At 71.7% G+C, this 44,651-nt stretch carries 37 protein-coding genes and 4 pseudogenes; 21 read left to right on the forward strand and 20 right to left on the reverse strand.

The genetic code is table 11. The features are described 5' to 3' along the window. Positions 1-433: 433 nt before the first annotated feature. From ACIPYS_RS38345 to ACIPYS_RS38375, 7 genes and pseudogenes are all read right to left on the reverse strand, one after another. Positions 434-1,087 (reverse strand): hypothetical protein, encoded by a 654-nt coding sequence (locus tag ACIPYS_RS38345; RefSeq protein WP_400755067.1) that lies wholly within the window; start codon positions 1,085-1,087, stop codon positions 434-436. 183 nt (positions 1,088-1,270) lie between these two features. Further along, positions 1,271-1,483 (reverse strand): annotated as a pseudogene (locus ACIPYS_RS38350) (hypothetical protein); the annotation flags it as partial. Between the two features lie 15 nt (positions 1,484-1,498). Then, positions 1,499-2,295 (reverse strand): IS5 family transposase gene (locus ACIPYS_RS38355; protein WP_400755150.1). Its coding sequence is split into 2 segments (ribosomal slippage): positions 1,499-1,959 and positions 1,959-2,295, totalling 798 coding nucleotides; the frame shifts between segments, so codons are not numbered across the junction. A gap of 40 nt (positions 2,296-2,335) precedes the next feature. Beyond that, positions 2,336-2,809 (reverse strand): hypothetical protein, encoded by a 474-nt coding sequence (locus ACIPYS_RS38360; protein WP_400755070.1) that lies wholly within the window; start codon positions 2,807-2,809, stop codon positions 2,336-2,338. 374 nt (positions 2,810-3,183) lie between these two features. After that, positions 3,184-3,750, reverse strand: coding sequence for an SMI1/KNR4 family protein (locus tag ACIPYS_RS38365; RefSeq protein ID WP_400755073.1), 567 nt, complete (start codon positions 3,748-3,750; stop codon positions 3,184-3,186). A gap of 89 nt (positions 3,751-3,839) precedes the next feature. Continuing rightward, positions 3,840-4,460 carry a hypothetical protein gene (locus ACIPYS_RS38370; protein WP_400755076.1) on the reverse strand — a complete coding sequence of 207 codons (621 nt, stop codon included), beginning with the start codon at positions 4,458-4,460 and terminating at the stop codon, positions 3,840-3,842. A gap of 2 nt (positions 4,461-4,462) precedes the next feature. Further along, positions 4,463-7,252 carry a DnaB-like helicase C-terminal domain-containing protein gene (locus ACIPYS_RS38375; protein ID WP_400755080.1) on the reverse strand — a complete coding sequence of 930 codons (2,790 nt, stop codon included), beginning with the start codon at positions 7,250-7,252 and terminating at the stop codon, positions 4,463-4,465. Between the two features lie 1,351 nt (positions 7,253-8,603). Here ACIPYS_RS38375 and ACIPYS_RS38380 point away from each other — a divergent pair. Together ACIPYS_RS38380 and ACIPYS_RS38385 are read left to right on the forward strand one after the other, a co-directional pair. Continuing rightward, positions 8,604-9,152: a SigE family RNA polymerase sigma factor gene (locus tag ACIPYS_RS38380; protein WP_400755083.1), complete on the forward strand. Its 549-nt coding sequence runs from the start codon at positions 8,604-8,606 to the stop codon at positions 9,150-9,152. Continuing rightward, positions 9,149-9,727 carry a PASTA domain-containing protein gene (locus ACIPYS_RS38385; protein ID WP_400755086.1) on the forward strand — a complete coding sequence of 193 codons (579 nt, stop codon included), beginning with the start codon at positions 9,149-9,151 and terminating at the stop codon, positions 9,725-9,727. Before ACIPYS_RS38380 ends, ACIPYS_RS38385 begins: the two co-directional genes overlap by 4 nt. 182 nt (positions 9,728-9,909) lie before the next feature. Here the strand turns inward: ACIPYS_RS38385 and ACIPYS_RS38390 are convergent, their stop codons facing one another. Together ACIPYS_RS38390 and ACIPYS_RS38395 are read right to left on the reverse strand one after the other, a co-directional pair. Further along, a complete protein-coding gene (locus ACIPYS_RS38390; RefSeq protein WP_400755089.1) occupies positions 9,910-10,350 on the reverse strand; it encodes a hypothetical protein in 441 nt (146 codons plus the stop codon). 154 nt (positions 10,351-10,504) lie between these two features. Further along, positions 10,505-11,134, reverse strand: coding sequence for a winged helix-turn-helix transcriptional regulator (locus ACIPYS_RS38395; protein ID WP_400755092.1), 630 nt, complete (start codon positions 11,132-11,134; stop codon positions 10,505-10,507). A gap of 81 nt (positions 11,135-11,215) precedes the next feature. Here ACIPYS_RS38395 and ACIPYS_RS38400 point away from each other — a divergent pair, with 81 nt between their 5' ends. The 5 genes from ACIPYS_RS38400 to ACIPYS_RS38420 all read left to right on the forward strand — a co-directional run bounded on the left by ACIPYS_RS38400 (position 11,216) and on the right by ACIPYS_RS38420 (position 15,101). After that, positions 11,216-11,968: an MBL fold metallo-hydrolase gene (locus ACIPYS_RS38400; protein ID WP_400755095.1), complete on the forward strand. Its 753-nt coding sequence runs from the start codon at positions 11,216-11,218 to the stop codon at positions 11,966-11,968. A gap of 23 nt (positions 11,969-11,991) precedes the next feature. Next, positions 11,992-12,636 (forward strand): NAD(P)-dependent oxidoreductase, encoded by a 645-nt coding sequence (locus tag ACIPYS_RS38405; protein ID WP_400755097.1) that lies wholly within the window; start codon positions 11,992-11,994, stop codon positions 12,634-12,636. A gap of 3 nt (positions 12,637-12,639) precedes the next feature. Next, on the forward strand, positions 12,640-13,905 hold the full coding sequence (locus ACIPYS_RS38410; protein ID WP_400755100.1) for a multidrug effflux MFS transporter: 1,266 nt from the start codon (positions 12,640-12,642) through the stop codon (positions 13,903-13,905). 63 nt (positions 13,906-13,968) lie between these two features. Continuing rightward, entirely contained in the window at positions 13,969-14,577 is a 609-nt protein-coding gene (locus ACIPYS_RS38415) for a helix-turn-helix domain-containing protein (RefSeq protein ID WP_400755103.1), read from the forward strand. Continuing rightward, complete coding sequence (locus ACIPYS_RS38420; RefSeq protein ID WP_400755106.1) at positions 14,550-15,101, forward strand: transposase; 552 nt, start codon at positions 14,550-14,552, stop codon at positions 15,099-15,101. The genes ACIPYS_RS38415 and ACIPYS_RS38420 overlap by 28 nt, the downstream gene beginning before the upstream one ends. 57 nt (positions 15,102-15,158) lie before the next feature. On the opposite strand, the gene ACIPYS_RS38425 is transcribed toward ACIPYS_RS38420, so the two are convergent. Both ACIPYS_RS38425 and ACIPYS_RS38430 read right to left on the reverse strand, forming a co-directional pair. Beyond that, positions 15,159-17,318 (reverse strand): hypothetical protein, encoded by a 2,160-nt coding sequence (locus tag ACIPYS_RS38425; RefSeq protein ID WP_400755109.1) that lies wholly within the window; start codon positions 17,316-17,318, stop codon positions 15,159-15,161. Positions 17,319-17,502: 184 nt separating this feature from the next. After that, positions 17,503-18,075, reverse strand: coding sequence for a hypothetical protein (locus ACIPYS_RS38430; protein ID WP_400755111.1), 573 nt, complete (start codon positions 18,073-18,075; stop codon positions 17,503-17,505). A gap of 419 nt (positions 18,076-18,494) precedes the next feature. Between ACIPYS_RS38430 and ACIPYS_RS38435 the strand changes: the two genes are divergently transcribed. Continuing rightward, the gene (locus ACIPYS_RS38435) at positions 18,495-18,974 is read left to right on the forward strand and encodes a hypothetical protein (RefSeq protein WP_400755113.1); all 480 of its coding nucleotides are present in this window, start codon (positions 18,495-18,497) and stop codon (positions 18,972-18,974) included. Positions 18,975-19,258: 284 nt separating this feature from the next. Here ACIPYS_RS38435 and ACIPYS_RS38440 read toward each other — a convergent pair whose 3' ends face one another. From ACIPYS_RS38440 to ACIPYS_RS38470, 7 genes and pseudogenes are all read right to left on the reverse strand, one after another. After that, the gene (locus ACIPYS_RS38440; RefSeq protein ID WP_400755115.1) at positions 19,259-19,885 is read right to left on the reverse strand and encodes a thioesterase II family protein; all 627 of its coding nucleotides are present in this window, start codon (positions 19,883-19,885) and stop codon (positions 19,259-19,261) included. Between the two features lie 155 nt (positions 19,886-20,040). After that, on the reverse strand, positions 20,041-21,327 hold the full coding sequence (locus tag ACIPYS_RS38445; protein WP_400755117.1) for an MFS transporter: 1,287 nt from the start codon (positions 21,325-21,327) through the stop codon (positions 20,041-20,043). 37 nt (positions 21,328-21,364) lie between these two features. Then, positions 21,365-21,559, reverse strand: coding sequence for an MbtH family protein (locus ACIPYS_RS38450; RefSeq protein WP_400755118.1), 195 nt, complete (start codon positions 21,557-21,559; stop codon positions 21,365-21,367). Further along, the gene (locus tag ACIPYS_RS38455) at positions 21,556-23,316 is read right to left on the reverse strand and encodes a condensation domain-containing protein (protein ID WP_400755151.1); all 1,761 of its coding nucleotides are present in this window, start codon (positions 23,314-23,316) and stop codon (positions 21,556-21,558) included. The genes ACIPYS_RS38450 and ACIPYS_RS38455 overlap by 4 nt, the downstream gene beginning before the upstream one ends. A 364-nt stretch (positions 23,317-23,680) precedes the next feature. Then, positions 23,681-24,280: pseudogene (locus ACIPYS_RS38460) on the reverse strand (AMP-binding protein); the annotation flags it as partial. 1,620 nt (positions 24,281-25,900) lie between these two features. Beyond that, positions 25,901-27,661, reverse strand: a complete 1,761-nt coding sequence (gene argS, locus ACIPYS_RS38465; protein WP_400755120.1) for an arginine--tRNA ligase — start codon at positions 27,659-27,661, stop codon at positions 25,901-25,903. Between the two features lie 140 nt (positions 27,662-27,801). Further along, positions 27,802-28,611 carry a LuxR C-terminal-related transcriptional regulator gene (locus ACIPYS_RS38470; RefSeq protein ID WP_400755121.1) on the reverse strand — a complete coding sequence of 270 codons (810 nt, stop codon included), beginning with the start codon at positions 28,609-28,611 and terminating at the stop codon, positions 27,802-27,804. A 518-nt stretch (positions 28,612-29,129) separates the two neighbouring features. On the opposite strand from ACIPYS_RS38470, the gene ACIPYS_RS38475 reads away from it, so the two are divergent. The 12 genes and pseudogenes from ACIPYS_RS38475 to ACIPYS_RS38530 all read left to right on the forward strand — a co-directional run bounded on the left by ACIPYS_RS38475 (position 29,130) and on the right by ACIPYS_RS38530 (position 42,501). Continuing rightward, the gene (locus tag ACIPYS_RS38475) at positions 29,130-30,275 is read left to right on the forward strand and encodes an aldehyde dehydrogenase family protein (RefSeq protein ID WP_400755124.1); all 1,146 of its coding nucleotides are present in this window, start codon (positions 29,130-29,132) and stop codon (positions 30,273-30,275) included. 34 nt (positions 30,276-30,309) lie between these two features. Continuing rightward, positions 30,310-31,257 carry an iron-containing alcohol dehydrogenase gene (locus tag ACIPYS_RS38480; protein WP_400755126.1) on the forward strand — a complete coding sequence of 316 codons (948 nt, stop codon included), beginning with the start codon at positions 30,310-30,312 and terminating at the stop codon, positions 31,255-31,257. Continuing rightward, a complete protein-coding gene (gene argS / locus ACIPYS_RS38485; protein WP_400755128.1) occupies positions 31,254-32,759 on the forward strand; it encodes an arginine--tRNA ligase in 1,506 nt (501 codons plus the stop codon). Before ACIPYS_RS38480 ends, argS (ACIPYS_RS38485) begins: the two co-directional genes overlap by 4 nt. Before the next feature lie 17 nt (positions 32,760-32,776). After that, positions 32,777-33,700, forward strand: a complete 924-nt coding sequence (locus ACIPYS_RS38490) for a methyltransferase domain-containing protein (RefSeq protein WP_400755130.1) — start codon at positions 32,777-32,779, stop codon at positions 33,698-33,700. Positions 33,701-33,713: 13 nt separating this feature from the next. Further along, entirely contained in the window at positions 33,714-34,526 is an 813-nt protein-coding gene (locus tag ACIPYS_RS38495; RefSeq protein WP_400755132.1) for a hypothetical protein, read from the forward strand. Then, positions 34,498-35,754 carry an MFS transporter gene (locus ACIPYS_RS38500; protein ID WP_400755134.1) on the forward strand — a complete coding sequence of 419 codons (1,257 nt, stop codon included), beginning with the start codon at positions 34,498-34,500 and terminating at the stop codon, positions 35,752-35,754. The genes ACIPYS_RS38495 and ACIPYS_RS38500 overlap by 29 nt, the downstream gene beginning before the upstream one ends. A 65-nt stretch (positions 35,755-35,819) precedes the next feature. Next, a complete protein-coding gene (locus ACIPYS_RS38505) occupies positions 35,820-37,679 on the forward strand; it encodes a hypothetical protein (protein WP_400755136.1) in 1,860 nt (619 codons plus the stop codon). Continuing rightward, the gene (locus ACIPYS_RS38510; RefSeq protein ID WP_400755138.1) at positions 37,676-39,469 is read left to right on the forward strand and encodes a non-ribosomal peptide synthetase; all 1,794 of its coding nucleotides are present in this window, start codon (positions 37,676-37,678) and stop codon (positions 39,467-39,469) included. Before ACIPYS_RS38505 ends, ACIPYS_RS38510 begins: the two co-directional genes overlap by 4 nt. Continuing rightward, complete coding sequence (locus tag ACIPYS_RS38515) at positions 39,466-40,680, forward strand: condensation domain-containing protein (RefSeq protein WP_400755140.1); 1,215 nt, start codon at positions 39,466-39,468, stop codon at positions 40,678-40,680. The genes ACIPYS_RS38510 and ACIPYS_RS38515 overlap by 4 nt, the downstream gene beginning before the upstream one ends. Positions 40,681-40,974: 294 nt before the next feature. Further along, positions 40,975-41,124: pseudogene (locus ACIPYS_RS38520) on the forward strand (IS5/IS1182 family transposase); the annotation flags it as partial. Positions 41,125-41,198: 74 nt separating this feature from the next. After that, positions 41,199-42,215 (forward strand): annotated as a pseudogene (locus ACIPYS_RS38525) (IS256 family transposase); the annotation flags it as partial. 136 nt (positions 42,216-42,351) lie between these two features. After that, entirely contained in the window at positions 42,352-42,501 is a 150-nt protein-coding gene (locus ACIPYS_RS38530; protein WP_400755142.1) for a hypothetical protein, read from the forward strand. A gap of 3 nt (positions 42,502-42,504) precedes the next feature. Here the strand turns inward: ACIPYS_RS38530 and ACIPYS_RS38535 are convergent, their stop codons facing one another. Both ACIPYS_RS38535 and ACIPYS_RS38540 read right to left on the reverse strand, forming a co-directional pair. Continuing rightward, positions 42,505-43,305 (reverse strand): hypothetical protein, encoded by an 801-nt coding sequence (locus ACIPYS_RS38535; protein ID WP_400755144.1) that lies wholly within the window; start codon positions 43,303-43,305, stop codon positions 42,505-42,507. A 125-nt stretch (positions 43,306-43,430) separates the two neighbouring features. After that, entirely contained in the window at positions 43,431-44,114 is a 684-nt protein-coding gene (locus ACIPYS_RS38540; RefSeq protein WP_400755146.1) for a DUF402 domain-containing protein, read from the reverse strand. Positions 44,115-44,175: 61 nt separating this feature from the next. On the opposite strand from ACIPYS_RS38540, the gene ACIPYS_RS38545 reads away from it, so the two are divergent. Further along, complete coding sequence (locus ACIPYS_RS38545; RefSeq protein ID WP_400755148.1) at positions 44,176-44,508, forward strand: hypothetical protein; 333 nt, start codon at positions 44,176-44,178, stop codon at positions 44,506-44,508. Positions 44,509-44,651: the final 143 nt, after the last annotated feature.

Consider the following 44,651-nt stretch of genomic DNA (forward strand, 5'->3'; position numbering starts at 1 on the left):
CGCGCCGTCTCCTCCGGAGACATGACGCGCCGTCACTACCGTGACGGAATGCTGCGGCGTCGCTCCGCGACGCCAGCTGGCTAGGGCGGCGTGAAGTCGGACGGCTCGACGCGGTGGGTGGTGGCGGTCACCGCCGGCCCGATTCTGATCTCTGTAATGCGAACCAGGTTCCTCCGGCGGATGGTTCGCTCAGGGCTGGCTCTGACCTGCCAGTTTCATGGGGACCGGCTTGGGCCGGGTGTTTCGTGGCTGCTGTGTGGCCTCATTCCAGCGTTCTCAGCGCCCTCCGGGCTCGTTCCGCCTCCGGCGGAAAGAACGGTCTGTGAGGGGCAGCCAGGTGATGCCGTTTCCTCTGCTGCAGAGATTCTCGTGACCCTTGGTTAGGCTCAAGTCAGGTCTAAACTTTTCTCATTGGTTTAGACCATGTTGGCAACTAGAGAATGAGAGTTGGTCGGCCGATGTTATGTAACGGTATGTCGACGGCTTGCGAATACACATGTGTAATGCCAATGAGGCAAGGTTTCGGCGATACAGAACTGATCGACCGGGTGGGTTCTGTATCGCACACGGCTGCCCGGCCGTGATGAACTCGTGAACAGTTGCTTGGCCTTGAGGGCTGACGCGGGCCCGGCCAGTGGGTGCGCCTGGCCCAGGTTCCCAGCCGGGTTCGGGCGTCAGGTGTTGGGGGGCTCCGCTGGCGGGATGGTGAGAGGGTGGTGAAGAACTGCTCGAGGAGGGGGCCAGCGTGGTGTCGGTTGCTGAGCTCGGTGGAGCTGAATCGGTAGACCTCGTAGCCGCGGAGCTTGAGGTCGCGGTCGCCGCGGACAGTGTCCTCGTACGCCTTGGCGGTCGCGTAGTGGTGGCGGCCGTCGACTTCCAGGACGGCGCGGTGGCCGCCCGGTAGGAGCAATAGGAAGTCCATACGGTGGTTCAGCAGGGCTTCGACGCTGCGTTGTTGGACGGTCTTGTGGTCCCAGTGCAGCCAGACCTCTGGGAGCAGGGCGGGTAGGGTCCAGGCGCGGGCGCCGTAGATACGGTGATAGAGCCGGTAGAGGTCGCGCTGGGGAGAGACGTCCTCGCTGGGCATGGAGGCCAGCAGACGGTTGTAGAGGTCCTTCTTGGCCTGCTCGATGTCGTCGGTGCCGGTTTTCTCCTGCCACCACTGCTGCAGGTCGCACCAGCGGATGCCGTCCGGGCCGATGGTCCGGTCGTAGACGAGGACCTGGTCTATCCCCTGCAGGACTTCGAGATCGTTGTCGACGACGCTCAGGAAGCGGATGTCGGGCTTGGCAGTGGTGACGAAGATCAGGGTCTTCGGCCGGCGGGCGGCGCCGGGGCCGGTGCGCAGGAGCTGGAAGTGTCGGTAGCCGTCGCGCTCGCCGGTCTGCTCGAGGCGGATTGCGGTCGGTGCCAGCGCCGTGTTGAGCGTCTCGACGAGGCGGACTTGGGCGCCAGCGTCCGGGAGGGTTGCCGGGTCGACCAGGGTTTAGAAGACATCTCATTTGGTGATTCTGCGGTGGCAGATGAGGGCCGCGGCGATGGTGGCGAACGCGGCGAAGTGGGTGCCCTTGCGTTCGTAGCGGCGGTGGAGCCGGCGGAAGCCGCCGAACCACGCGACGGTGCGCTCGATCACCCAACGGTGCCGCCCAAGGTGGGTCGAGGGCTCGATGCCGCGGCGGGCGATGCGGTGGGCGATCTGGCGTCGTCGCAGGTAGGAGCGGATGAAGCGGTGGTCGTAGGCTTTGTCGCCGTGCAGTTTGCCGGGTCGGCGGCGTCTGGGTCCGCGACGGGAGCGGATCGGCGGGATCGCCTCGACGAGCGGGATCAGGGCCTGGCTGTCGTGCAGGTTCGCGCCGGAGACCGCGAGGGAGATGGGCAGGCCGGTGCGTTCGGTGAGCAGGTGGATCTTCGACCCGAACTTGCCCCGATCGACAGGATTCGGACCCGTCAGATCCCCTTTTTCAGGGCCCGCATGTTCACGGAGTCGACCGCGCACCGAGACCAGTCCAGCTCGCCCCCCGCACCGAGCTCGTCCAGGACCAGCCGGTAGAGCTTCGCCCAGACCCGGGCCGCGGTCCACTCCGTGAAGCGCCGGTGCGCGGTGGGACCCGACGGCCCGAAGCACGGCGGAAGTTGGGCCCATGTGCAGCCCGACGTGGCGACGAACACGATCGCGGCCAGCACCTCCCGGTCTCTGTGGCGCCGCCGACCGCCGCCCTGCGGCCGGGTCGGCACCGGCGGCACCACCCGCTGGAACAACTCCCACAACTCGTCCGGCACCAGACGCTCCACGATCGTCACGCGAGCAGCCTACAAGCCCAAATGAGATGTCTTCTTAGAGGAAGCGGGTGAACCTGGCGGAGCCGGCCTCGAAGACCCCGAGCTGCTCGAACAGCTCCTCCGCCGACCAGTCCTCTCGGTTGCGGAACACGTGCTGGTGGATCCGGGCCCGCAGGCTCGTCGTCGACGATCCCGTCCACAGCGCCATCGAGTCGTCGTCCAGGTGCCAGAACCGTTCCAGTGCGCGCTCGAACCTGTCCTCGCGGTAGAGCAGCTCGTCGAGGTTGATCGCGGCGGCCAGCTCGCGCCGCACCCGGCCCGGGATCTCGATGACCGTTCCGGCGTCCCAGACGGCGTCCTCGAGGGCGAACCGCTCCTTCCCGCGGACGGACACCTGCGGGGAGTCAAGGAGGCGCTGCGCGGCCTGGAGGAAGCCGCCGTCGTCCGGGAGTGCCTTGAGGCAGGCTTCCAGGCGCTGGCTCTTCGAGCCTGTGCCTGCCGCGGGTATCGGTAGCCTGAGCTCGGTCAACTCCCGGTGGGTACAGGAATGGAGCCCCTGGACGACAGTGCTGACCGCTTCTCGCAGCTTCTTCGGATCCACCGCCACGGGCCGAGTGTGGCAGACCGCTCGGACAGCTGTCCCAGAAGCGGCGCAGTCGCCGTCCCGGCAGGCTCCGGGGTGCTGCACCGGAGCGCCGTTGCGCCGGCCTGGGCAGGTCGGCGCAGCGGGGGTACGCGGAGGGCGGCGTTCTGGCCTTCCCGGAAAGGGGCGGTGCAGCGGGGTGTGGGGCGCAGCGGCAGGGTGGGACGAGGTGGGGCGTTGGCGGGGATGGGCCCGTTTGTCCGGCTGGGACGTGTGGTGCTTGGTGGGGAAGATCGTCAAGCCGCTTGTGGCCGCAGCACCTAAATGATCTTGAGTGCTTCGTCCCACGCGTTGCCTCCGTCCGCCCAGGTCCACAGCCGTTGGCGCAGTGACGGTGCGGTGTAGCACAGGCCGTCGTGGGGGTTTTCGCCCCAGTCGGGTTCCCAGCGGTCGGCGTCCCAGAGCAGGACGGGGTTGTCGATCGCGATCGACGAGACGTGCCACTGCATGCTGCAGTCGCCGCCTGTCAGGAAGAGCCATGACGCCGGCCGCCCGTACTTTGGCCCTCGCGTGTGGAGGGAGGTTGCGCAGGGCCAGTCCGGTCTGTGCCGGTACGGGATGCGGCGCGGTGTCAGCGAGGCGAGGTCTCCTTCCGGGCCGAATCCCCCGTCGTCGATCTCGGTGTAGATGCGTCGGAGCAGTGGCGGCAGCTCGTGGCCGAGTTGCCGCTCCACTTGCTCGACCTTGGCGTTCGTGAGCGGGGGAAACGGCTGGTCCGGGAGACAGCCGTGGGGATCGCTTGTGGTTCCGGTGCCCCACGTGAGGTCGTGCAGCCGTTCCAGGAGTGCGTCGTCGTCTGCAGCGGTGCGGCGGAGGGTACCGGTCACGGGGCGGAACTGTAGTGGGGTGGCTACCTGGGGCTCCGTAGTGCGGGTGGCCGTTCGGGGACTGCCATCAGTGCTTGAGGTGGTGGTGTTCAGGCGCCGAGGCCGATGTGGGAGACGTAGGTGTAGGCGCCCCAGTCGGAGTCGAGGTCGGCGATGACGTCGTCCCAGATCTCCTCCAGCTTCGCCTCGTCGCCGTCGACCATGGCGTCGACGGCCTCGTCCCAGACGTAGCGGACCTGGATGGTGCGCAGGCGGAGGTTGTCGCGGCGGCGGGGCTGGTCGACGAGGTCCTGGTTGACGGGGTGGATCTCGACTCGGGTGCCGCGGCCGGCGTTGTTGAGGTGCTGCTTGAAGCCGTGGGGGTTGGTGAGGACGTTGTGGGCGCGCAGGTTCCAGTAGGCGGTGTCGATGGCTTCGAGATTGTGGGGGCGGGGGCGCTGGGTGCCGTGGGTCCAGGCTCGGATGGTGCGGGGGGTGGCGGTGATGCCGGCGTCGCTGAGGGCCTGGGTGCCGCCGGTGGTGGTGGTGAGATAGCGCATCCGGGCGAGCAGGCCACGGCGGGTGGTGGGCGGGGATTTGATGCCGCCTTCGATGATCATGCGCTCGAGGGCGTCTTCGAGGGCGCGGCCGAGGGCGATCTTGCCGTGGACGTTGCCGGGGTCCAGATGGGCGCCGTACTTGCCGAAGTTCTTCCATCCGTCGGTCGACACGTTCAGGCGGCCTTTCGGGTGCGCGGGAGGGTGTACTGGTCCTTGAGTTTCAGCTGGGTGGTGAGGCGGCCCTCGGTGAACACGGTGCGCCAGTCGGTGCTGTCGCTGGTGGTGTGGAGTTCGTCGGTGCCGCGCAGGGCGACGATGGTCAGGCCGTGGGTGTGGGCGCGGTGGGCCTTGTACCAGAGGTTGGCGAAGGCTTGGGAGCGGATGATGTGCATCCAGTCCGGGCGGCGCAGGTCGCGGTTGTGGGTGGATTCGCCGATGGTGGAGACGAACTTGGCGTAGATCGCCTTCACGTAGGCCTCGGTGACGGTGTCGGCGGTGGTGATGGCGTTCTCGCGGGCGATGGTCAGGACGCGGCGGTACTTCTCCAGCAGGCTTTCGCTGGCGCCGGAGGTCCAGGCTTCGGTGATGTGGGGGGCGTCGGCGAGGCCGAGCTTGTGGCAGCGGATCAGCAGGCGGACGGTGGCGTCGTCGAGGAGGACGGGGCCGGTTTCGCGGCGGTTTCCGATCGGGTCGGGCAGGTGGGGGTGCTGCCAGGTGGGGCGCTTGGGCAGGAGGTAGATGCCGGAGCGCTTCGGGTCGAAGCCGCCGTCGGGCTGGTGTTGGAGGGCGCCGATCGGTAGGTGGGTCTTCAGGGCGGTGCAGTAGGCGGCGTTGGTGTCCAGGACATCGACCGCCACCGGGAGCAATCGGCCCTTGCGCAGGTCGTCGAGCAGGGCGACGTTCTCCCACTTGTGGCGGCCCTCCCAGATGTCGTCGGCGCCGTTGCGGGACTTTTTGCGCAGGAAGTCCAGGGTCTCGGGGTAGACGGTGTGTTCGTAGGTGGCGCCGACGCGGGTCGCGTCGAAGAGTTCCATCCCGTTCGGGATGGCCTTGTTCTCCAGCGCGGCGGTCGCGGCCTCGGTGTCGCGGCCGTGCTCCTGCAGGGCCTGGTCGACCGCCGAGCTGATCATGTCGAGGTAGTAGCTGTAGTCCCGGTCCGAGTAGCCGGTGCCGCGGGCGGCGGCCGCCCGGGCGCTGCCGGAACGGGCGGGGCGCAGCGGCTGGTTGCCGGTCTCGAAGGTGGCAGGAACATCTGCGGCAGGGCTCTGCACGGCGGGCACGTGGGACGAGCCGTGGGCGCCCTCGGCTGCCTCGGGGGCCAGGGTGGTGCCGGGAAGCGGCGTAGCGGGCTCTGGGAGGCCTTCGGTGGTCGTGTCGAGTGTCTGGGGCACCTTCGGTGCCTGAGCGGGTCCGGTTGCGGGCACCGCGGGGGCCGCGCTGGTCGGGGCGGGTTCGGAGGCCGGGCCGACGGAGGGAGCGGGCGCGGGAGCGAGCGGCGTAGTGGGGGCCGCGGCGGGGGTTGCCGCAGGGTCGGGGGTGGGGTCGGTGAGGCGGGCGTGGGCCGGGTCGGCGGCCAGGGTGAGGGTGGTCAGGGGGCCGAGGTCGCGTTCGGCGATGGCGAGACGGATGTAGCCGCCAGTACCGGTGGTGGGGGTGGTGTCGGGGGTGAGGGTGAAGGTGACGTCGGCGGCGAGGGAGGAGATCAGGTCGGGGTTGTCGGTGTCGAGGGCGGCGAGCACCGGGAGGTGGTGGGTGCGGGCAAGGTGGGCCAGGGCCTGGCCGGCGTCGGCGAGAGCGGACGCGCCGGACAGGGGCAGGCGGGGGTCGGGGGCGGTCTGGAGGCGGTCGACCACGACGAGGGCCAGGCCGGGAATGTCGGCGGCGGTGGTGGTGATTGCCTCCGCGTCCAGGCCGGTGCCGTCGTCGATCAGTAGCGGCGCCGCGGCGAGGAGCTCGGCGGTGCGGGCGACGGCCTGGCGGTCGGCGTCGTCGAGGGTTCCGGCGCGTAGGCGGCGGTAGTCGGTCGGGGTGTGGGAAGCGATCACGCGGGCGGCGATGTCGGCCCGGGTCAGCCCGGAGGCCGCGTACAGGACGGTGCGGTGCTGGTCGAGCGCGGTGGCACGGGCGGCACTGATCGCCAGAAGGCTCGCCCCGGTGCCCGGGGCGCCGGCGGCCAGGTAGAACCGGCCCGGTTGCAGGCCTCCGAGGGCCTGGTCGAGGGTGGGGATACCGGTCGGCAGGCCCGCCGGCTGAGTCTGCTCGCCGTCCCCGACCGCCGCGGCGGTGGCGGGGAGCAGGGTGTCCAGGGCCTCCCCGAGCGGGGCAAGCCGGCGGCGCGGGACCGGTGGCGCCGCGGTAGCGGCGGCAGGCACGGCAGCGTGCTCGAGTGCGGGTGCAGCAGCGGTAGCTGACGGCCCGGAGGCCGGAGCGGCAGCGGCGGGCCCGGCTGCCGGAGCACGGGGGGCTTCGACAGGGTCGGTGGGGAGGTGGGACGCGACGGCCGGAGTCTGCGCGGCCACAGCCGCCGGGTTCGCCAGGGCGGCGGGGGGCTCGGTGATGGTGCTCGGCGGGGCGGGCGTGGCAGCGGTGGAGACGGCCGGTGGTGTCGCGGCGGCCGGAAAGAGGGCGGTGGCGCAGGCCAGGACGGCCACCGGCCGCTTGTGGCGCAGCAGCACCTGGGGGGTGCCGGCGGCAGCATGGGTGACCAGGTCGCCGAGGACGGGGCGGGCCTCGGCGATACCGAAGGCAGGCGAGTCGGCCGTGGCCAGGCCTGCTGTGGTGGCCAGGTGGGCGGAGACGAGCAGAGCCCGCTCGCCCTCACCGCGGGTGAGCTCGGTGATGGTGCCCTGCTCGGCATCCCTGATGAGCTGGGGCAGCAGCGGCCTGGCCTTGTGCACACCCAGCGACACGACGTGCGCACCCTGGTGGGCGGGGTCGGGCGGCGGGGCGGATACGGCGGACACCAGGGCCTCCAAGGGACGGGCGCACGGCAGCAGGCGGGAACAACTAACAGTAATGTAATGCAGAACCTAGCACATGCGATACATAAATTAGTGTGTGGTGAGCTGCATGAATCTAGCAAGTCAGCTTTGACAAAAGGATGCTGTCTATAGGTCATGTATGTAATGGCTACGTGGTGGAGTGCGTCCTCGGCGGCTTGCAATTGCCCCTCGAACACCGTGCAACCTCAGAGAGCCAGTCGTGGCGCACGATCCGCACCGTACGGGGCGCCCCGGTGGGCGTAGCACCGGGGCACGGACGCTGTGCCGACCGCCGGTCGGCGGGGTGTCGTCGTTGTTCCAGGGTCGCCTACTCCCATGGGCGGGCGAGTATGTCTCCCGCAAGGCTCTGGGCGAGATCGGCGTCGCCGGCCTATCGATGGTTGGCAGATGCTACCGAGCAGCCTGCTCAGGTGCTCCCCCACCGTCCATCGGCACCTCATGGGTTCTTGAGGGACCCGCTGTCGGTACCCGAGGTGTGAACGCCTGCGCTCGTGCGGGCGCGATAGCGCCGGTCGCCGGGAAGCTGGCATCGGCAGGGATCGGGATTCCGCCATCCGTGGTCGCCGCGAGCCGTTCGGCCGGCCAGCATTGGAAGAGAAGGAGCTGGCGGTCGGGGCAGGACGCCGCATTCCATGAGCAGATCGCGCAGGTAGGTGGCGGTCCGCCGGTTCGGCACCTGCTGGATGGCCTCGTGGGTGAGGGCGATGTTGCCGGTGGCGAGGTCCCCTCAGCAGCGCGGGGACCTGCGGGTTGTTCAGCCAGACGAGGCGGCCCTTGGGTCGGTCCATCCCGACGAGCAGGTCGTGCGACGGGAGCAGGCGCGGGCCGGTGCGGGTGTCGGGGCCGCGATGCACAAGGCGAACCCGGGGCTGTTCTTCGACCTGGCCGACAGCGCATCCATGTACGGCTACCACTGCGACCGCGAGATGACCGAGCTGTGGGAGGACCGACACCCAGAGCCGGCCAGGGCGGAGACCACTTCGCCGCAGCCCCACCGCCCCCACCGGCCGGGCCGGGCATCCCGGAGGACTGAACCCCCGGACGGCCGGACTCGCCGGCTCGCCTCCCGGGAGAGGGCCGGCCCGCGTTCCGTGACGACGGGCGGCCGGTCGGAGCCCGAGCCCGCTTCCGCTCCGCCCGTGCGGGACGCCGGGCACCGCCCCACTCCGGGCGGCAGCGGCGCGAGGTCCTGGGACACCCTTCCGTCCCGGCTGTGATTCACGTCACTGCCGGTGGCCCGGTGCAGCACCCGGCCCCGTTCCGCCGTCATAGGGGCAGTGATCGGGACGGGACGAGGAGAGGAGGTCGGCGGGTGAGGTTTCGCAGGAGCGGTCCGGGCAACGGATTCACGGAGTTCGTCGCACAGCGGTCGGGAGCGTTGTTCCGCACCGCGTATGCGCTGACCGGTGACGTGCACGTGGCCGAGGATCTGGTGCAGGAGGCGCTGGAGCGGGCGTGCCGACGGTGGCGGAAGGTCGCGGTGGCGGACTCGCCGGAGGCGTACGTGCGCAAGGTGCTGGTCAACCTGGCCAACGACCGCTGGCGGCGGCTGTCGCGCCTGGGCGAGCGCCCCGGGCTGTCGGGGGTGCCCGAGACGGCCGACCCCCGGGACCGGTTCGGGCAGGTGGATCTGCGCGCGGAACTGATCGAGGCACTGCTCGGGCTGCCGATGGGCATGCGCAGCGTGGTGGTCCTGTACTACCTGCACGATCTGGACGCCCGGCAGGTCGCCGACGTCCTGGACATCTCTTCGAGTGCGGTGAGGTCCCAGCTCGCCCGCGGCCTGGCCAAGCTGCGCGATTCCGTATCGGGCGCCCGGGCGCCGCACACCCCGTCGGCCGCTTTCGGAGGTACGAAGTGAGGAACACGTCGTCCGGACCCGCCCCGTTCGAGCCGGGTCTCGAAGCCGAGCTGCGTGCCGCGGTGGCCTCCTTCGCCGACGGGCCGGCGGCGCCGGTCGTCGACGCGGCCGCGATCGAGCGAGTCGTCGGCCGCAGCCGCACCCGCCGGGCGCTCCTCGGCACCGCTGCGGCGTGCTGCGTGCTGGCATGCGCCACGGTGGGGTTCTTCGCGCTGAAGCCCGTGCCGCCCGCGCCCGGCGCCTCCCTGTCCCTGCCCCCATCGGCGAACGGGGCGTGCACCCCGCTCGCCACCGGCACCCCCAAGGGCGGAGGCGCCGATGCGACTCCGACACAGGAGCAGGAGCAGACCGCGGGAGCGGGCGTCGCGCTGCCGGACCTGGCCGGCATGCCGGTCGAACAGGCCGGAAGCCTGCTGCGCGGACTCGGACTGAGCTGCACGATCATGCGACACACGGACTGGAACGCTCCTGCCGGGCAGGTGATCAGCAGTGCCCCCCGGGGCGGCGCAGGACCGGTGGCACCGGGCTCGTCCGTCCTCCTGCTGGTCTCGACGGGCAAACCCGGCGGAACCTGAGCGACCGGGCCCTTCGGCCCGCGCACCGGCGGACGGCGCCCCGTCCTGCCGGGCAGGGGAGCCACCCGGAGCGGGGGAACGGCGGCTCCGGGTTGTCGGCCCATGTACCGAACGGGCCGGACTGCCCGGGTTCCTCGGCTGCGAGCAGCAGCGCGCCGCCCTTCGTCCGGTGCGGGCTGGGATCACCGGGAGACCTCCTCGCGGTCGGCGGCGGTGAGTTCGGCGCGCGGGGCGACCAGGCGCTCGCGCAGCTGAAGGTCCTCGGCGGCGAGCGGGTCGCCGGGCCGGTGGAGCCGGACGGGTGCGGGCCGCAGGGGAGGGTCGTCGTCGGCCTGGGCGGCGGCGGCTTCCTCGGCCTCGGCCAGTGCCCGGTGGACGGAGGCCACCGAGGGATTCTTCCCGGCGTTGTTGCCGGTCTTGATGACCGGCTTCCCGGCGATGTCCGGCACCGGGACGCCCTTGGCCTTGAGGGCGAGGGCGAAGGTCGGCATGTCGTCGTCGATGGCCTTGGGCCGGCCGCCGTGGTTGCCCTTGGCCGCGGCGGTCTGCCGGCCCTCCAGCGTCTTCTCCCGGATGTAGTTGCGCTCGATCCGGGCGGCGGCGGCCAGCACGGCGAAGAACATCGCGCCCGTCCCGTCCGAGAGATGTTCTACGAACGGAGATTCGGGCAAACCGGACACGGTCCGGGGGCCTTGCAGAACTCTCGCAACTGACCGTTTTTGAGACCGTGCAGACTCGGTAGGGCTTGGGATCGCAGGCCCGCGAGCGGCCGGTCGATCAGCGGGGCAGGATGCGCATTACTGCCTCGCGTTCGCCGCTGAGCCGCAGGCCTTGCTGTACTGCGGCGTTCAGATCGAGGTCGCCGAGCAGAGTCGCAGCCAGCAGGTGCGGCGGTCCGGTCAGGGACGCGGTGGGGTGGTCGACCCGGCCGGCGTGTGTGTGCACCGAGCCGTCCTTGACCTCGATGACCAGGTCCTCGCTGCCGTCGGCGTGCAGTTGCAGGGCGATTGCCGGCTGGTCGGGGCGGTGGTCGGTCAGTGCCCGGGCGGGCACGTCCAGCCAGTGGGTGCGGAAGGTGTCGTTGCCGCCCGGCTCACGCAACAGCGGCACGCCCCACCGGCTCAGCTCCTGCAGCACCGGCTCCAGCGCGCGGCCACGCTCGGTGAGGGAGAACAGGGTGGTGGCCACCGGCGGCGGCGCGGGCTCGCGGCGGACCAGGCCGGCTTCCTCGAGTTCGCGGAGCCGGTCGACCAGCAGGTTGCTGGCGATCCCGGGCAGCCCGTTGCGCAGGTCGGTGTGCCGGCAAGGACCCAGGGCGAGCAGTTCACGGACGATCAGCAGGGTCCATCGGTCGCCGATGGCGTCCAGTGCTTTCGCGATGCCGCAGTACTGCCCGTAGGTGCGCATGCCACCACCCTACCTCGTGGTGTTGAGATTCAAAACTCTCTTGTTGACTTTCTCAACAACGTCGGTCTAGCGTCACTGCCCATGACCTCCACCCTTTCCGTGCGTCGGCTGGCCTGGGCCGGCGTCGAGATCCGTCTCGGCGACACCCGCCTGCTGATCGACCCGCTCGAGAACGTCGCTCCGCTGGCGCCGGTGATGGGGCCGCCGCACCGGCCGGTCGACCCGGTCGATGCCCCGCCCGGCACCCACGCCCTCATCACCCACCTGCACCCCGACCACTACGACCACGACCTGATCGCCCGGATCGCGGCCACCGGCACGATCGGCTGCCACACCCCGAGCGCGGCGGCGCTGCACGAGGCGGGCATCACCCCCGTCGCCCAGGACCTGGGCCGGTCACGCCGCATCGGAGAGCTGACCGTCACCCCGGTGACCTCGCTGGACTGGCGCGGCAACGACTGTGACCAGGTCGCCTGGGTCGTCGAAGGCGCCGGCCGGCGGGTCATCCACTGCGGCGACACCCAGTGGCACGGCAGCTGGTGGCAGATCGCCCGCGACCACGGCCCGTTCGACGTCGCGTTCGTCCCGGTCAACGGCGTCATCGCCCACTTCGAGGGCTACGCGGCCAACGTCCCGGCGACCATGACCCCCGAGCAGGGCGTCGAGGCCGCCGTCGCACTCGGCGCCGGCACCGTCTGCGCCATGCACTACGGCCTGTTCCACAACCCGCCCTTCTACACCGAACAACCCGACATCGAGCAGCGCTTCCAGCACGCCGCCGACGAGCGCGGCATCACCGCGGCCATCGTCGCCGACGGCCAGTCCGTCCTCTGACCATCAGAAACAAGGAGCAGCACATGAAGATCGTCCTGTTCGGTGCCAGCGGCAACATCGGCCGGCCCACCACCGAGGAACTACTGCGTCGCGGCCACACCGTCACCGCGGTCACCCGAGCCGGCCACATCGACGGGCTCGAGCACAAGGCCCTGACCGTGACCACCGGTGACGTCACGGACGCCGCCGCGGTCGCCGGCCTCGCCGCCTCCCACGACGCCGTACTGTCGGCCGTCGGCCCCCGGATCGGCCAGGAGAACGACCGCGCCACGATCCTCGGTGCCGCCCGTGCGCTGATCGACGGACTCCGCCGAGCCGGCGTCACCCGCCTGGTCACCGTCGGCGGTGCCGGTAGCCTCCGCACGCCGACCGGCGCCCGGGTCATGGACGACCCGGACTTCCCCGCGCTGTGGAAGGCCAACGCCGAGGCCCAGTCCGAAGCACTCGACCTCTACCGCGGCGTGCACGACCTCGACTGGACGTACGTGTCGCCCGCCGCAGTCATCGGAGCGGGCGAGCGGACCGGGGCCTACCGCAGCGCCGGGGACACCCTGCTCACCGACGACGACGGCAACAGCCGCATCTCGTACGCCGACTACGCGATCGCCTTGGCCGACACGATCGAGAGCGGCACCGCGATCCGCCGCCGCATCACCGTGGCGTACTGAGCCATGAGCAACGACGCCGCCGGCCGGCAGACCCGATTCATCGTCCTGCTCGCAGCGCTCGTGGCCCTGGGACCACTGTCCATCGACGGCTACCTGCCCGGACTGCCGGACCTCGCCGACGACCTGCGCGCCGGCGCCGCGGCCACCCAGCTCACCATCACCGCCTGCCTGGCCGGGCTGGCCGTCGGGCAGCTGATCGCCGGGCCGCTGAGCGACACCTACGGCCGGCGGCGTCCGTTGCTGGCGGGCCTCGCCCTCTACACGATCGCCAGCGCGCTCTGCGCGGTGGCGCCCGACGTCCGGACCTTCGTCGGCCTGCGCCTGGTCCAGGGCATCGGCGGGGCGTTCGGCATCGTCATCGCCAACGCCATGGTCCGCGACCGCACCTCCGGAACCCGCACCGCACGTCTCTTCTCCGCACTGACCTTGATCACCGGCCTGGCGCCGGTGTTCGCGCCGGTCCTCGGCGGCCAGCTACTGCGCGTCACGGCCTGGCCTGGAATCTTCGTGGCCCTGGCCGTACTCGGCGCCGTGATGCTGGCGGCCTCCGCTGCAGGACTGCCGGAGACCCGGTCCTCCGCGGCACGCCAGCCGCTGCCGGCTGTCGTCGGGCAACTGCTCGGCGACCGGGTCTTCACCGGGTACGTCCTGGCCAACGGCCTGGTCTTCGCGGCGATGTTCGCCTACATCTCCGGCTCGCCGTTCGTCCTGCAGGAAATCCACGGCCTGTCACCGCAGCAGTACAGCGCCGTGTTCGCCGTCAACGCCACCGGACTCATTGCGGCCGCCCGGATCAGCGGCCGGCTGGTGGCCCGGGCCGGCGCCCGCGTGCTGCTGCTCGCCGGTCTGCTGGGCGCGACAGCCGGTGGCACCACGGTCCTGGGCGCCGTGCTGACACGGGCACCCCTGCCCGCACTCCTGATCGGCCTGTTCGTCCTGGTCTCCAGCGTGGGCCTCGTCATGCCGAACGCCGCGGCCCAGGCCCTGGCCGACCACGGCGGACACGCCGGGTCGGCCGCCGCTCTGCTCGGCTTCGGCCAGTTCATGATCGGCGGGGCACTTGCTCCGCTGGCCGGCGCGGGTGGCGCCACCGACGCCCTGCCGATGGGAATCATCGTCGCCGTGCTGCCGGCACTCGCTCTGCTCACACTCGGCGTCCTCACCCGGTCGGTGCCCGGTGAGCGCACTCGCAGGCCGGCCCGCCAAGGACCTGCCGGGCACCGGCGACCGCGCCGGCACATCGATCGCGGACGCGGCAAGGTCCACTAATGCTGGATTCCTCAAATCATGGGTATAGATAGCTTGTTGGGAAGTTCGGAGTGGGGGTGGGGTATGCCGCCGTTGTTGCGTGCGAGGGCTCCTGCGGGGCCGGATGAGGAGCGGGTGGTCGCAAGGCCGGCGGGTGCTCGGAAGGCCCCGGCCGACCTGGTGCTGCGCGCGCGGATTGTCGAGGCGAGCTGGAAGGGTCTGCGGGTGGCGGTGATAGCCGCGGAGCTGGGATGCAGTGCGAAGACCGTCCGGTGGTGGTTGCACCGGTTCAACGCGTTGGGTGTGGAGGGGTTGGAGGATCGGCCGATCAGTGGCCGGCCGCGGCGGTTGGGCGAGTGGGAGCGTTCCAGGATCATCGCTCTGGTGAAGCAGTCCCCGCCGGGACGCCTGGTCGTCCAGGCGGGTGGCGACCTGGAGGCGGCGGACGAGGCGGGGCCGCCGGAGTGGACCCTGGACGCGCTCGCCGACCAGGCACGGCGGGAAGGGATCGAGGTGGGACGTTCCCAGGTCCGCAGGATCCTGCTCGCCGAGGGTGTGCGGTGGCGCCGTACCCGGTCCTGGACGCGTTCGAAGGATCCCGACTTCGAGGGAAAAGGACGCGGATCGTCGGTCTGTACACCTGTCCGCCCGACGGTGCGACGGTCGTGTGCGCCGACGAGTTGGGGCCGGTGATCCCGCGCACCTTTCCCCCGGCGCCGGGCTGGTCGCCGGACGGACACCGCATCAAGGCGGAGCTGGACTACTCCCGCGGCCCGGAGAAGACCTGGGTCTACGGAGGCCTGCGGGTCGCCGACGGCCAGCAGGTCACCATGACCGCCTCCTCCCGCAACAGCGTCTTCTACCAGCGGTTCCTCGCACTGCTCGAGGACGCGAATCCCACGGGCGACATCTACGTGGTGACCGACAACCTGTCGTCCCACAACAGCCTGTCCACCCGGACCTGGCTCGAGGACCACCCCCGGATCCGACATGTCTTCATCCCGGTCGGCGCGTGCTGGCTGAACCTGCAGGAGGGCTGGTGGCGCATCTTCCGCAAGGCCGCCCTCGCCGGCCAGTCCTTCGCCGGCCCCGACGAGATCACCCGGGCCACCCGAATCGCAACCACCCAGCTCAACGCACGTGCCAAGCCCTGGATCCGGGGCAGACCACCCCCACCAACCCGACAACCCCGACGTCGTTACATCTGCTGCCTTTGAGGAATCCAGCACTAGCCGGTGCGATTCGCAGCCGCCCAACGTCCCATCAGCGTCGTTCTACCCCGCCCGGTGCCGGGGCCGGGCGGCTGCGGGGGCGGTGGCGAGGAGCGCCCGAGTGCGCCGCCGGAGGTCCTCGTCCTGGCCGATGATGCTGTCTTCGGTGCCGGAGCGGACGGTGCGGGTGTCGCCGTGCGCGAGGACGGCGAGGCGGGCGACCTGGTCGTCGGTCAGGACTGCGATGCCGAGCGCGTCCAGAGCGTCGCAGGCTCCCCGGGGGTCGGCGTCCGTCTCGGCGGCCCGCAGTGCGGCGTCGGCGAGCGCGGGCCGGTCGAGGGAACCGGCTTCCGCGACCGTCAGCAGGGCCAGCACGGCAGCCGGCGCCGACCGCGGATCGGCAAGGGCCGCTTCCAGACGAGGTGCAAGTGGTCGCCCCGCCGGGCCGAGGAGTCCCGCGACACGGGCAGCCCGTGCGATCGACCACTGCGACCAGCGGTTGCGTGCGGCGCGGCGGAACACGCAGTCCAGGACCGTGACCGCCTCGTGCGCGTCGCCGGTGATGCGCCACAGGGCCTCGGCGAGGGCGGTGTCCGTGTCCAGTGCGAAGGCGGTGTCGGCGCCGGGGCCGGCGAGTGCCGCGCGCAGCTCGGGCACCAGTGCCATCGCGAGGGGACCGAGTTGCCCCGCGGCGGCGGCGGCCTGCCTCGGGCGGAAGTCGCCCTCCCGGAGTGCGGGGCCGAGGAGGTGCAACAGGGGCGCGGTGTCGCCGGTGAGGTCGTTCAGGGCTTTCGCGGCGGCCAGGGAGCCGGTGTCGGCTGCGGCTTGCAGGGCCGCTGCGGCGCGGGCCCGCTGGTCCGGTGTGCCGGCGCGGGCGACGGCGGCGAGGGCCGGGGCCGCCGGGTCGGGCTTGTGCGGGAGCAGTGCGCACAGCTCGGGCAGGGCCTCTGTCGCCGCGTTGCCCCAGCCGGTCAGGAGGTTCGTCAGCTGCCGGGGTTCGTTGCCGCCGAGGTCCTGGGGCCGGGAGAGCCGGGCGCGGACCGCCGTGAGCAGGCGGGGGTCGTAGGGGAAGGGGTCGTGGGGGCTGCGCAGTCCGGTGGCCGCGTCCAGGGCCCGGGGGCGCCGTGCGAGGCCCGCGGCCACAAGGGGCGTCGCCAGGGCCGGTGCGACGAGGACCAGGGCGGCCAGGGCGCGGTCCGCGACGTCGTCGTCCTCCTCGTCCGGGGCCCGTCCCGCCACAGCGAGCAGGACGTCCGCCGCCGGCCCGGCGGCCGGGCCCAGGCGGCCCAGCAGCGAGGACAGGGCGAGCACCGACGCCTCGTCGACACCCGCCGCACGCAGGGCCGGCACCAGGCGCAGCGGGGCGCTGCGGGAGATCATGCACGCGCGGTCGGCCGCCCGGATGCCCTCCGCCCGGACCTCGGCCCGCTCGTCGCGCAACGCCGACACGACCAGGGCGAGAGCCGCCTCGCGTTCGGCCGGGTGGTTGCGCTCCAACAGGGCCTCGACGACGGCGGCCAGCGGCTCGGTGCGGTCGATGTCGAACACCGAGCGCAGCGGGTCGGCGGGCAGCAGCGACAGCATCGCGGCGTGCAGGGCTGCGCTCCACGGTGCGCCCGCGTCCAGGTGGGCGACGACGGCGGCCAGGCGCACCTCGGCGGGCCGCGAACAGTCCAGGGCGGTGGCTGCGAGGGCGGCGCCGGCCGCGGGGTCGATCCGGGCGATCGCGGACAGGACTTCCGCCCGGACCGCGGCCTCGGGCTCCTCCTCCCAACACGCGTGAAGAGCGGGCAACGCGATGCGCGCACGGGTGCACGACACACTCCACGCGGCGGCCCGCCGCACGTCCGTCCCGGCTGCCTCCAGCAGCGGCAGGAGCAGCGGGAGCCGGGCGGCCACGGCCGCGCGGACCGTGCCGGGCTCCACCCCGTGCTCGTCCTCGCTCGCGGCCATGCCGCCCAGCAGTCGCAGGACGTCCGCCGAACGGTGGCCGGCGGCCGCGAGGCCCGCCAGGAACGGGACCGTCACCGCGCTGGCGTCGTAGACCGTCCCCTGGTGCAGCACGCTCCCGTACAACTCCGACAGCGCCTCCCGCGCCGCGCCCGCATCCGCACCCGCGAGCGTGCGCAGCATGTCGGGCAGGTCCTCCGCACTGCCGTACGCATGCGAGTGGGAGGACCAGGAGAGAGCGTCCAGGCCGTCGAGCGGATGTACGAGGTCCATACCGGACATGGTGGCAGTCCCCACCGACACATCCTGGGGCCCCGACCGGAGGGGACGGCCGGCGAACAGCCCGACGCAGGCGAGCACCCGACGGCACGCGACCGGGCAGGAGCGGCGCGGTCGACACGAGCCCGCACCCGGCAACGAGCCTCCGGGCCGTCAGTGTCTGCCGCAGTAGCCGGGTTCAGCAGCACACTACTGAGCGTTCGGCCTCTTTCCGCGCCCTGCCCGGCGGGGCTGTGATGGCCGACCCCGTGAGCTCCCGCGCCGGTGTGCCGACCGGGAGCAGCGCGGTCGGTGGCACCCCGTGGGTGAGGATGCGGTCGGCGTCCCGGGTGTGCTGTGTGTGGGCGTCCAGCACGCCCGGGAACGCGGTGCGGGTGCCGGTTCGGCGGCGTACCGCCTCGACCCATTCCCCCGCCAGCGTCACGCCGGCGTGGGCGAGGCAGTCCCCGTCGGGCCACGTCGGATCCATCGCGGCGCCGCGGGCGTCGACGCACCACGCATGGTGCACGACCTCCCTGGCGCGCAGGGCGAACCCTTCGGCGTAGGCGAGTGAGCCCGCGGACGCCCGGGCGACGCGCAGGGCGTTGCGGAAGGGCTTGCCCCCGGTGCTGCGCCGCGGCATGCCTGTGGGCCAGGGCGCGGGTGTGTGGAGCCGGCCCTGCGCGAGGACGACGGCTTCGGGGCACAGGCCTTCGTCGGCGCGCAGGACCCGGAGGTGGATCAGGTCGTTGAGCGGGTCGGTTGGGGGCACGTGCTCGGCGTGCGCGGCTGGGGCGGGCGGTGCGAGCGGTCGGGACCACCGGGGTGAGAACGGCCCCGGGGAGCGTGCGCGGTGGACCGCGGCCGGGATGCGCCTCGGCCGTCGGCCTTCCTGCCGGTCGTGACGTGCGGCCTCGAGCGGGCCGCGACCGGCGGCACGGGCAACGACCGGGGGCGGCGGCGTGTTCGCGGCCTTCGCCCGCGTGTGCGCACCCGCCCGGCCGGTCGCTCCCCGTGGCGACCGGCGCGTGCCGGTGCGTGCGGGGTCGTTCGGCGGGTCACAGGAGGTCGGCCGAGGGGTGGCGGTGCAGGGCGTACCAGAGGATGGGCGGGGCGGGTGGCGGGTGCGGGGTGGGCGGTGGCGGCGGCGAGGCCGCGCAGCAGGGCGGGGTCGGGTTGGGGGATCTCGCCGTGGTCCTCGTCGTCGGCGGTGACGGGGAGTTGGTGGATGACGGCGGCGATGCGCGGTGGCAGGTGGACGTCGAGGCCTTCGTGGCAGCGGGCGATGATGTCGTCGCGTACGTGGGCGGGCAGGAGGCTGGCGCCCAGGACGGCGCCGGCGGTGGCGGGTCGGGGGTTCGCGGCCAGGGACTCGGCCTGCTCGCGCCACCAGTCGGCGTCCCGGATCTCGCCGCGGCTGCGGTGCAGCAGGTTGAGGCAGCTGGCGGCGGTGTCACTGCCGGCACCGGCGGCGAACTCCCACCAGAACCGGGCCGCCTCCCGGCGCCCGGTCACCTGCAGGAGGGCACCGCCGACATGCTCACCGCCGTCCCGGCCGGTGCCGCCCGTCTCGAGGACCTCGTACAGCGCCGGCCGTCCGCGCCCGTCTGGCACCCACTCAGCAGCAGCGGGCGGACAGTGCTGGAGACCTGGCCGGTGCCTGGTTCTTGAAATCGCGTGCACCCGCCCCGGGACCCGGGGCCCGTCACGTGCTGGTGGTCACCGTCGTGCCCGGAGCGGACACTTCTTCGGCTGACCTGTCGCGGAGGGCAGGACACGAACCCCGTCTCCAGACCGATCGCAGGAGGAGAGAGTCCAGAAGGGCGGCTCGTCAGCAGCCCACGGGGCGTAGGGCGGACGCGATGACTTCGGCACGCTGCGGTGTCAGATAGAAGTGGTGGCCGGGAAACATCACAACCTTGCTGGTGGTAGCGAGTTCGCTCCAGGGTTCGGCCTCAGCAGGCCCGCATGCCGGGGTCGAGGTCACCGAGGTACACATCCACGGGGGTTGACTCGAGCTTCCCTCGGTGCGTGTGGCGGTACTCGGCCACCAGATCGGAGTCGGCCTTGAAGGTAGGGGCCAAGAGCTCCAGGAAACCTGGAGCGTCAAGAATTTTGATGTCGGTGCCGCCCAGTCGGCGGAGCTCCGCCATCGCGGACGGCAGCCCGTCGAGACGGGGGAAGGTTCCAGCGACCTTGTGGGGTGCTCCCATTGCGGAGACCACCAGCCGGTTCGCAGGAGCGTTGGCGGCTTCCAGGCGGCGCGCCACCTCGTAGGCGACGAGGGCACCCATACTGTGCCCGAAGAGGATCACCCGGGATGCCCGGACCTGGCATACCTCGTCGGCCAGCTCGTCTGCCAGGTGGCCGATCCCGACGGAGGAGGGTTCGCCGAATCGATCCTCACGGCCCGGGTACTGAGCGGCGCGGACCTCGACATGGGACGGCGTGTCCTCGGCCCAGGAACTGAAGAAGCTGGCCGCGCCGCCTGCGTGCGGAAAGCAGAACAGTACCGTGTCGGCTCCGGGCCGGGGCATCTGGGTACGGAAGGCGCCGATGGCGGTCGCACCGAACTCCGCCATCAGGCGATCACCCGGTCACACTGTGCGGCGAGGGCGAAAGCCCAGGCACACCAAGACGCTTCGTGTATTGCAGAACGTGCCATTTTCTACTCCTTGTAAATTCTGCCAAGCGCATACGGCTGCGCCGCCCGACCGTGGAAGGCTGCCGTCCGCTGTCACAGCAGCTGTGACGGAAAGGTGCGCAGCTTCCGAACGTCCTTGGTGAGCAGCAGTGGTAGGCAGGAGAGGATGCCGATTCCGGCGATCAGCCACAGGGTCGGCCGGGTGCCGATGGTCGAGCCGAGGTAGCCGCCGGCCATCGCTCCGATCGGGAGGGTTCCCCAGACGGCGAAGCGGATGGAGGCGTTCATCCGGGCCTGCATGCCGGTGGGGGTGATGGCCTGGCGCAGGCTGACCTGTCCGATGTTGTAGACGGTGATGCCGCAGGCCATGACGCCGGTGGTGACGATCAGGGTGGGAACGGCCCGGGTGGGCGTGGCTGTCGCCAGGATGATCACGGCGATTCCCGACATGGATTTGGCGGCGATGAGGACTCGGCCGAGGCCGGCGAGCCCGATGAGTCGGCCGGTGAGCGTTGCGCCGAGCAGTGCGCCGCAGTTGCCGACGGTCAGCGTGAGGCCGAGTGCTCCCGGTGAGAGGGCGAGGTCGCGCAGGGCGTACGCGGTCAGCACCGCTCCGAGTGCGCCGCTCAGGCCCACGAGGTTGCTGATTCCCGTCGCGAGGGCGAGGGACCGCAGCGTCCTGTGGTGGAAGACGAACTGGAGCCCTTCCCTGATCTGTGTACGCATTCTGGTCCTCTCCCGGGGCTCGGATGCCTCCACTCGCGGCAGCCGGACGAAGCCCAGGAGGAGTGCGGACACCAGGTAGCTCACCGAGTTGATCACGAGGATCAGTGGTGCGGTGATCGCCTGCAGCAGGAGGCCGCCGAGGCTGGGACCGGCGAGTTCGGCCGCCGAGCGGGAGAACTCCAGCCTGCTGTTGCCGGCCGGGGTCTGCTCCCGCGAGACGACGGTCGGCAGGAACGCCTGGTCGGCGATGTCGAAGAACACCGTGCACAGGCCGATGGCGAATCCGACCGCGCAGAGCAGGGGCACGCTCAGCTGTCCCGTCAGGTGGCCGATCGGCAGCAGTGTGATGGCCACGGCCCGGCCGATGTCGGCCGTGACCATCACACGCCTTCGGTCCCACCGGTCGAGCAGAGCGCCGGCCGGGAGGCCGACCAGGAGGAACGGCAGGGTCTCGAACGCCGATATGAGGCCGAGTTGGCCGGTCGACGCCGAAAGGGCCGTCAGTGCGAGGACGGGGATGACGAAGAACGTGATCTGGGTCCCGAACTGGCTGACAGTGTGAGCCGACCACAAGGCCCGGAAGTTGTGCTGCTGCCATACGCCGACGGGCCGGTCGACGGCTGTTACCGGGTTGGTCTTGGGGTCGACTTTCACGGCTCCTCGTTCCTGGTCGGTGATCGTGGTGGATCTGCTACTGAGCTGCGGCCAGGTGTTCGCGCAGCGATCGAGGCCGCATGTCGGTCCATTCGGCCTCGATCCGCTCCAGGCACTCCTCGCGGGTTCCGGTGAAACCGGTGCTGGACCACCCGGCGGGCGGGCGGGTGTCGGCCCGCCAAACGGAGTACTGCTCCTCGGTGTTGTGCACCACCGTGTAGTTCGTGATCATATCGGTCGGTCTTCCTTCGTGATGGATGTGGTGGCGGCCCCGGTCGCGTAGTCGGCGAGCGGGAGAGTGAGACCGAGCGACATGCGCTCGAGTACCGTGCGCACGCGGGCCAGCAGCGCCAGGGCGCGAGCGTCCGAGAGGGCAGCGGTGTCATGGCTCAGCTTGAGCAGCATGGAGGAGTCGGGCCACACGGTGAGCCGTGCGACGGAGTCTCCGCGGGATCCGTTGCTCACCGGGTTCCACCCCGCGAGCCGGCCCTGGAGTCCCGCTCCGAACGGGAAGTTCTGCACGATCACTTCCGTGTCGTACAGCGATCCCGGCTCGGTGCCGACCCACCGGTGCAGGTCGATCAGGGAGACGTGTCCATGGGCCGACACCTCCGCGTGCTCGGACTGCAGTTGGCGAAGCCGGTCCAGGCACGACGTTTCGTCGGGAATGTCGGCCCACATGGGGAGCCTGCTGCCGAGGCTTCCCACAACGTCGTCGAGGGCTGGATCCGACCGTCCGGAGACGACGGTGCCGAAGACAACGCAGTCGCTCTCCAGCATCCGGCCCAGCGCCAGCGCGTAGGCCCCGAGCACCAGGGTGTGCAGGGTAAGCCCGTGGCGCCGACCGGCCTCGACGAGGGCAGCGGTCCGGTCGGAGCCCAGCCAGACTCGTTGGTGCGCGTAGCCGTCGGGCTCGTCTGCTCCCGACGGCAGCGCCACCAGGCCCCGGCTCCCGGGGCGGACCCGGTTTTTCCAGAAGGTGTCGGTCTGCGTCTGCGACGGGTGGGAGGTCCCACCCGCGGCTCCGGCGGTCGGACGCGCCGGGAGCTGCCAGGGGCGGCCCTCACGGATCGCGTCGTGGACCGTGAAGAGGTCTGCGAGGATGTGTGGGAACGACCATCCGTCGACGACAAGGTACGAGAAGGTCCACAACAGATAGGCCGGTCCCGGGCCGAGGTCGAGGACGTGGAGCCGTACCTGGCACGGGTCCTCAGGGGCGACGGGCTCGTGCTTGATCCGGGTCAGCAGTTCACCCAGGCGGGCCTGGGCTGCTGTGGTGTCGAGTTCCCGCAGGTCGTGCCGTTCGACCGGAACCCGCACGTTGCGGTGGACGACCTGCAACGCGGTGTCGCCGTCGCGGTGCAGGGATGTACGAAGGGCCGGGTGGTGCTCGGCCACCGCCTGCCAGGCCAGCACCAGGGCGTCCGCGTCCGTGCCGGTCAGGTCGAAGGCCTCGTGGACCCGGAACAAGCCGGACCGGGGTGCCACTCTCAGACGATCGAGGCCCCATTCCTGCAGGGGCCCGGCTGGCTGGACCTCCTCCGCGTCGACGAACCGGGCCAGCAGCCGGACCGCCTCGGCCTCCGAGAGGTCCAGCGCGGATACGAGCGTTTCCGGGCTGGACCGGGTCAGGGGCGTCGCCCTGCTGTCCTGAACGCGCTCGGCCGGCGTCGTGTGCTCGACCAAGGCAGCGAGGGTCTGGTGGCGGAACAGGTCGACCACCGCGATGTCCAGTCCCAGTTCCCGGGCTGCCGACACCACCCTGATGGCGAGGATGGAGTCGCCGCCGAGGGCGAAGAAGTTGTCGTCGGGAGCGACATCGGGCAGACCCAGCACCTCTGCCCAGATCCGTTGGAGGTCGCCCCGCGTCCCGTGGCCGGTGACCTGCGACCGGGTGCGGTCACGATCCGTCGCAGCGCGGGTCAGCGGAGGAAGCCCGGACGGGTCCAGCTTGCCGCCCGGTGTCCGCGGCAGCTTCGGCACGATCACGAGGTGCGCGGGAACCATGTAGGTGGGAACCAGCTCCGCGAGGTGTGCTCGCACCTCTGCAGAGGTGACGGACTGCGGGCCGGCCGCCGGCTCGATGTAGGCGGCGATCTCGGTACTTCCCGCCCCTGGCCACCGTGTCCGCGACGCCGGGGTGGCTGCGGATCAACGCCTCCACCTCGCGCAGGCCGACCCGCTGGCCGCGGACCTTCACCACGTCGTCGACCCGTCCGAGGAACCTGAGGTGCCCGTCCGGGCCGATGCGGCCGCGGTCTCCGGTGCGGTACATCCGCTGTCCCGGTACCGGGGAGAAGGGGTCGGGCAGGAAACGGTCGGCCGTCTCCCGGGGGCGATTGTGGTACCCACGGGCCACGCAGGGCCCCGCGAGGTACAGCTCGCCCGCGAAGCCTGCCTCGATCGGCTTGGACTCGGCGGCGAGCACATAGAGGCGGGTGTCCAGCATCGGAGCCCCGATGGGCAGTACGTCGCCGCCCGCGTCCTTGACGGACACCGCCCGGGAGGGCCAGGTCATCGACGTGATGGTCGTCTCGGTCTGGCCGTAGGCGTTGAGGACCTCGACGCCCGTGAGCCGCAGCCAGGCGTCGAGGTCGGCGCGATGGCCAGCCTCGCTGCCGATGACCACGGTTCGGAGCGACGCCGGCAGCTGCCGCGGCGTGCGACGCAGATCGCGGACCCATTCCGCCCAGTACGAGCTCGGCAGATTGAGCAGGGTCACCCCGTACTCGGCCACCACCGTCTCGAGGTCCGCCGGGGGGACGGCGTTGTTGCCGATGAGCACGACGGCGCCGCCGACGCCGCCGACGCACCACAGCGGAACCACCTCTTCGAATGCGACATCGAAGGACAGTGCGGCGAACTGCAAGGACACGTCCGACGCGGTCAGGTCGACACCTGCGGTGAACAGGCCGGCGTGGTGCGCGAGCGCGTCGTGCCCCACCGCGACCGGCTTGGGGGGTCCCCGTGGAACCGGACGTGAACATGGGACGGTCGGCGTCGGTCATCGGGTCTCCTCCGTCAGGTAGCCCGCGAGGTCGGCGACGGTCAGGCCCTGCCGCCAGGCCACCCTGCGCCGACGCCGCCTCGACGAACAGGCCCCGCGCCTGCGCGAACAGGCCCGCGAACTGCTCGAGGGCATCACCCCCCCCCGCCCGGCCGCCGCCGGGCCGGACCCACTGGAGACGATGGACGGCGAGCAGCTCACCCTGGTCGTCCGGCACGCCCGCGCCGCCCGCGAACACCTCGACGCCCTCCACCACCTCATCCGCACCGAACACCCCAGCGCCCCGCACAACACCCTCGGCACCGAACACGACCCGGCCCGCGCCCGGGCCGCCGGTGGCAGCACCCACCCGTCCTGCCCAGCGAGGCTGGAGGAGGCCGAGCGCCGGGCCCGGACAACAACCCGCCCCTGCCGCACTCGTCGACCTCTTCCTCAAACCCGCCGCCCCGAACCCGGCCGCGGCCACAGCCGCCGGCGCGGTCCCCGAGGACGACGATCAGCCCGACCACGACGACGACCCCCTGGATCGGCCTCCTCCACCCGATCCACATCCCCGACCACGACGAACTCCGCCTCGCCGCCACCGCCCGGCAAGCCCCGAACCGCACCGACGGCCGGAGCGACGGCGCGGCCCGCTCCAGGGCGCAGCAGGCAGGCACCGGCGGCGGGGCCCCGGCCGGCGCGCCGGAACAGGCACTCGCCGCGCTGCCCCCGGACACCCGCCCCCGGCCCGGCACCACCCCCTACGACAACCCCCTCCCCTCCCACCGCCGCACCACCCGAACCACGGGAAGGACGACACCCGCACCGGCGGACCGAACCCCGACCGACAGGTCACGCGCGCCACCGTCCCGCTGCCCGGCACGCACCTCACGGTCACCCGTGTTCACCTGCCCGCCGTCGTGCGGGCCACGTTCTCCGGGGGCGAGGCGAGCGCCGACCCCGACAGCCCGGGAGGCACGGTCTACGCCGACGCCTCCGGCGGAGCCCTGGAAGTCACGGTGGTTGCGGCCGACCGCGGCGACCTGTGCGTTCGCCGAGGACCGGTGGTTGCGGCCGGGGTCGGCGATGCTGCGCTCGTGCACGGGGATCAGGGGCCCGTCCACGGTCCACGGATGCTCCACGCCCGCCACCGGGCGTGGAGCATCCGTACGGGCCGCGAGCGGGCCGGGGTGTTGGACGGTGCGGCTCACGCCGCCGTCCGGGATCCCGGACGGCGGCGTGAGCCGGCGTGTCGTGAGGTCGCTCCGGTGGTGGCCGGCGCGGAGGGGGGTCCGGCCCTGGCGGCGGCAGGCGCCACGGCCTGCCGCCGCCGGTGCCGCCCGGCTCCGGCACCACTCGCACGGGAGTCTCCAACCGCCGCGTCCGCGGCCCCGTGGGCTCTTTGTTCGGACCGGCTGGGCCCGAAGCACCCCGCCCGTACCGGAGAACCGTCCTGCGTGCGACCTTGCGGCACGGGCCTCGGCGGGCTCTGCGCCGTTGCGTCGAGCGGAGCACCGGGCTGGTCCGGGACGAGGGCCCGGGCCCGGTGCGCCTGGCGCGCCTGGCGCGCCTGCGGGGACGGTGTCAGAGTCGCGCCGGTGCTTCCAGGCCCAGCAGTTCCATGCCGAGTTGCAGGGTGTCGCCGGTCAGCGCGCACAGCAGCAGCCGGTTCTCCATCACCTGTCGGTCGCCGGCCTTGAGGACCGGGCAGTGCTCGTAGAAGGAAGTGAAGGCCGAAGCGAGGTCGAAGAGGTAGGCGCCCAGGCGGTGGGGTTCGAAAGCGGCCGAGGCGGCGCGGACGGCGTCGCCGAAGGCGTCGAGTGCGAGGCCGAGTGCCCGTTCGGTGGGTTCGAGCGCGAGGGTTCGGTGGGCCTGCGGTGTGACGTCCTGTGGTGCCCGGCGCAGCACCGAGCGGATTCGTGCGTGGGCGTACTGCAGGTAGACGCCGGTGTCGCCGTTGAGCGAGACCATGCGGTCGACGTCGAACAGGTAGTCGCGGCTGCGGGAGGTCGAGAGGTCGGCGTACTTCACCGCGCCGATGCCGACCTGTGCGGCCCGCGAGGCCAGTTCGTCCGGTGGGAGGTCGGGGTTCTTCTCGGAGACGACGGCAGCGGCCCGGTCGACCGCCTGGTCGAGGAGGTCCATCAGGCGGACGGTCTCGCCGGAGCGGGTCTTGAACGGCTTGCCGTCCTTGCCCAGTACGGTGCCGAAGGGCAGGTGGAGCACCTGGAGGGTGTCGTCGATCCACCCCGCCCGGCGCGCGGTCTCGAAGACCATCCTGAAGTGCAGGGACTGTCGGCTGTCGACCACGTAGAGGATCCGGTCCGCGCCGAGGACGTCGCGGCGGTGGCGGATCGCGGCCAGGTCGGTGGTGGCGTATCCGAACCCGCCGTCGCTCTTGCGGACGATCAGCGGAACGGGTTGTCCGTCCGTCCCCTTGATGTCGTCGAAGAAGACGCACAGCGCGCCGTCGGAGCGTATGGCGACTTCGGACCTCTCCAGGTCGGCGCAGACATCGGCGAGCATGTCGTTGTAGAAGCTCTCGCCGACGGCGTCCGTGTCCCGGAGCCGAACGCCGAGCCGGTCGTAGACGGCGTCGAAGTAGACCTTCGACTCGTCGACGATCCGTCGCCAGGTGTCGACCGTCTCCTTGTCGCCGGCCTGCAGCGCGACCACGCGGGTGCGGGCGCGGTCGGCGAAGGCGGGGTCGCCGTCGAACTCCGCACGGGCGGCCCGGTAGAGGCTGTTGAGCCTGGACATGGACGGTCCGGCGCCCGTGTCCTGCTCGCGGTGCGTGTCGGTGCCTGGGTGCTCGGCAAGGTACTGGATCAGCATCCCGAACTGCGTTCCCCAGTCGCCGATGTGGTTCTGGCGAAGGACCCTCTCGCCGCCGAACTCGAGGATTCGTACCAGGGCGTCGCCGATGACCGTGGAACGCAGGTGGCCGACGTGCATCTCCTTGGCGACGTTCGGCTGGCTGTAGTCGATGACAGTGGTCCCGGGTGCCTCTGCGAAAGGCACCCCCAGGCGGCCGTCGGCCAGGCGTTCGCAAGCCCGGTCGAGGATCGCCGAGGAGGAGACGGTGAGGTTGATGAAGCCGGGCCCGGAGACCTCGCAGCCTGTGATCAGGTCATCCAGCGCAATGTGCTCCGCCACCTTCCCGGCCAACTCCCGGGGATCGCTCCGAAGTTTCTTCGCGAGGCCGAGAATTCCGTTCGCCTGAAAGTCGTCGCGGTCGCTCCGGCGCAGCTGCGGATCGATTTCGCCGATTTCTGGTGCGGCTTTTGCGATCGCTTCGGCAACGCATTTCTTGACAGCTTCGGAGAGCGGGGTGACGGGAGCCATGGACTGGTGGCCTCATTTTCCTGGAAGGGCTGGACAGCGCGCTCCGGGCCGGAGCGCGCGGTCGATGGATTGTGGCAGGGCGACGGTTCGGGAGCTACCGGGTTTCGGTTCTCTTCGTCCGGGCCGGGACCGGACGGGTCTCAGGATTTCAGCGAGAAGTCGATGAGCCGGCGGTCGACGGCGATGACGGCGGCCTGGAAGCGGCTCGTCGCGCCGAGGTCCTGCATGACGGTCGCGAGGTGGCGGCGAAAGGTCCGGGTGGAGATTCCCAGGCGCCGGGACGCGGTCTCGTCGGTGAGGCCGAGGGCCAGGGAGTGCAGCACCGCGCGTTTGACCTCGTCCGCCACCTCGCCGGCCGGCGCGTGGTCGGGGCGGAAGGGGGTGGCGGCGTCCCAGAGTCGCTGGAAGAGATCGCAGGAGAAGCCGACCATGCTCGGGGTCCGGACCACGGCGGCCGCGGGCGGAGCGGTGCACCCGTCGGCGGGCGCACCGCCGCCGGTGGGGCCGGTGCCGTGCGGGATCACGCAGAGCCGGCGATCGATGACGATCATCCGGTTCGGCAGGGTCTCGAGGGTGCGTACCTCACCGCCCGCCCGCACGATCGCGGAGGCGAAGGACTGGGTGGCCCGGGTGCCCCTGGCACTGTGCTGGTAGAGAATCCTCCGCCGCACGCCGCGGCCGAGCAGCGCCAGCTCCGGGGCCAGCACTCTCTCCAGGGTCTTCGGACTGCGGGCGCCTCCGGGCTGGACGGTCAGCACCTCCTCGGTGGCCCGGTTGATCTCCTCCTCGATGAACACCTGCACATCCGGCGGATCGAGCAGAAACTCGCCCGAGTCCCCGGAGCCGTAGTACGGCAGGCAGGCCATGAAGACCGAGCGCAGCTGTTCCAGGCGCTGTGCGCGCGCCCTGGCCCGCATCTCCTCCGCCCCCAGGGCCTTCTCCGCGGCCACCCCCGGATGTACCGCGACGACCGGCCCCGCCGGATCTGCGGGAATCCGCACGAGTCCGAGAGCGGACAGCGCCCTCAAAGCGTGGACGACTTCGTCGACCGTCGCCCCGACGCCGTTCGCGACCTCCTTCGCCGGTGAGCCCTGGTTTCCCGCGACGTACGCGTACACCGCAATGTCCGAACTGTTCGGCACAAGGTTGAAATGATCGATTTCTATGCCGTTGGCCATGGCAACCCTCCCCGTCTGCTGTCCGTATTGGGACAGTGAATACCGGCCAGCCCGGCCCTCTGGACTTCGCCCCGGTTCGGGAACAGGATCTCAATCGGCCGAACGGAAGGCTTGTGGCCTTCGGTTCGAACACTATCTCACCCTGCACCTTGATCGGATGACCTGTGGAAGCACTGACCGGCCTGTTTATTGCGAATCATGTCGAGAGTGTTTCGCCGTGTGACGGCGACATCGGCTGGGACTAGAGCAGGCGTCCGACGGACACCCCGTACTGCAGAACTGGAGGAAAGGTGACGACACCCGTGCAGGTCGAGCGGTTCCGCTCACTGCTGGAACAGCACCGTCATGAACTGACCGCTCTGGCGACCACCGTGGAAACAGCCCGCACCGCCCGGACGGAGTGGGAATGGGCACTGGCGGCGTTGAACCCGCAGCCGCACCGCACGCACTGGCTGGCCGGGCGCCGGCCCCTGGGCGCGGTCTACGTCCGAATGCCGGCGACCCTTCCCGTTTACTCCTTCGCGCTCTTCGCCGTCGGCGCACTGCTGCCGGGCAACCGGGTCGTCCTGCGGCCCGCCGGGCCCAGCCGACACGTCGTCGAACCCCTGGTCCGACTCGCCCACGAGGCGGGTCTTCCGATCGAGCTCCGCACAGGCACGTGGGAGGACTTCGAGACGGAGGCCAAGGAATCGGCGAACGGATTCGTCTTCTGCGGCGGCTCCGAGCGGGCGGAGCGGCTCGCGGCGGTGCTCCCCGACCGGACCCGGTTGCTCTGCCAGGGCCCCGGGTGCTGCGCCTTCGTCGTCACCGCCGGGGCGGATCCGGTCCTGGCGGCGGAAGCGGTGGTACGGACCAGACTGTTCAACAGTTCGCAGGACTGCCTGGCGACCGAGCGCGTCTACGTCGCCGACCCCGTCCTCGACAGGTTTCTCGCCGCCCTCGACACCCAGCTCGACAAAGTCTCCTACGGCGCGGACAACACGGCGGACGTCGACGTCGGCCCACTCCTCCTGGACGCCCACGCTGCCGACTGGTACAGCCGCATCGCCGGCGGGGAGGGAAGCATCCTGCGGCCGGGCGCGAACCTGGGCGGTTCGCTCTACGAGACCTGCGTGGTCGAGGCCGCCCCCGACAGCGCGCTCGTCCTGGACGAGAAGTACTGCCCGGTCCTTCCCGTCGTCCGCTACCGCAACGATTCGCAACTGCAGGACATGCTCCGGCTCGGCGACTACGCCCTCGGCCTGACCGTCCAGGGACGGCTCCCGTCCTTCGGAACCCTCGACTTCGGCCACGTCGCGGTCGGCACCACGCACTACGACCTCGAAAGCCCGCTCTCACCGTTCGGCGGCTACCGGCGCACCACGTTCGTGCGCGCCGACGGCAGCCTACGCCGCGGCCCCGCGCTCGTGCCCTTCGAAATGTCGACGCGCGGCTGACCGCAGCCCTCCTCCCCAGAAGGTGTCCTCACTCTTGTCCCACCAGATCACCGTCCTCGACAGCCTGCACGCACTGGGCCCTCTGAGCGGCACGGACGTCGTCCTCAGTTCACCGCGCACCTGGAGGGCCGTCGGGCGCGCATTCGACACCCGCGGCGCCGAGGTCGTCACCGACCCGTTCCGCCGGCCCCTGCGCAGCCCCGAGCGGGTGGTGGCCGTCGGCACCGGCCGCCTCCTGGACCGCGCCAAGGCCGTGGCGGCCGACACGGGCTGCGAGCTCATCACCGTGCCCACGGCGCTGTCCACCGACGCAGCGTTCAGCCCGGTCTGCGCGCACCGGGACAACGGGTACGTGGAGTACCGCGAGACGGGCTTCCCGTCGGCCGTGGTGGTCGATCCCGAGGTCCTGGCCGCGGCGCCGCCGGCCTGGCACCTGTGGGCGCTCGGCGACCTGCTGAGCGTCGAGTCGGCGCTGCGGGACCGTCTCCACCGCCACGTCGTCCCCGCCCACGTCCGCGAGGCCGCCGGCGAACTGGTCCACGACGTCATCGCCTGGACTGCCGCCCCGCCCGATCTGCCCGCCCTCGCCCGGCTGCTCGCGCGAAAGGTCGAGCTCGGACACGGTGCGGGCGGGGCCTGGTTGGAGGAGGGAACCGAGCACTACCTCGGCTACCTCCTGGAGCGGGAGCTCGACACCCCGCACTGGCACGGCCACCTCCTGCTCGCCCTCCTGCCGGTCAGCGCGGTGCTCCAGGACTGGCCGACCGGGCGTTCCACCGGGTTCTCCGCAGCGCTGGAGGCCTGTGGTGCCGGCCCGGTACGCGGACGCGACCTGCTGGCGACCGACCGGTTCCGCGAACTCCTCCTCCGGGCCGGCGAATTCTGCGAGACCCACGACTACCGCAACACCGTCCTGACGGACCCCCGCCGCACCGGCGAGAGGCTTGATGCGGCCCTCACCGCCTGGGAGGAGGGCCTGTGACCAGGTCCCGGGACCACTCGCTGCCGTTCAACCCCCTGCTGCGCGAACTGCTCGGCGGACGTGCGGATCCGTCCGCGCCAGTGCGCTGGAACACCCGCGGGGCCTGGCACTTCCGGGACAGTGAGGGATCACCGGCCCGAACCCCGGCGCAGTGGACGGACCTGGCCGAACGGTGCACCCGGCTCGGCTGGGACGACTACTGGGCCGAATGGCGCTCGTACCTGCGCGCGAGGCGGATCGTCGTCGAACACACCAGCATCAACCCGGTGCACCCGCTGCACCTCGGTGCCCTGCGCAGCACCCTGATCGGAGGCTCGCTGGCCCGGGTCCTGAGGTCCGCAGGGGCGGACGTGAAGGTTCACTACTTCGTCAACGACCACGGCCGCCAGGTTGTGCTGCTGGACTGGATCCTCGCCCGCACCGACCGCACGGCGCTTCCGCCCGGTGTCCGCTTCGACCTGACGGCAGGCGTTCTCTACGCGCTGGTCAACATGCTCCTCGGAGACAGGCGGCAGGACATCGCCCGGCTCACCGCGGCCCACCCGTGGCTGGATGCGGCCGTCCCCGTCCCCGCCCGGGACACCGCCGCCCTGCGCGCCCGGCTGGCCGAGCCCACCGACCCCGACGCCGACTTCGTCGACGGCATGGTGGACCTCGCCCTCCACGACATGGCACTGGTCGGAGCACACGTCGACGTCCTCGAACGCGAGAGTCAGGTGGCCGGTCCACTCGATCCCCTGCTGCTCGGCCTGCTCGGGCAGCACGAGACGGTGTCGGTCAACGGCACGTGGTGCCTGCGGCGTCCCGACGGACTCGTCCCGCTGGCCCGGGCGAACGGCTCCTCGCTGTACTTCCTGCGCGACGTGGCCAACGCTCTCGGCCGGGAGGGCGGCAACGACCTCATGCTCCACGTGATCGGCGACGACCAGTCACTGCTCCAGCGTGCCCTGGGCGAACTGCTCGACAGCCGTGGACTTGCGTCCGAGCACGTCGGTTTCGGCACGATCACCGACGGCGGACGGAAGTTCTCCTCCCGCCAGAACCGACTCGTCACAGTCGATCAGGTGCACACCAGCGGGCCCGGCCGACTCGATTCCGTGGCCCTGGACATGATGCTGCGGCGACCCTCGCGCCCGATCGACATCGCCGCCCTCGACGGGCTGGCGCACCAACGGGTCACCAGCGCCCTCGCACTGGCCCGACGGGGCCGCGGGGTGACCCGGAGCCGGTCCGCCGAGTCCCGACCGCCCGCCCGAGCCCTGCTGTTCCACCTGCTGCGCGCTCTGGGCGCCGTCCACGGCGCGCTCCACCGGCGCAGTCCCCACCCCCTCGCCCGGTACCTGGTCGACCTGTCGGCCCACTACGCCCGAGCGGCCCGGGCCGAGGCGCTCACGCCCTGGGCCCATGAGTGGTTCCTCGCCACCCACGCCCACATGAGCGATCTGCTCGGCCTCGACCCCGCCGACCCGCAGACCGTGCGCGACCGCGCCCGGACCGCCTGAACCCACCAGGAGACACGATGCCCACCGAGACCTTCAACGCCGGCTACCGCAGTGCCGACACCTACAACGAGATGCTTCCGCCCCACTACTACGACGGGGTCGAGGACACGGACCTCGTCGAGGACCTGCTGACCCGGACCTTCGGCCCGGCCGAGCACAACCGGCAGGGCCTGAGGGTGCTCGACCTCGGCTGCGGGCCCGGCCGGGTGACCGAGCGCCTCGCGCCGTACGCCGGTGAGTTGCACGGCACCGACAAGAGCGAGGGCATGGTCCGAAGGTTCGCCGCCTCCTTCCCGCAGGCCCGTGCCACGGTCGGCGACACCGAGAGCGTCGTCGCACAGCTGCTGGCGGACGGGTCCGCAGGCGGGTACGACCTGATCGGGTCCTTCTGGTCGATGAGCTACCCCCTGCTGGAGTGCTTCGAAGAGACCGGCCCCAACGGTGTGGTGGCCGTCGGCGACCCCGCCGCCGGGGTTCTCCGGGCCGACCGGATCGTGGAGGGCCTGGTGCGACTGCTCGCCGACGACGGTCACCTCGTGATGCTGTTCTTCGACGCGGACTCCGCCGAACAGCGGCTGGTCACCAGGCTGTGGGAGCGCATCGCCCCGTTCCCCGGCAGCGGCCGCGGCTACACCTGGCAGCTGCTGGAGCAGGGGCTGCTGCGGGCCGAGCGCGAGGGCCGCGGGACCCTGACGACGAGCCGGGTGTCAGGTGTCGCGGTCGCCGAGGACGCCCGGGCCGCCCGCGAGTGGTTCCGAATCGGCCACCTCAACTCCTTCACGGGTCTGGTCGACGACCCCGACGTCCTGGCCGAGATCGACGCGTTCGTCGCCCAGAACACCGCCCCGGACGGCAGGGTCCTCATCCCCAGCGGTGTCCACCTGGTGCACTTCCGGGCCGGCACCGCGGCAGCCGACAGCCTGCCCGGCACGGACGGCTGAGGGCCGCACGAACATGCTGAGCGACATCGCCGCGCTCGCCGACCGGACGCTGGGGGAGCACCTGCTCTTCGCCTGTTTGACCGGAAGCTCGCTGGACGGCGCGGCCCCCGGCCGGGACATCGACGTCATCGCCGTCCTGAGGGACGAGACCCCGCCCGCGGCGGCGGTGGGCATGCGGCTCGGCTTCAGCACCGGCTACGCACGCCTGCACGCCCGGTTCGGGCTGCGGCCCGACCCCGACTGGCCGGGAGAGGTGCTCTTCGCCCGCGACCTCGCCACCGGCTGGGCAGGGGCCGCCTTCCGCCGGGATTCGACGGGGGCGATCAGGCCGGGCCCCCTGGAGGAGCCATGGCGCTACTGGATCAGCATGGTGGTGGGGGGAACCGCCGTCCGGGGCACCGCCGCACACCGGGAGCAGGCACTGCGGTGTGCGGTCGCCCTGGTCCGCCAGCAACTGAGCACTCTCCTGCCCGCCGGCGGGGAGATCACCGAGGAACAGGTGTTCACGGCACCCGGCTGGTGGCAGGACTGGCGGCTGCCGCCTGCGGCCGGACCCCGCGGGCGGATGGTGACGACACGGCTGCGACAAGCGGCGGGCGTCCTGGCGGGCCGGGGCGAGATCCGTACCCGTGACGGCCGGATCACCGTGAGCGCTTCCGCCGTCCACCGATGGGGCGAGGCCCTGCACACCGCCGCCGCCGCGCCCCCCCTGGACGCCTACCAGGTGCAGTACTGCATGGCCGCCGCACAGGCCCACCGGGAGGCGGCACCCCAGTCGTACGGGAAGGAGCACAGCCTTGACGAGCCATCGATCGGCTCTTCGTGACCGCACGATCGCCTGCCTGGCCACGGCCCAGGGCCTGTCGGCGATAGGGGACGGGTGCAACGCCGTAGCGATCGCCTTCGCCGTCCTCGACATGACCGACTCGGCGTCCGCCCTGTCCACCGTCCTCGCGGCCCGCGTGGCCGGACTCGCGGGCTCCCTGCTGTGCGGCGGGGTGCTGGCGGACCGGACGGATCGAGGGCGCCTGCTCATCGGATCCGACCTGGTGCGCTTCGCCGCCCAGGCACTGTTGGCCGCCGCCCTGCTCGCCGGCCCGACCGGGCTCGGCCTGATCGCAGTCCTGCAACTCGTCCACGGACTGGCCTCCGGCTGCTTCCTGCCGACCTACGGCGGATTCGTGCCCCAGCTCGTGAAGGCCGACGCGCTCCAGCGGACCAACGCGGCGATCACCGCCGTCTCGGGCACCGCGAACCTGGCCGGCCCCGCGCTGGCAGGCGCGCTCACCGCCGCGTGGGGTCCGGCCTGGGCCCTGGCGCTGGACTCCGCCACGTTCCTGGGCAGCGCGGCACTGATCTCCCGGTGCCGCCGGACCGCCGCACCGAGCACACCGGCCGCCGCGAGCAGCCCCTCGCTCCTGCGCGAGCTGCGCACCGGCGCGCGGGAGGTCGCAGCGCGAAGCTGGCTCGCGGCCGGGATCTGCTACTTCGTCGTCAATCAACTCTGCCTCACCGGGCCGGTGTTCGTACTCGGGCCGATCGCGGCCGCCGCCGGCCTGGGCGGAGCCACCGGCTGGGGCGCCCTGCTGACGGCATTCGCCGTCGGCGGAGTCCTGGGCAGCCTGCTGGCCGGCAGGGTCGTGCCCGCCCGCCCGATGGCAGCGATCCTCGTCTGCTCGGTGCCGATCGCGGTGCTGCCCGCGGCCCTTGGCCTGGGCGCGCAACTCCCCGCCCTGATAGCGGCCGAGGTCCTTGCCGGAGCCGCCGTGATGTTCACCGACATCGTGTGGCAGAGCACCATCCAGCGGCACGTTCCCGCGGCGACCCTCTCCAGGGTGCTCTCATGGGACCTATTCGGCTACACCGTCTCGCGACCGGTGAGCATGTCGCTCGTCGGCCTCGCAGCCCAACTGACAGGAACACGAACACTGTTCCTCACAACGGCGGCCGCTCTGGTCGGTGCCGCCGCACTCACCGGCACCGTACGCGCCGTCCGCCGTCTGCCCCAGCAACCCCGCGAGCCGCTCGCCGTACCCGAACGGAGCCAGCTGTGAACCGGCGCCCGCCCACCACACCAGCCGTTCCCGCGCGCACCCGGTCGTTCGAAGACGGACTGGTGGTGTCCGTCGACGGCGACCCGGGAACCGAACCGGCCGTCGAACTCGCCCGCCGCACCGGGCGCCGCCACCTCAGCGTGCCCACGGGCGGGGCCGCCCTGGAGATCGAGCCCGCTCCGACACTCACGGTCGTCGCGACCGCCGCAGCGGTCGACGACCGTTGGCTGGCCAGGGCCTCCACCATCGACGGGATCGGGCTCCTCACAGCGAGGGACGGCGAGCGGCTCACCGCCCTCGTGTCCCGGACACTCGCACAACCGCGCCGCAACCCCCGACGGACCGTCCTGCTGGACGCCACCGCCGGCGGCGCCGCCACGGTCACCCGCACCCGGTTCTCGGCCGCCACCCGATCCGTGGGAACACTGGTCCTGCAGGCGCACGGCCGCGAGTGCCTGATCCACCTGGCAGACGGAGTGCTCTGCGGACGCTCCACCGGCCCGGTGTCCGTGCGCCCGAACGGACGGACACCGCTCGGCCTCACCTCGTGCCTGCAGGACGAGGGCTGCTACCGCCTGCACTACCGGGGCGAGGAACTCCTGCCCGCGGCCGCCGTCGACGCCGACATCGTCGTCCTCGACAGCTGCCTGGTCCAGAAGGTGGGGACCACCCAGTTCACCAGCGACACGACACTCGCCCTGACCCTGCTCGAGGGCAGCGCCCGCGCGGTCGTCTCCAGCCCATGGATCCGGGGCGGCTTCCCGGCCGCCGGCCCACTGTTCGCCGCGCTCCTGCGTGACGGCGCCCCACTCGGCCGCGCAGTCGCCGAAACGAACCGCGCCGCCGCCGCAGGCGAACGAACCGTCGGCCGGTTCGCCCTTCTCGGCGACGCCGCGCTGCGGCCCTACCCGGACGCGACTCTGCCCATCCTCCGGGCGGACGGACCGCTCCGGGTCGACGATGCAGGAGCGCTCCTCGACGGGGACCCACCGGACGCCTTCGCCGTCGTGCACGGCGACATCGACATCGTCCGGCTCACCGGCGCCCGGACGCTGGTGCTGCCACGCTACGGAGCGCAACTGCCCGCAACCGGGCACATCACCCCGGCTCCGGAGCCGCAGCGCGAACGGTTCGAGCGCCTGCGCGCCCACGCCGAGGCCACCGCCACCCTCTGGGCCCACGGGCTGGAAGACAGCGCACCCGAACCGTCCCGCGTCCGCGCCGCACTGACCGACGCCTACAGCGGCCTGGCGGACACAGTGCCGACCGCGGCCGCGCTCTCCGCGCTCGACCGGGCGGAAGACCTCCTCACCGCCGCCGACCACGCCGTCGCCCAACAGCTCACCGCCCTGACCGCACAGAGCCGCTACCACTTCGTCGACACCTACAGCGACACCAGTCGACGAATCGACGAACAACCCGCCACCTGCCCCGAGTGCGACGGCCCGGCCGCCCTGGTCCGATGGAGCCACACGATCGCCCCGCGCCTGGAACGCGATCTGCTCTCCTGCGCGATCTGCGGAGAGGTGACCGACACAGACGCCCGGGCGACGGTCACCTGCCGCCTCCAAGGGCCACGGCACACCGTCCGCGGAGCACAACTGCGCCAACAGGCCGTACTCCGCAACACGACGACCCGCCCCGTGCGCGCCCGAATCGGCTTCGCACTCCTCTACGAGGCCCTCTACGGCACCGACTGGTCCCGCACCGAGGAGATCCGCCTGGCCCCCGGCGAGGAACGAGGCATCGAAGTCGGCGCAACCGTTCCCGCGGACTTCGACGTCGCCGACCGCCACGGACTGCGGCTGTTCACCGTGGCCGACGGCCGGATCAGCACCTACAGCCGCTACCTGTGGGTCGCCGCGGACCGAGCCACCCGTGACGGTCTCTACGACACACCCACCCACCACAAAGGACCAGCATGACCGACCAGCCGGCAACCACCCTCTACGGAATGTTCCATGAGGCCGCACGACACCATCCCACCCGGACCGCCCTGGAAGGCCCCGGGACCGCCATGAGCTACGCCGAACTCGACACCGCCGTCGCCGCACAGGCCGCAGCCCTCCGCAAGGACGGAGTCCGGCCCGGGGACACCGTCGCAGTGGTGATGGAACGCGGCAGCGACCTGGTCACCGTCGTCCTCGCCGTGAGCGCCTGCGGCGCGGCCTGGCTGACAGTGGACACCGCCCACCCCGATCTGAGGATCCACTCCGTCCTGCGCCAAGCAGCCCCACGCCGCCTGCTCGCCGACACCGCCAACCGCGCGCGGCTGAACGGCCTCGGCATCGCGGTCCGCACACCCACGAGCGGCCGCGCGCAACCCCCGCAACCCGACACGGCCGCACTCGTGCTCACCGCCCCGGCGAACGCCCCCGCCTACCTGGTCTTCACCTCCGGCTCCACCGGGGAGCCCAAGGGCGTAGCCGTACCCCAGGCCGGCCTCGTCAATCTCGCAGCAGGCTTCCGGGACGCCACCGGGCTCACCGCAGACGACCGGGTCATCCAGTTCTCCAGCAGCGGATTCGACATCTTCGTCGGCGAACTGACCATGACCTTCTCCACCGGCGCCACCCTGTGCGTCGCCGACCCGGAAGACCTCATCGTCGGCGAACCGCTGGAGACCACCCTGCACCGACGCGACGTCACCGCAGCAGTACTCTCCCCCACGGTCCACGGCACGCTCGACCCCCACAAGCTCCCCGGCCTGCGCATCCTGGTCTCCGGAGCCGAACCGCTCACCCCGGCCGCCCTCGCCCGCTGGCGCCGCCCGGGCCGCCGGGTCTTCAACGCCTACGGCCCGAGCGAAGCCACCTGCATGATCTCGATCGGCGAACCCGACCCCGACAGCCGCACCGTCGACGTCGGCCGACTGCTGACCGGCTTCACCGTCGCCCTCGTCGACGACCTGCTGCGCCCGGCCCCTCCCGGGACCGCGGGCGAACTGGTCGTCTTCGGCGACGCAGTCGCAACGCGATACCTGGGAGCAGCGGCCGCGGAGTCGACCTCCTTCCGGCGACTTCCCCACCCGGACACCGGACGGCCGACCCACGCCTACCGCACCGGCGACCTCGCCGAACTGCGCACGGACGGCCGCCTCGTCGTCCGAGGCCGGATCGGCGACCAGGTCAAGATCCGCGGCCACCGGGTCGAACCCGGAGAGGTCGACGCCGTCGCCGAACACAGCCCGGCCGTCGCCCAGTCGAGGACCCGCGCCGTCCCGGGCCCCGACGGCACGGCGCTGCTGCACACCTACGTGGTCCCGGAGCGGGACACCGATACCGGCGCTCTGCCGGCACGCCTGCGCCGCCACCTGTCGGCCTACCTCCCCGCGGCCATGATGCCGGCCGTCGTGCGGATCGTGGCCGCGATCCCGACGAACGTCAACGGGAAGACCGACTGGTCGGCGCTGGAACGCTCCGTCGACGCCGTCGGCTCCGTCGCCTCCCCGCCACCGGAGCGCACCGAGCGGGTCCGGGCCGTCCTCGAACGGGTACTGCGCGAGCACGGCCTGGGGGAGGGCGAACTGGCGGCCGACAGCGACTTCTTCCTGTCCGGTGGCAACTCCCTCCTCCTGCCGTCCGTGACCGAGCTGCTCAAGCAGGAGTTCGGGCTGGCCGTCCCGCTCCGGATCGTGGCACGCCGCCGTACGGCGGCGGCGATCGCCGAGTGGATCGGTGACGAGCGAGCGCCCCGGCCGGCGGCCGCGCCGTGACCGGCAACGGCAGCGAGCTGACTGCCGAACAGTTCGGCCTCTGGTACCAGGAACAGGTCTCCGACACCCCGTCGCTGTACGCCGAACCCGTGCTGTTCCGGATCGACGGCCACCTCGACCCGCAACGGCTGAGGGCGGCGCTGTCGGGCGTGCTCGCGGCCCACGCCCGGCTCAACGGCGCGATCCTGGTCAAGGACGGCCGGCCGCTCCTCGTCCCCGGCAGTTCGGTACCCGACGTCGCAGTCGAACGGCTCGACCTACCGCCCGGGACCACCACGCAGGAAGCCCTGCAGGCCTGTGCGAGCGGACTCTGGCACCAGGGCTTCGACACCGAGCGGGGCCCACTGTGCCGGGCCCGCGTGCTGTGCCTCGGGCCGAGCAGCTACGGACTGCTCCTGATGGTCCACCACGTCGTCGCCGACGGCTGGTCGGTGCGACTGCTGACCGAGCAGATCGCCGAGGCGTACCGGCTGCACCGCCTGCCCGACGCGCTCACGCCCGCAACAACCGCGGGCAACCCCGGCAACGGCCCGCACGATCGTGCCCCGTACGTCCCCGCCGCCCCTAGGTGCGGGACGGCCGTCGACCCGTTCCCGCCCTCGGACACCGAGGTCGCCCCCCGCTCCTTCACACTGCCTGCCGACACCACCGGCCTGGACCGGGCAGCCATGCTCCGGCGGGCGACACCGTTCACCCTGCACATGGCGGCTTTCCAACAGGCCGTGGCGCAAACGAGCGGCGCGCGGCGGTTCCCGGTCGCCTTTCCCGACGCATCCCGCAGCCCGGGCACCGTTCGCACCGTGGACTGCACGATCCGCATGCGGCTGGTCGTGGCGGCCGTTCCGGCCGCAGGCCACGGCGAGGCCACGCTGGACTCGGTGTGCGACTCGCTCTACGACGCACTCGAAGGCCCGGCGCTGACCCCCGGCGTCCTCGGCACCCTCACCGCCGCCGGGCTGCCGCCGCCCTCGGTCGCCCTCGGCGTGGACACGAAGCCTCGTCTCCCGTTGCCGGGCGCGACCGCGACCTGGCTACCGGTAGCGCTGCCGCGAGCCAAGTTCGCATTCTCGCTGATGCTCTTCCAAGGCCGCGAGCCGTCCGAGGCCGACATCGTCGTCGAGTACGACGCCACCCGAATCACCGACGAAAAGGCACACACACTGACCGACCACTACCTCGCGCTGCTCGATGGATGGGCCACGACCGGCTGACAGCTCGCATCCGCACGTGGTGTCCGAGCCAGCACCCGGCGCCGGGAGAGCACCTGAACGGGCAAGGCCCACGCAGGCCGCCACCCGTGCGCGCCGGGTCGTCCTTGCCCCGGAGCCTCCCGCCCCGACACCACCGACGCGCTGCACGTTCCCCGCTGCCCCGGCGGCGGGGAACGCACGCGTGAGCGCCGTGACCGCCGGCCCGCCCCAGCCGCAGGACCCCGCCAGGACCACCACGGCGTTTCCCACGACTGCAGACCGACCCCACCCCGCGTGGACATCCAACGATCACACGGCCAGGCCGGCGACGCACCCGCGTTCGAACACGTCATGGCCACCCTGCGCGTGCCCAGGCCGGTCGGCAGGCCGCGCCCCCGGCCCCTCGCGGTCCTGGCCGATCGCGCCTACTCGTCCCGGGCCATCCGCGAGCACCTGCGCCGACGCAACCGGACGGTGATCCGGGTCTGTAAAGAGAACGGTGTAACTCCCGATCAAGGAAGTAGCACCTGATGAGAGACGTGACCATCTCGGCCAAGGCCGTGGAGATCGACGTCCCCCGGGACCGCGAGGGCTCGTTCGAACCGCAGCTCGTCCGCAAGCGCCGACGGCGGCTGTCCGGGGTCGACGAGATGGTGCTCTCGCTGTCCGCCCGGGCCTGACACACGGCGAGATCTCCGCACACCTGGCCGAGGTCTACGGCGCGGAGGTGTCCAAGCAGACGATCTCCACCATCACCGACCAGGTCGCCGAAGGCATGTCGGAGTGGCAGAACCGCCCGCTCGACCCGGTCTGTCCGGTGGTGTTCATCGACTGCGTGCACGTGAAGCTCCGCGACGGCCAGGTCGCCAACCGGCCGATCTACGTGGCGCTCGCGGTCACCGTCGAAGGCACCCGCGAGATCCTCGGTCTCTGGGCCGGCGACGGCGGCGAAGGCGCCAAGTACTGGCTCCACGTGCTCACCGAGATCAAGAACCGCGGCGTCGCGGATGTCTGCATGGTCGTCTGCGACGGCCTGAAGGGCCTGCCGGACGCGATCGCCGCGGTCTGGCCGCGGGCCGTCGCCCAGACCTGCATCGTCCACCTGATCCGGGCCTCGTTCCGCTACGCGGCCCGCCAGGACCGGGACAAGATCTCCAAGGCCCTCAAGCCCGTCTACACGGCTGCGACAGAGGATGCAGCGCTCGAGCGGTTCGTCGAGTTCACCGAGGCCGGGGGGAAGAAGTATCCGGCGATCGTGCGGCTCTGGGAGAACGCCTGGGCCGAGTTCGTGCCGTTCCTGAGCTTCGACGTCGAGGTCCGGCGGGTCATCTGCACCACCAACGCGATCGAGTCCGTGAACGCACGGATCAGCAAGGCCGTCCGCTCGCGCGGGCACTTCCCGAACGAGCAGGCGGCCCTGAAACGCGTCTACATGGCAATCATGTCGCTCGACCCGACCGGGACCGGCCGACAAGCCCTGGATGACCCGCTGGAAGGCAGCACTCAACGCCTTCGAGATCGCCTTCGACGGCCGACTCTCCATCGGCCGCCGCTAACCCAACCCAACCGAGTCACACCGTTCACTGGACAGACCCCCTGATCGGGGCGCAGCGCGCTGGAGGCCGTAGGCCGAGCGGCGGGCGCACCTGGCCGCGCTGCCTGGCTGGAGCGGTTTGGGGGGCGGCCCAGGAGGTGCTGGCGGAGTCGGCGCGGCTGGAGGAGGCCGAGCGCCGGGCCACCCATGCGGTGTGGGCGGGCCCGTACTGGGCCGGGCTGTCCGGCGAGGACCGGGTCGCCGCCCGCGGCCGGCTGAAGCACACCGGCGGGCCAGCGGTCGCCTGACGGTCAGTCGGAGCCGCCCGGGCCGTGCCTGCCGCGGCGTGGAGCGATCCTGACAGCCGTGTACATCGCGGCGCCGCCGGTGAGGAGCGCAGTGATCAGTCCTGCGACGGCAGTGACCCAGCCTTTGATGTCCGAGGACGCGCTCTGCTCGTTCGGGCTCGGTTTCGCCGCCGCTGCCGTCAGCGTCGGCCCGGTGACGGTGACCGTCGGCCCGGGGAGGAAGATCGTGGGACCGGCCACGGTGACGGTAGGGATCGGCGCTCCGGTCAGGCTCGGGACATCGCTCGGGGGCGGGGAATGGGTTGGTGCGGACGCCGTCGGCCCGGCTGTGACAGTGACTTCGACGGTCGCGGTGGGCGCCGGTCCGGGAAGAGCCGAGGAGGACGCGGTCCCCGGAGGGGCGGCGGGTGTCGAGGAAGACGGGAAAGTGGCTGACGTGGGGTTTGGGGCGGTGGAGCCGTGAAGTCCTCCGCTCGCGAACAGGTAGATCAACCACAGCACTGCTCCCAGGATCACGCCGGCCGAGAACAATCGGGGTACCAGCAGCGCCCGTAGGACGTACGAGGCCACCAGCACCCCGCCCACTGTCAGGAGCCGGACCGCCACGCTGCTGTTCATCGGCCAGGAAGTGACCAGCACCACGATGTCCAGGACCGGATAGACGAGAACGAGGCCGCCGACGGCAGCGGTGAGCTTGCTACCGCCGTCGTGGATCCCGCTCGCGATGAGCGCCACGCCCAACGCGAGAAGGCCCAATGCGAGGAACTGGACAGTGAGCACCAGCAGCGATTCCCAAGGAGCCATGGCCGCAGGCTAGCCTCGGCCCTCGTCACGCGGGTGCCGATTCGACGAACGGTTCGTCACGGTCCTTCGCGCGCAATGACGTTGTTCTCCGATGAGCCGGCCGTGCCGACGTCGCGCCGGTGCTCTCACGGCCGGTACGGCACGACCGAGGGGGCTGCTTCGTCGGCGGCGGGCGGCAGCGTCGGCAGCGGCCAGGCGGGGTCCGGCTCCCAGCGGGGCCGGCCGGCGGCGAACGGCCCGGCCCGGTCGTCCGGCATGCCGATCGCCCGGCCGCGGGCCGGATCGATCTGGCCGGCCGTGCAGTCGTCGACCACCCCGAGGCGGCGCAGCTGCGCGTACTCGTCCTGGTCCTTCCAGTGGTGTGCGGTCAGGTCGGGGGTGACGACGAGGTCGAGGGCGAGGTCCATGGTGTCGATGCCGAAGCCGTTTCGCTGGTGCGGATGCTCGAAGTTGACGTACCAGTGCAGGGGTTCCTTGGTGGTGGCGCCCTGGAAGCAGTGGACGGAGAACCATTCGCCGGCCAGGAAGTGGCTCAGCAGCTCGGTGTGCTGCCAGCGGTGCGGGCCGAGGGTCCAGGTGCCGGCCGCGAGGTCGGCGAGGCCCTGCGTGCGGGCCGTGTCGTCGCCGGTGGTGAGCGAGGCGATCCAGCTGGTCGGGGCGAGGCTCTCGATCCCCGGCCAGTGGGCCAGCGTCAGCGCGCGGCCGGTGTCGTCGACGACCCGCTGCGGCTTCGCGGTCCACGTCCGGCCCGCGTGGACGTCGCGGCGCACCACCGTGGTGCCCGGCTGGAACAGGTCTGTAGCGGTCACAGTGGCAGCGTTCCCGTCCGCCGGGTTGGGGAGTCCGCTCGAACGAGTGACGCGCGGGGCCATGCACGCGCCTCTGCTCCTGGCGGTTTCCAGGCGCCCCGGACAGTCGTCGAGGTATCGGGCCCGGCGCTGGGCTCCGGGTCGTCCCGGCACGCTACCGCGCCCCGCCCGGACGCCGGCCCGGCCGGGCCGCGGTCAGCCGCCGGGCGAACGCGGTGGCGGCCCACAGGCGCAGGGCTGGAGCGACACCACCAGCAAGCTCTCGGTCCGCGTCCAGGACGGCGTAGCCGGCGGCTGGGAGGACCTGTGGCTGGAGAACCCGGCCACCCAGGTCGCCTACGTCGGCAAGGGGGCCGATGACCGGGCCGACCGGTTCTTCGCCTGCACGGTGTAGGTGCAACGGGAAGTGGGGGGGGGGGGGGCCCCCCCCCCCCCCGCCCCCGGAGCCCCGCCCCCCCCCCCCGCCCGAGGGGGGGGGGGGGCCCACCCCCCCGGGGGGGGCCCCCGGGGGCGCCGGGCGCCGCCGGGCGCGGCAGC

Source organism: Kitasatospora sp. NPDC089913 (assembly GCF_044748625.1).
Classification (GTDB): domain Bacteria; phylum Actinomycetota; class Actinomycetes; order Streptomycetales; family Streptomycetaceae; genus Kitasatospora.

Bases quoted from the DNA above. Each gene is read 5' to 3' on its own strand.
- ACIPYS_RS38345 (WP_400755067.1), bottom strand. From the start codon at position 1,087: ATGCCCAGCGAGGACGTCTCTCCCCAGCGCGACCTCTACCGGCTCTAT.
- ACIPYS_RS38390 (WP_400755089.1), bottom strand. From the start codon at position 10,350: ATGTTCTTCGCCGTGCTGGCCGCCGCCGCCCGGATCGAGCGCAACTAC.
- ACIPYS_RS38395 (WP_400755092.1), bottom strand. From the start codon at position 11,134: ATGCGCACCTACGGGCAGTACTGCGGCATCGCGAAAGCACTGGACGCC.
- ACIPYS_RS38400 (WP_400755095.1), top strand. From the start codon at position 11,216: ATGACCTCCACCCTTTCCGTGCGTCGGCTGGCCTGGGCCGGCGTCGAG.
- ACIPYS_RS38405 (WP_400755097.1), top strand. From the start codon at position 11,992: ATGAAGATCGTCCTGTTCGGTGCCAGCGGCAACATCGGCCGGCCCACC.
- ACIPYS_RS38410 (WP_400755100.1), top strand. From the start codon at position 12,640: ATGAGCAACGACGCCGCCGGCCGGCAGACCCGATTCATCGTCCTGCTC.
- ACIPYS_RS38415 (WP_400755103.1), top strand. From the start codon at position 13,969: ATGCCGCCGTTGTTGCGTGCGAGGGCTCCTGCGGGGCCGGATGAGGAG.
- ACIPYS_RS38425 (WP_400755109.1), bottom strand. From the start codon at position 17,318: ATGGACCTCGTACATCCGCTCGACGGCCTGGACGCTCTCTCCTGGTCC.
- ACIPYS_RS38440 (WP_400755115.1), bottom strand. From the start codon at position 19,885: ATGGCGGAGTTCGGTGCGACCGCCATCGGCGCCTTCCGTACCCAGATG.
- ACIPYS_RS38450 (WP_400755118.1), bottom strand. From the start codon at position 21,559: ATGATCACGAACTACACGGTGGTGCACAACACCGAGGAGCAGTACTCC.
- argS (WP_400755120.1), bottom strand. From the start codon at position 27,661: ATGGCTCCCGTCACCCCGCTCTCCGAAGCTGTCAAGAAATGCGTTGCC.
- ACIPYS_RS38490 (WP_400755130.1), top strand. From the start codon at position 32,777: ATGCCCACCGAGACCTTCAACGCCGGCTACCGCAGTGCCGACACCTAC.
- ACIPYS_RS38495 (WP_400755132.1), top strand. From the start codon at position 33,714: ATGCTGAGCGACATCGCCGCGCTCGCCGACCGGACGCTGGGGGAGCAC.
- ACIPYS_RS38510 (WP_400755138.1), top strand. From the start codon at position 37,676: ATGACCGACCAGCCGGCAACCACCCTCTACGGAATGTTCCATGAGGCC.
- ACIPYS_RS38535 (WP_400755144.1), bottom strand. From the start codon at position 43,305: ATGGCTCCTTGGGAATCGCTGCTGGTGCTCACTGTCCAGTTCCTCGCA.
- ACIPYS_RS38545 (WP_400755148.1), top strand. From the start codon at position 44,176: ATGCACGCGCCTCTGCTCCTGGCGGTTTCCAGGCGCCCCGGACAGTCG.